This is a genomic window from Porphyromonas bobii (assembly GCF_943169685.1).
Taxonomy (GTDB): Bacteria; Bacteroidota; Bacteroidia; order Bacteroidales; family Porphyromonadaceae; genus Porphyromonas; species Porphyromonas pasteri.
Window position 1 is genome coordinate 346,029 of sequence record NZ_CALPBU010000001.1, and the last position, 57,671, is coordinate 403,699.

46 protein-coding genes and 2 tRNA genes (2 of these 48 cut by a window edge) are annotated in these 57,671 nt (G+C 53.7%); 21 read left to right on the plus strand and 27 right to left on the minus strand.

Translation table 11 applies throughout. The features are described from left to right. From KO088_RS01410 to KO088_RS01445, 8 genes are all read left to right on the plus strand, one after another. Nucleotides 1–935 carry the end of a helix-hairpin-helix domain-containing protein gene (locus KO088_RS01410; RefSeq protein WP_215493045.1) on the plus strand. 1,033 nt of this gene lie to the left of the window's left edge, so the window shows 935 of its 1,968 coding nt (coding positions 1,034–1,968); its start codon lies beyond the left edge, outside the window; its stop codon occupies nucleotides 933–935. Between the two features lie 121 nt (nucleotides 936–1,056). Continuing rightward, a tRNA-Ile gene (locus tag KO088_RS01415) sits at nucleotides 1,057–1,133 on the plus strand. Nucleotides 1,134–1,328: 195 nt separating this feature from the next. Next, complete coding sequence (locus tag KO088_RS01420; protein WP_060936135.1) at nucleotides 1,329–1,865, plus strand: phosphoribosyltransferase; 537 nt, start codon at nucleotides 1,329–1,331, stop codon at nucleotides 1,863–1,865. A 19-nt stretch (nucleotides 1,866–1,884) separates the two neighbouring features. Then, complete coding sequence (locus KO088_RS01425) at nucleotides 1,885–2,457, plus strand: adenylate kinase (protein ID WP_215493047.1); 573 nt, start codon at nucleotides 1,885–1,887, stop codon at nucleotides 2,455–2,457. 163 nt (nucleotides 2,458–2,620) lie between these two features. Next, nucleotides 2,621–3,823: a GTPase ObgE gene (gene obgE / locus KO088_RS01430; protein WP_215493049.1), complete on the plus strand. Its 1,203-nt coding sequence runs from the start codon at nucleotides 2,621–2,623 to the stop codon at nucleotides 3,821–3,823. A gap of 265 nt (nucleotides 3,824–4,088) precedes the next feature. After that, nucleotides 4,089–5,255, plus strand: a complete 1,167-nt coding sequence (locus KO088_RS01435; protein ID WP_215493051.1) for a hypothetical protein — start codon at nucleotides 4,089–4,091, stop codon at nucleotides 5,253–5,255. A gap of 198 nt (nucleotides 5,256–5,453) precedes the next feature. Next, nucleotides 5,454–5,527, plus strand: a tRNA-Thr gene (locus KO088_RS01440). 100 nt (nucleotides 5,528–5,627) lie between these two features. Continuing rightward, the gene (locus KO088_RS01445) at nucleotides 5,628–7,670 is read left to right on the plus strand and encodes a family 20 glycosylhydrolase (RefSeq protein ID WP_215493052.1); all 2,043 of its coding nucleotides are present in this window, start codon (nucleotides 5,628–5,630) and stop codon (nucleotides 7,668–7,670) included. A 322-nt stretch (nucleotides 7,671–7,992) separates the two neighbouring features. Here the strand turns inward: KO088_RS01445 and KO088_RS01450 are convergent, their stop codons facing one another. The 21 genes from KO088_RS01450 to KO088_RS01550 form a co-directional block, all read right to left on the minus strand. After that, nucleotides 7,993–8,760: an inorganic diphosphatase gene (locus tag KO088_RS01450; RefSeq protein WP_215493337.1), complete on the minus strand. Its 768-nt coding sequence runs from the start codon at nucleotides 8,758–8,760 to the stop codon at nucleotides 7,993–7,995. After that, nucleotides 8,747–9,949: a dicarboxylate/amino acid:cation symporter gene (locus KO088_RS01455; RefSeq protein ID WP_215493053.1), complete on the minus strand. Its 1,203-nt coding sequence runs from the start codon at nucleotides 9,947–9,949 to the stop codon at nucleotides 8,747–8,749. The genes KO088_RS01450 and KO088_RS01455 overlap by 14 nt, the downstream gene beginning before the upstream one ends. A 161-nt stretch (nucleotides 9,950–10,110) precedes the next feature. Then, nucleotides 10,111–11,913, minus strand: a complete 1,803-nt coding sequence (typA, locus tag KO088_RS01460; protein WP_215493054.1) for a translational GTPase TypA — start codon at nucleotides 11,911–11,913, stop codon at nucleotides 10,111–10,113. Nucleotides 11,914–12,356: 443 nt separating this feature from the next. Beyond that, entirely contained in the window at nucleotides 12,357–13,784 is a 1,428-nt protein-coding gene (gene cls, locus KO088_RS01465; RefSeq protein ID WP_215493055.1) for a cardiolipin synthase, read from the minus strand. A gap of 14 nt (nucleotides 13,785–13,798) precedes the next feature. After that, nucleotides 13,799–14,245, minus strand: coding sequence for a Rieske (2Fe-2S) protein (locus KO088_RS01470; RefSeq protein WP_215493056.1), 447 nt, complete (start codon nucleotides 14,243–14,245; stop codon nucleotides 13,799–13,801). A gap of 21 nt (nucleotides 14,246–14,266) precedes the next feature. Further along, the gene (locus KO088_RS01475) at nucleotides 14,267–14,692 is read right to left on the minus strand and encodes an SRPBCC family protein (RefSeq protein ID WP_215493057.1); all 426 of its coding nucleotides are present in this window, start codon (nucleotides 14,690–14,692) and stop codon (nucleotides 14,267–14,269) included. 34 nt (nucleotides 14,693–14,726) lie between these two features. After that, nucleotides 14,727–15,371, minus strand: coding sequence for an orotate phosphoribosyltransferase (gene pyrE, locus KO088_RS01480; RefSeq protein WP_215493059.1), 645 nt, complete (start codon nucleotides 15,369–15,371; stop codon nucleotides 14,727–14,729). Between the two features lie 26 nt (nucleotides 15,372–15,397). Further along, nucleotides 15,398–16,195, minus strand: a complete 798-nt coding sequence (locus tag KO088_RS01485) for a nitrilase-related carbon-nitrogen hydrolase (protein WP_215493060.1) — start codon at nucleotides 16,193–16,195, stop codon at nucleotides 15,398–15,400. A 5-nt stretch (nucleotides 16,196–16,200) separates the two neighbouring features. Next, on the minus strand, nucleotides 16,201–16,746 hold the full coding sequence (locus tag KO088_RS01490; protein WP_215493061.1) for a 1-acyl-sn-glycerol-3-phosphate acyltransferase: 546 nt from the start codon (nucleotides 16,744–16,746) through the stop codon (nucleotides 16,201–16,203). Between the two features lie 33 nt (nucleotides 16,747–16,779). Beyond that, complete coding sequence (locus KO088_RS01495) at nucleotides 16,780–17,073, minus strand: hypothetical protein (protein WP_215493062.1); 294 nt, start codon at nucleotides 17,071–17,073, stop codon at nucleotides 16,780–16,782. A 60-nt stretch (nucleotides 17,074–17,133) separates the two neighbouring features. Next, entirely contained in the window at nucleotides 17,134–17,805 is a 672-nt protein-coding gene (locus KO088_RS01500) for a trimeric intracellular cation channel family protein (RefSeq protein ID WP_215493063.1), read from the minus strand. Nucleotides 17,806–17,826: 21 nt separating this feature from the next. Next, nucleotides 17,827–18,645 carry a 3-methyl-2-oxobutanoate hydroxymethyltransferase gene (gene panB / locus KO088_RS01505; protein ID WP_215493064.1) on the minus strand — a complete coding sequence of 273 codons (819 nt, stop codon included), beginning with the start codon at nucleotides 18,643–18,645 and terminating at the stop codon, nucleotides 17,827–17,829. 119 nt (nucleotides 18,646–18,764) lie between these two features. Beyond that, the gene (gene guaA / locus KO088_RS01510) at nucleotides 18,765–20,285 is read right to left on the minus strand and encodes a glutamine-hydrolyzing GMP synthase (protein ID WP_215493065.1); all 1,521 of its coding nucleotides are present in this window, start codon (nucleotides 20,283–20,285) and stop codon (nucleotides 18,765–18,767) included. Between the two features lie 182 nt (nucleotides 20,286–20,467). Then, nucleotides 20,468–21,358: a YqhG/Tai3 family protein gene (locus KO088_RS01515; protein WP_215493066.1), complete on the minus strand. Its 891-nt coding sequence runs from the start codon at nucleotides 21,356–21,358 to the stop codon at nucleotides 20,468–20,470. A gap of 70 nt (nucleotides 21,359–21,428) precedes the next feature. Beyond that, nucleotides 21,429–22,202: an ABC transporter permease gene (locus KO088_RS01520; protein ID WP_215493067.1), complete on the minus strand. Its 774-nt coding sequence runs from the start codon at nucleotides 22,200–22,202 to the stop codon at nucleotides 21,429–21,431. Further along, complete coding sequence (locus tag KO088_RS01525) at nucleotides 22,189–22,902, minus strand: ABC transporter ATP-binding protein (protein WP_215493068.1); 714 nt, start codon at nucleotides 22,900–22,902, stop codon at nucleotides 22,189–22,191. Before KO088_RS01525 ends, KO088_RS01520 begins: the two co-directional genes overlap by 14 nt. Nucleotides 22,903–22,931: 29 nt before the next feature. Beyond that, entirely contained in the window at nucleotides 22,932–23,888 is a 957-nt protein-coding gene (locus tag KO088_RS01530; protein ID WP_215493069.1) for an ABC transporter substrate-binding protein, read from the minus strand. 2 nt (nucleotides 23,889–23,890) lie between these two features. Next, complete coding sequence (gene nth / locus KO088_RS01535; protein WP_215493070.1) at nucleotides 23,891–24,553, minus strand: endonuclease III; 663 nt, start codon at nucleotides 24,551–24,553, stop codon at nucleotides 23,891–23,893. Between the two features lie 30 nt (nucleotides 24,554–24,583). Further along, nucleotides 24,584–25,606, minus strand: a complete 1,023-nt coding sequence (gene pheS, locus KO088_RS01540) for a phenylalanine--tRNA ligase subunit alpha (protein ID WP_215493071.1) — start codon at nucleotides 25,604–25,606, stop codon at nucleotides 24,584–24,586. Nucleotides 25,607–26,774: 1,168 nt separating this feature from the next. After that, the gene (locus KO088_RS01545; protein ID WP_215493072.1) at nucleotides 26,775–28,490 is read right to left on the minus strand and encodes a RagB/SusD family nutrient uptake outer membrane protein; all 1,716 of its coding nucleotides are present in this window, start codon (nucleotides 28,488–28,490) and stop codon (nucleotides 26,775–26,777) included. 15 nt (nucleotides 28,491–28,505) lie between these two features. Then, nucleotides 28,506–31,571, minus strand: coding sequence for a SusC/RagA family TonB-linked outer membrane protein (locus KO088_RS01550; protein WP_215493073.1), 3,066 nt, complete (start codon nucleotides 31,569–31,571; stop codon nucleotides 28,506–28,508). Nucleotides 31,572–32,137: 566 nt separating this feature from the next. Between KO088_RS01550 and cbiE the strand changes: the two genes are divergently transcribed. The 3 genes from cbiE to tamL are packed head-to-tail and all read left to right on the plus strand — an operon-like array spanning nucleotide 32,138 to nucleotide 36,344. Beyond that, nucleotides 32,138–33,307, plus strand: a complete 1,170-nt coding sequence (cbiE, locus tag KO088_RS01555) for a precorrin-6y C5,15-methyltransferase (decarboxylating) subunit CbiE (protein ID WP_215493339.1) — start codon at nucleotides 32,138–32,140, stop codon at nucleotides 33,305–33,307. A 15-nt stretch (nucleotides 33,308–33,322) separates the two neighbouring features. Beyond that, nucleotides 33,323–34,081, plus strand: coding sequence for a shikimate dehydrogenase family protein (locus tag KO088_RS01560; RefSeq protein WP_215493075.1), 759 nt, complete (start codon nucleotides 33,323–33,325; stop codon nucleotides 34,079–34,081). Then, entirely contained in the window at nucleotides 34,068–36,344 is a 2,277-nt protein-coding gene (tamL, locus tag KO088_RS01565; RefSeq protein WP_215493077.1) for a translocation and assembly module lipoprotein TamL, read from the plus strand. Before KO088_RS01560 ends, tamL begins: the two co-directional genes overlap by 14 nt. 107 nt (nucleotides 36,345–36,451) lie before the next feature. On the opposite strand, the gene tpx is transcribed toward tamL, so the two are convergent. From tpx to KO088_RS01585, 4 genes are all read right to left on the minus strand, one after another. Beyond that, nucleotides 36,452–36,955, minus strand: a complete 504-nt coding sequence (gene tpx / locus KO088_RS01570; protein WP_060936113.1) for a thiol peroxidase — start codon at nucleotides 36,953–36,955, stop codon at nucleotides 36,452–36,454. A gap of 105 nt (nucleotides 36,956–37,060) precedes the next feature. Continuing rightward, the gene (locus KO088_RS01575) at nucleotides 37,061–37,774 is read right to left on the minus strand and encodes a 2-phosphosulfolactate phosphatase (protein ID WP_215493080.1); all 714 of its coding nucleotides are present in this window, start codon (nucleotides 37,772–37,774) and stop codon (nucleotides 37,061–37,063) included. 80 nt (nucleotides 37,775–37,854) lie between these two features. Beyond that, entirely contained in the window at nucleotides 37,855–39,606 is a 1,752-nt protein-coding gene (locus KO088_RS01580; protein WP_215493082.1) for a phospho-sugar mutase, read from the minus strand. Nucleotides 39,607–39,765: 159 nt separating this feature from the next. Next, the gene (locus KO088_RS01585) at nucleotides 39,766–40,935 is read right to left on the minus strand and encodes a hypothetical protein (protein ID WP_215493084.1); all 1,170 of its coding nucleotides are present in this window, start codon (nucleotides 40,933–40,935) and stop codon (nucleotides 39,766–39,768) included. Between the two features lie 864 nt (nucleotides 40,936–41,799). Here KO088_RS01585 and mutA point away from each other — a divergent pair. The 3 genes from mutA to KO088_RS01600 all read left to right on the plus strand — a co-directional run bounded on the left by mutA (nucleotide 41,800) and on the right by KO088_RS01600 (nucleotide 47,575). Beyond that, on the plus strand, nucleotides 41,800–43,659 hold the full coding sequence (gene mutA / locus KO088_RS01590; protein WP_215493086.1) for a methylmalonyl-CoA mutase small subunit: 1,860 nt from the start codon (nucleotides 41,800–41,802) through the stop codon (nucleotides 43,657–43,659). Between the two features lie 20 nt (nucleotides 43,660–43,679). After that, a complete protein-coding gene (gene scpA, locus KO088_RS01595) occupies nucleotides 43,680–45,833 on the plus strand; it encodes a methylmalonyl-CoA mutase (RefSeq protein ID WP_215493088.1) in 2,154 nt (717 codons plus the stop codon). 491 nt (nucleotides 45,834–46,324) lie between these two features. After that, on the plus strand, nucleotides 46,325–47,575 hold the full coding sequence (locus tag KO088_RS01600; protein WP_285814631.1) for an RNA-directed DNA polymerase: 1,251 nt from the start codon (nucleotides 46,325–46,327) through the stop codon (nucleotides 47,573–47,575). A 229-nt stretch (nucleotides 47,576–47,804) separates the two neighbouring features. Here KO088_RS01600 and KO088_RS01605 read toward each other — a convergent pair whose 3' ends face one another. After that, entirely contained in the window at nucleotides 47,805–48,434 is a 630-nt protein-coding gene (locus tag KO088_RS01605) for a DUF417 family protein (RefSeq protein ID WP_215493092.1), read from the minus strand. Between the two features lie 530 nt (nucleotides 48,435–48,964). On the opposite strand from KO088_RS01605, the gene KO088_RS01610 reads away from it, so the two are divergent. The 7 genes from KO088_RS01610 to KO088_RS01640 all read left to right on the plus strand — a co-directional run bounded on the left by KO088_RS01610 (nucleotide 48,965) and on the right by KO088_RS01640 (nucleotide 56,338). After that, nucleotides 48,965–49,447, plus strand: coding sequence for an HU family DNA-binding protein (locus KO088_RS01610; protein ID WP_215493093.1), 483 nt, complete (start codon nucleotides 48,965–48,967; stop codon nucleotides 49,445–49,447). 143 nt (nucleotides 49,448–49,590) lie between these two features. Further along, a complete protein-coding gene (locus tag KO088_RS01615) occupies nucleotides 49,591–50,739 on the plus strand; it encodes a hypothetical protein (RefSeq protein ID WP_215493095.1) in 1,149 nt (382 codons plus the stop codon). Between the two features lie 7 nt (nucleotides 50,740–50,746). Further along, nucleotides 50,747–51,463: an SAM-dependent methyltransferase gene (locus KO088_RS01620; protein WP_215493097.1), complete on the plus strand. Its 717-nt coding sequence runs from the start codon at nucleotides 50,747–50,749 to the stop codon at nucleotides 51,461–51,463. Between the two features lie 11 nt (nucleotides 51,464–51,474). Then, nucleotides 51,475–52,890 carry a methyltransferase RsmF C-terminal domain-like protein gene (locus tag KO088_RS01625; protein ID WP_215493099.1) on the plus strand — a complete coding sequence of 472 codons (1,416 nt, stop codon included), beginning with the start codon at nucleotides 51,475–51,477 and terminating at the stop codon, nucleotides 52,888–52,890. Between the two features lie 15 nt (nucleotides 52,891–52,905). Continuing rightward, the gene (locus tag KO088_RS01630) at nucleotides 52,906–53,634 is read left to right on the plus strand and encodes a tRNA1(Val) (adenine(37)-N6)-methyltransferase (RefSeq protein ID WP_215493100.1); all 729 of its coding nucleotides are present in this window, start codon (nucleotides 52,906–52,908) and stop codon (nucleotides 53,632–53,634) included. Between the two features lie 484 nt (nucleotides 53,635–54,118). Beyond that, complete coding sequence (locus KO088_RS01635) at nucleotides 54,119–55,915, plus strand: DUF349 domain-containing protein (RefSeq protein ID WP_215493101.1); 1,797 nt, start codon at nucleotides 54,119–54,121, stop codon at nucleotides 55,913–55,915. An 81-nt stretch (nucleotides 55,916–55,996) separates the two neighbouring features. Beyond that, on the plus strand, nucleotides 55,997–56,338 hold the full coding sequence (locus KO088_RS01640; protein ID WP_215493102.1) for a DUF6122 family protein: 342 nt from the start codon (nucleotides 55,997–55,999) through the stop codon (nucleotides 56,336–56,338). An 81-nt stretch (nucleotides 56,339–56,419) separates the two neighbouring features. Here the strand turns inward: KO088_RS01640 and KO088_RS01645 are convergent, their stop codons facing one another. Next, a protein-coding gene (locus KO088_RS01645) for a Gfo/Idh/MocA family protein (RefSeq protein WP_188807372.1) crosses the window boundary here: on the minus strand, nucleotides 56,420–57,671 show its 3' portion. The gene runs 170 nt beyond the window's last position; only the last 1,252 of its 1,422 coding nucleotides appear in the window; the start codon falls outside the window, past its right edge; the stop codon is at nucleotides 56,420–56,422.

The following is a 57,671-nucleotide window of genomic DNA, read 5'->3' on the forward strand; positions in this document are numbered from 1 at the left end:
AATATCGTGTACCCGATCTTGAGCTATCACTACAGGGAGTGTATCAAGATTGGCAAGGAGATCGACTAAGACACCCACCAGGGAGCCAAGGTGATGCGACGCTGGAGGGCTTGCAGAGCTATGCCGCCTGGAGCTTCTCCTACCGCTATCAGACGCTCCGAGGTCACTTGCGTCTTAGTGGTGAGGCGGCCTATATCTCTCGCTCAGCGTGGGCTTTCATCCAGCACCTCTCTTATCTCCAAGGGGGCTGGGCGGACTTTCGGCTCTCCCTCTGGCATATCGGGGCGCATTACTGGACCTATTATGGGCGAGCTGGCACGCATGCACTTCGTCCGCATAGTGAGGATGGAGGGCGCCTACAGATACAGCTTACTCCCTTCAGTAGCTTAGGGCCAACCCTCCTTTATCTCGATGCCTATCGAGCCTGCTCGCAGAGGTCGGGAGATAATGTAGCACGTTCGGCTGTGAGCTATGGCCTGATGACCAGTCTCCAGATAGAGCGTGAGGCAAGTCTGAGGCTACACTATCGGGGACGAAAGGATAGCCATCGCTTCAAGCTTGAGGGGGCGTATGATCTTGGCGCTTGGCAACCTCGCCTAGCCCTCATCTATGTCCGTGGAGCCGCATCTTCGGGCTGGACTGTGCAGGGACGCATACGATGGACTCCTTCCGAACGGCTACAGCTGGATCTTTTAGCAGACGCCTTCGATGCTCCGAGCTGGGATAGCCGGCTCTATACGCTGACGCCGATGCTCCGAGGTGAGTATGGTGCGACTCTATTATATGGTAAGGGAGCTGTGCTCGGAGGGCGGGTGCGCTATCGTCTGAGTTCGCATTGGCAGATCGAGGGGCGTGTACAGTATGAGCATCAGCAGCGTGATGTGCGCCCGACGAAGACACTCTTCGCCCTCTCCCTGCGCTATCGTGGATGGTAAAGGGCGCTGTAGATACGCGCCTCTTGGGCGGTTTGATTTGGCTAATAGGGCGATTATCTCTACCTTTGCGGGGCAAAAGTACATAGTACTCAGCCGAGTAAGATGAGAGTTTTCTCTCACTGGTCCTATAGCTCAGTCGGTTAGAGCACCTGACTCATAATCAGGGAGTCCTTGGTTCAAGCCCAAGTGGGACCACCACTATAGTAAGGAAGCGAAATGGAGTAAGTGATCGTCGATCACTTACTCCATTTCGCTTGTATTTGCCTCTCTTACATGTAGACCATTGCAAGCCCTCATGCTTTCCTCTTCTCGTGCGTGCGTTACGTCTGATATAATAATGCTAACTTTGTGGCTTCTTAATAAGCAAACCGTAGAGTTAAGTAACATCCTTCAATGAGAGAAATAGTACTCAAGGGGCTGACCTTCGTGCCCTATATTGATGCCAAGACCATAGGCCAGGCAGTCAAGAAGCTCGGGGAACGCCTGAAAGCTGACTTTAAAGATCGTGACCCGCTCTTTGTCTGCATCATGAATGGCTCATTCATGTTTGCCTCCGAGCTCATGTACGCTATCGACGAAGACTTCGAGGTTGCCTTTGCTCGCTATAGCAGCTACCAGGGGACCAAGAGTACCTTTGAGCTCAAGGAAGTGATGCCTGTGACGCAGTCCCTCGAGGGGCGTGTCGTCGTCATCGTCGAGGACCTCATCGACACGGGCTTCACCATGTACAATCTACAGAAGCACTTCTATAGCCTGGGCGCTAAGGAAGTCCACATTGCTGCGATGCTCTCCAAGCCCGAGGCCTTGAAGTGTGACGTTCACACGGACTACGTAGCTATGGAGATCGAGAATAAGTTCATCCTCGGTCATGGGCTTGACTACGATGACTACGGTCGCATGTTCAGAGATATTTATCAACTAAAAGACTAATCATACTTTAGAGACAACGATGCTTAATTTAGTGATCTTCGGAGCACCAGGCTCTGGCAAGGGAACACAGAGTGAAGTCCTTATCGAACAGTTCGGGTTCGATCACATTTCCACCGGCGACCTCCTGCGCGCAGAGATCAAGCAGGGTAGTGAGCTGGGGAAGTCTGCCAAGAGCTATATCGATGCCGGTCAGCTTGTCCCCGACAGCCTGATCATCGGCATGATCGAGAAGGTACTCCAGGAGCGCCAGCCCAAGAAGGGGCTTATCCTCGACGGGTTCCCCCGCACTGTAGCTCAGGCCGAAGCGCTGGATGCGCTCTACGCCAAGCACGGGACTGCTGTACATGCTGTCCTGGATCTTCAGGTCGCCGAAGACGAACTCATCCAGCGCCTGCTGAAGCGCGGTGAAGAGAGCGGCCGTAGCGATGACAACCTTGAGACCATCCAGAAGCGCCTCGGTGTCTATCACGCTCAGACAGCTCCTATCGCTGAGCACTACGCTAAGAAGGGAGTGCACCATGTCATCGAAGGTAGCGGCGCTATCGCTGATATCACGGCACGCATCGCTAAGGTCGTCAACGCCCTGAACTAAGGACAAGACCACCAGCATATAGCCCAGCCTCATTGGTTGGAGGAAAAGGCATAGTGCCTGGAGCGTGGCGCTTCTCACCCACGGGTGAATCGGCTGACCAGACTTCAGACACGTGCCTTTCCTTATTTTTGTACCACATTAATCATAGAAGACGAGAGCCACTATGGCAGAATCAAACTTTGTAGACTACGTCAAGATCTACTGTCGCTCAGGTAAGGGCGGCCGAGGCTCTACGCACTTCCGTAGAGAGAAGTACATCCCCAAGGGCGGCCCTGACGGTGGGGATGGCGGTCGTGGTGGTGACATCTATATCCGCGCCAATGAGAACTACTGGACCCTCCTCCACCTGCGCTATCAGCGCCACGTCATCGCGACAAGCGGGGGCGGCGGCGGTAGAAACCGCTCCACGGGCTGTGATGGTGAGGACCAGGTCATCGAGGTACCCGTAGGTACCGCCGTCTATGATGCCCTCACGGGGGAATTCATCATGGATCTCAACCGCCACGGGCAGCAGGAGCTTCTCGTCAAGGGTGGTCGTGGTGGTAAGGGGAATACCTTCTTCAAAACGCCTACCAATCAAGCTCCACGCTATGCTCAGCCAGGTGAGCCTGCTCAGGAGCGTACCGTCATCCTCCAGCTCAAGATGCTCGCCGATGTCGGTCTTGTTGGTCTCCCTAATGCAGGGAAGTCCACGCTCCTCTCTGTCATCACTGCAGCTAAGCCCAAGATCGCGAACTATCCCTTCACGACGCTGGAGCCCAACCTCGGTATGGTGCGCTATCGTGATGACCGCTCCTTCGTCATGGCGGATATCCCTGGTATCATCGAGGGTGCTGCAGAAGGGCGTGGCTTAGGCTTGCGCTTCCTTCGCCACATTGAGCGCAATGCTCTGCTCCTCTTCATGATCCCAGCCGATACGGAGAATATCGCCGCCGAGTATCGTCTCCTCCTCAGTGAGCTGGTCAAGTATAATGCTGAGCTCACGGAGAAGCGTAAGGTCCTCTGCATCACCAAGTGTGACTTGATCGATGAAGAGATCCAGGGCTGGATCGTTGATGAGCTACACAAGGAGCTGCCCGCAGAGCTTCCTATCTGCTTCATCTCCGCGGCTGCTCACCAAGGACTCACCGAGCTGAAGGACCTCCTATGGCAGGAACTTAATCGTGAGACGAAGCACCGCACCGAGTCTATCATCCAGCAGTCTATCGACGTCACGAGCCTCACCTTTGATGATGATGATGATGAGCTTCCCACCCACTATGATGTAGAGGATGAATATGAAGATGGATGGGACGACGAAGATGGCGACCTGGAGTTCGATTGGGACGATGTCGAGATCGAAGCCGATGAGGCTATCGAGGAATAGCTAGCCGTCGCCGATAACTAATCATACGTTACAGAGGGCGTCTCTGGGTGCATTCCCAGAGGCGCCCTCTTGCATTTCTATATGGACGCAACGTGATGTTTGGGATTATATTAGGTATTGGCTACCTTTAGCATCGTGAGTGTACGCTGAAAATGTCACGACTCATCCCTCTGCATTATAGATTATGAGTGATAAGTTCTGTGAGCATAGACACAAAGAGGATGCCGAAAATCTTAGATAGAGTAGGCTTAGAAGAATAACCATCATGAAACCGATGCAAGAAGTTATCTATAATGAAGACACACTGATTCGGGTGAAGGAGGGCCGTGTGACGGTCTATCGAGTTCATCCAACAGATAGCGTAAAGGGCACACTACGAGAGCTCTCGGAGCAACATGGCTTTGAGTATCAGAAGGAATGGAATACACGGAGCTTTGGCGCTAAGCTGATCGCTGACTTCGGAGGTAAGACAGAGGCTCTCATCGGGAGCTACCTGATTCGTAAGATAGAGGGAGGAGCAATCGAAGTGTATCGTATATGTGATGCGGTTAAGAACGAACTCATCCGAATTTCCGAGGAGCTGGGGATTGATACCAGTGGCTCTCTTGTAGAGCTTGCTCAAAATATCATTGCGGAAGTTAATAGAGTCCCCGAGATAGATGAGCCTGCACTCGTTACCATTCCTCAAGCTACGCACCCTCTGCTGCAGAAGCTTCTGCAGGATATACAAGACTTCTTTAAAACAGTGCATACCTTTACCTTCTATAATGAGGCGAGCTTACAGCTCAATCTCTCCAACTACCTTATCAACACAGGGCACTACGCAAGCATAGAAGTAGAGTATCTGATAGTATCTCCAGATGAAGTTGAGGGGCTGACGTCTAAGCGCTGCTTTATTGATATCGTTGTAAAGAATGAATCAGGGGAATATGCTCTTCTTGAGCTGAAGTATCCCTTGTATATCCCCGAAGGAGTTATCACTTCACGTCTAGGGGCTAATATTAAGCCAGAGATCTATGCAGTGAAGCAAGGAGCACAGAATGTAGTACGCTATCTTTTCTGGAAGGATGTGAAGCGTATAGAGTATTTCAGTAGCCTCTCTAAAGATGCTGTTGGCGGGATTGCACTCCTCTTGACAAATGACTCGATTTATTGGACTGCTCCTAAGAGTGATGGCGATACGATGGCTCTCTATCGAGAATTCTCTCTCAAGGCGAGGCAATCTAATCTCAGTTCTAAGAGCCGACGCTGGCTTGAACGAAAAGAAACGAATGAAAATAAGGGAGGGAAAGTCTCATTGAGTGAGAAGTATCCGGGTTTTGATTTGGAGAAAGCTTATCCTCTTTACTGGGGGACTCCTCTTGCACCAATCAAGGTAGGGGAGAAAAAGGATTTGATCTTCCAGCCCTGCTTTGTGGTCGTTGAGAAGTAGTCTTCTACCGACAGGCTCTATTAGAAGAGGGGGCGTCTCTGGGGCTATTCCCAGAGGCGCCCTCTTGCATTTTCGGATATTTATACTACTTTTGCACTGGGTAAGTCCTATACGACCAGCTCCCTTTGACTCCCCCAGGGCTTGATCGCAGCAAGGGTATTAGGTTGTAGCGGTGCGATATAGATCGCTTACCCACCTGCCTCTTTAGCTCAGTTGGCCAGAGCACGTGATTTGTAATCTCGGGGTCGTTGGTTCGAATCCGACAAGAGGCTCAAAGAAAGAAAAGGGGATGTGCCAATCGACACATCCCCTTTTCTATTGCCTTTTAATATGAGATGATGATATCTCGGTCTGCATAGAATTAATCCGCCTATGACAAGCAAGCATTACATACTATTATTAAGTGGCTGCCTACTCCTCAGTGCAAGTGCCGAGGCGTCGGTAGACAAGCTCCTTCCTCGCCCCCAGCACCTGGAGATGCACGCAGGGAAGTGCAGTACGATCCGTCTTAAGCCCGAGGGGCTGTATCTACAGGACGAGCTGAAGGAAATACTTCAGCGGAACGGCTGTGCCATCGATTCGCGTAGCCCCATCGTGGTGCGCACCTCGATCGTGCCCTCGCTTCCCAAGGTTTATTTCAATAAGGAGGAGGCCTATCGCCTTCGCATCGGAGCAGATGGTATCTACGTGGATGCACTCGAGCGTATCGGCTTGTATCGTGGCTTGCAGACCTTAGAGCAGCTCCTCATCTCGGCAGAGAAGAAGGGCGAGCTGGAGGCGTGCGACATCATCGACTGGCCTTCCTTCCGCATGCGAGGCCTTATGCACGATCTCGGCCGCGCCTTTATCCCTATGGAAGAGCTGAAGAAGCAGGTACGTCTCTTGGCACAATACAAGGTCAATACGCTACACCTGCACCTCACCGAGCATCAAGCATGGCGACTGCAGAGCAAGCGCTATCCTCAGCTGACGGAGGCACGCCACACGACGCGTATGCCTGGCAAGTTCTACACCCTCTCGGAGCTACAGGATTTGGTACGCCTGTGCAAGGAGCTACGTATCACGCTCATCCCCGAGATCGATATGCCGGGTCACAGCTCCGCTTTCTCGCGAGCGATGGGCTTTGATATGCAGACGCCCGAGGGTAAGCGTGTCGTCAAGGAGCTCCTCGCGGAGCTGGCCGAGAGCCTCGATGTATCTTACATTCACTTGGGTACGGATGAGACGGACTTCACGGATAAGCTCTTCGTCCCCGAGATGGTCGAGCACGTTCGTTCGCTTGGTAAGAAGGCTATCGCGTGGAATCCCGGCTGGCCCTTCAAGAGCAAGGAAGTCGACCTCCTCCACCTATGGAGCTCAAAGGGACACATCGTGTATGGCACGCCCGCCATCGATAGTCGCTACCATTACCTCAATCACTACGACCTCTTCGCCGATATCCAGATGCTCTACAGCAGCAAGATCCTCGGCGTTACGGCGAGCAATACGAACGTGATGGGGGCAATACTCGCCGTATGGAATGACCGCTATGTGGAGTCTCCTCGCACTATCATGCAGGAGAATGCCGTCTACCCCAACATGCTTGCTCTGGCCGAGCGCGCTTGGCTTGGAGGCGGTGAGGGATACTTCAACGCTCCGACCGCAGCGCTTTCTCCCGAAGCGAGCCCCGAGACGCGAGAGGCTTTTGTGGACTTCGAGCGCAGACTCCTGTGGCATAAGGATCGCGTCTTCGCCGGTGAGCCCTTCCCCTATGTGGCGCAGAGCCATGCCCAGTGGTATGTCAGCCCCGTCTATCCCAACGGTGGCGACCTTGCAGCCTCGTACCTACCCGAAGAGCAGTACCTTAAGCAGATGAAGGCGCACCAGTATGCTCCGCCTGCCGAGGTGGGTGGAGAAGCCTACCCCTACCAGCGCACCAGCGGAGGTTCGGGTGTCTATCTCCGTCACACGTGGGGAGATATTTGCTACGGCCTCGTCCCCAACGCATCGGAGAATAGCACCGTCTACGCTACTGCTTGGGTGCACAGCGATGCCGCCACGACGGCAGGCCTGATCTTCGAGACGCAGAATTATAGCCGTTCGGAGGCGGACGTAGCTCCCCAGCAAGGCACGTGGGACTATAAGGGCAGCCGTCTGTGGGTCAATGGAGAAGCTATCGCGCCTCCCCGCTGGCAGAATGCTGTCGGGCAGCGCAACATTGATCTTCCCCTTGCCAACGAGAACGCAGCTTCGCGCCCACCCCTACAGATCCAGCTGCAGAAGGGCTGGAATCAAATTCTGATTAAGCTACCGATTGGGCGCTTCACGCTCCCCGAGATTAGGCTGAATAAGTGGATGTTCGCCGCAGCGATCACCACGCCCGACGGCAGCAAGGCTTTGCCGAATCTACAGTACGCCAAGCCCAGCCTCAAGTAGGCGCTTCGGCCTCGGCTCATTTAGCACAAGAGGGTGCAAGGGAAGGATACTTCCTTTGCACCCTCTTTTCTTTTGATAATCAAGGGGATGAGATCTCCGTATATACGGCCGGAAACTTCCGTATATGCGCAGGGAAATTTTCGTATATACAAAAATAAATTTCCGCATATGCGAAAAAATATTTCTGCATATACGGAAATTTATCGCCGTGCGCACAGCGTTTTTTCGCCTTGCTTTCAGAGGAAAGGGGCGGGGGATTGAGCGCCTTAGCGAGGGGCGAAAAGCGAGAGAAGGATCTTCCTCCTCTTCTCCCCCAGCGAGGCTACACGGGGAGCGTCCAGTGCGTGCGCAGGATGGGCAGCGCTTCGGAGAGCTCTTGCATCGAGTCGAAGACGAGATGTGCGCCTTCGTCAGCAAGAGCGCTGTCGGGGAGCAAGCCCGTATTCACCGCGATGGTGAAGATGCCCGCAGCGACGGCAGCCCGCACACCCATGGGGGCGTTCTCCACGACGAAGGCCTCGGCAGCGCTTACTCCAGCCTTCTCCAAGCCCATCAGGTAGGGCTCGGGGTCGGGCTTGCCACGGCGCACATCCTTGCCCGTGACCATGAGATCTTCGGAGAATACCTTGGGGAAGGCTTCATCCAGCCGCCCTAAGAGCGAAGCTTGCGAAGAGCCTGTGACGACGAGACGCTCTACGTCGGAGAGTTGGGCGAGTACCAGCTCGACACCAGGGAGTGTCTTGCCCGAATTGTACTCATTGAAGAGCTGTGTCTTGCGCTCATATAGCCACTTCGTCTCCTCGGGGGAGGCATCGCGGCCGAGAGTACGCTGGTAGAGTAGCTTGATCGTGTAGCCACCTGTCTGGCCTTCGAACCAATAGACATCCTCTTCGTTCATCTGCAGGCCTACCTCGTGAGCGGCTTGCACCCACGAACGGCAGTGCGCGGGCATCGAATCGAAGAGCACGCCATCCATATCGAAGAGCGCAGCGGAGAGCGTAGGGAAGGGTGCGCAGAGGCCTTGCTCGGCGCGGTAGGTGCGGAGTGCCTTGAGGACTCCTTCGGTGCGTGCAGCCTTATTCTCTGTCACGTACTTCACCTCCTTCCTGAGCTGGTCTGGTCTTATGCCCTAAGAGCTTATCGACGACGAGGGCTATGGCGCCATCGCCGGTAACATTACATGCGGTGCCGAAGCTATCCATTGTGATATAAAGTGAGATCATCAGCGCCTGCTCCTCGACCGTAAAGCCTAAGATGGACTGGAGGATGGCCAGCGCCGCCATGATCGCACCGCCAGGCACGCCAGGAGCTGCTACCATCGTCACACCAAGCAGGAGGATGAAGTGTGTGAACATACCTAAGTCATACGTCCCGCCACGCATCAGGATAAGAGCAAGAGCGCAGGAGACGATCTTCAGCGTACTGCCCGAGAGGTGGATCGTCGCGCAGAGAGGTATGGTGAAGGAAGCCACCCCGTCGCTGACGCCATTCTTCTTCGCTTGGGCAAGTGTCACGGGGATCGTCGCTGCCGACGAAGCCGTACCCAAGGCCGTGAAGTAAGCGGGAAGCATATTGATGAGCAGACGGATCGGATTCTTCCCCTGCACCAGCCCTGCGATAGTGAACTGTAGCAGCAGCAGGAAGATGTGGAGCACGAAGATCACCCCGATGATCTTGATGAAGACCACGAGCACGCCGACGACCTTGCCACTGCTCGCCATCTCCATGAATATCCCGAGGATATAGAGTGGAAGTAGCGGAATGATGACCTTCTCGATGACGCCCGAGATGATATCCTTGACGTCGATGATCACGTTCTTGAGCGCCGTAGACTCCAGATGTGCCACACCAAGGCCGAGGACGAACGCCAAGATAAGCGCCGTCATGACACCCATTACGGGAGGCATAGCGATGGTGAAGTAGGGCGTAAGAGCTTCGGGGCCCGCTTGTAGCTGGTCTACTTGCCCCGCATCAATGAGCTGCGGGAAGATGGCATTCCCCGTGAAGTAAGCCAGATAGCCCGAGAAGATTGTAGAGCCATAAGCGATAGCTACGGTCAGTAGGAGCATCTTCCCCGCGCTATGGCCGATGCCCCCGATAGCTTCGGCTACGAGAGCGACGATGATAAGCGGGATGGCGAAGTCGAGGAACTGCGAGAAGATCGCATTGAAGGTCAGGAAGAGTCGCGTCACCCCATCAGGTACGATGAGCCCAAGGCCTATACCCAGGGCGATCGCTATGATGATGCGGGGGAGCAAACTGAGGCGTAGAGCTTTCATTCGCTGAAAAGAGATAAGGGTTAGTGTAGTTAGTTAGCTTATAGTGAAAGACCCTACTAAGATAAGCGATAAAGCAATACGACTGGCATACATCCTCTCGTAGGGGAGGGGGTATACCAGTCGTCTTGTCTTAGGAGGTCATGATCACTCCGTGTGTAGTGTTACTGTCTATTCTGTCGCTTGCGCTCGGTCTCATCAAGGATGATCTTACGCATACGCATCGAGACGGGCGTCACCTCGACATATTCGTCGGGGCGGATATACTCCAGCGCGTCCTCAAGGCTGAAGACTACGGGAGGAGCCAATGATACCTTATCATCGCTACCCGAAGCACGCATATTCGTCAGCTTCTTGCTCTTGCAGACATTGACGGCGAGGTCACCTTCCTTCGTGTGCTCACCGACGACCTGACCAGCGTAGACTTCTTCCTGTGGAGCGATGAAGAAGCGACCACGGCTCTGGAGGTTGTTGAGAGCATAGGCGTAGGCCGTCCCGGTCTCGAGAGCAATGATCGAGCCGTTGTTACGACGCTCGATGTCGCCCTTCCATGGCTGATACTCGAGGAAGCGGTGGGCAAGGACAGCTTCACCAGCCGAAGCGGTGAGGACGTAGTTGTTGAGCCCGATGATACCGCGTGAAGGGATGTGGAATTCGAGGAACGTACGGTCACCCTTCGTCTCCATCATCGTCATCTCACCCTTGCGGCGCGTGACGACGTCGATGATCTTGCTCGCAGACTCCTCGGGGAGGTTCACCGTGAGAAGCTCTATGGGTTCGTGGGGGGCGCCGTCGATCTCGTGGATGATGACCTGAGGCTGACCGACCTGCAGCTCGTAGCCTTCGCGGCGCATGGTCTCGATGAGGACAGAGAGGTGGAGGACGCCACGGCCGTAGACGATCCAGCTGTCTGCGGTCTCTGCAGGCTCGATGCGCAGGGCAAGGTTCTTATCCAGCTCCTTCATTAGGCGATCGTGGATGTGGCGGGAGGTGACGAACTTCCCTTCGCGCCCATAGAAGGGCGAGTTGTTGATGGTGAAGAGCATGCTCATCGTAGGCTCATCGACAGCGATGGTCTCGAGCGCTTCGGGCGTAGCTACGTCCGTGAGGGTCTCACCGATCTCAAAGCCTTCGATACCGACCAGTGCACAGATGTCGCCCGAAGAGACGCTATCGACCTTCGTTCGGCCAAGACCTTCGAAGATATTGACCTCCTTGATACGCATCTTTGCGATCGAGCCATCACGCTTGCAGAGGGCTACTTCCTGCCCTTCGCTGAAGGTACCACGGTGTACGCGACCTACGGCGATACGGCCGACATAGGAAGAGTAGTCCAGAGAGGTGATAAGCATCTGTGCTGGGCCTTCGATCTGCGTGGGAGCGGGGATTTGCTCGAGGATGGTATCCAATAGGGTGGTGATATCTTCGGTAGGCTGCTTGTAGTCCTTGCTCATCCAGCCCTGCTTGGCCGAGCCATAGATGGTCTCGAAGTCAAGCTGCTCTTCGCTGGCGTTGAGGCTAAACATCAGGTCGAAGACCATATCCTGTACCTCTTCGGGGCGGCAGTTGGGCTTGTCGACCTTGTTGATGACTACGATGGGCTTCAGTCCCATCTCGATGGCCTTCTGCAGGACGAAGCGCGTCTGAGGCATAGGGCCTTCGAAGGCATCGACAAGAAGCAGGCAACCATCGGCGAGGTTGAGTACGCGCTCTACTTCGCCACCGAAGTCGGCGTGGCCTGGGGTGTCGATGATGTTGATCTTGACGTCCTTATAGCGGATGCTGACATTCTTGGAGAGGATGGTGATCCCACGCTCACGCTCGAGATCATTGTTATCGAGGTACGTATCTACTTCGGCAGCCTTATCATCTCTGAAGAGCTTACCGGCTAAAAGCATCTTATCTACCAGCGTCGTCTTACCATGGTCGACGTGAGCGATAATTGCTATGTTGCGAATGTCTTGCATCTGTTTCTTATAAGTTCATCTATTACGGGCACAAAGGTAGTCAATAATGCGCACTTATGGGGGGATTTCTGCTTCTCGGCGCATAGTTTTTTGCGGGTGAAGCACTCATCTCTCCTCACGAAAGACCTTGCTTTCTCTCCCAGTAAATCGGCTATCGACATTGCTCGCAAAATGACTTCATGCTGTGGATAGGAGGTGATAGTATTGAGGGGACTTTGCGACCAGTACTGCTCGGCGAATGGACCAGTACTGGTCACATATATGAACCAGTACTACTTCGCGCTTCAACCAGTACTGGTCACTTCGCTGACCAGTACTACTTCGATTTTCCTTTTCGAAAGGAGGCGACTAACACGCACTACAGTAGGTAGATAATATGGTATAAGGCTGACTCCCCGAAATCGGGAGTCAGCCTTATAGCATGATGTAGGAGATGAAGGTCCCTATAGGAGGGGGGCAAAGAGGCGCATGAAAGATTCTGCAAAGCGGACCATTCGCCCACGCTGCTCCCACTCCTCGTAGGTAAGGAGGTGGCAGGAGGTCTTGTCTTGGTCGAAGAGCGTACGCAGGCGCTTAGCTGTCCCCGAGTCGTAGATGATCCCTGAGATCTCGAAGTTGTGCTCCAGGCTACGGAAGTCCATGTTGGCTGAGCCGATAGTCGCTATCTGATCGTCAACGAGAAGGAGTTTAGAGTGGAGGAAGCCGTCGGTATATTGGTAGATCTTTACCCCTGCTTCAAGGAGCTGTGTGAGGTAAGAGTTAGCAGCGAAGGTTGTCAGGCGCGAGTCCGTCTTGAGAGGGAGCATCAGCTCGACCTTTACACCCGCAAGAGCTGCCGTGATAAGAGCATTGTTGAGATTTTCTGTCGGGAGGAAGTAGGGCGTCTGGATGCAGATGCTATGGCTGGCTCGCGAGATCATATAGATGATCGCTTGCTCGATAGTGCGCCAGTGGCTAATCGGGCCACCTTGGACGAACTGAACCGAAGGAGAATACTCGTTCGGCTCAGTCGCAGGATCAAAGTAGCGGTCTACGTTGATGACCTTGCGTGAGACGGCATACCAGTCGATGAGGAAGGAGCTTTGGAGACCAGCTACGGCTACCCCCGTGATGCGGAAGTGGGTATCACGCCAGCGTCCGAGTTCTGAGCCCGTAAGGTAGCGCTGGGCGAAGTTCATCCCGCCGACATAGCCGATGGAGCCGTCGATGACGACGATCTTGCGGTGATTACGATAGTTCACCGTGGTGGAGAGAAGAGGGAAGGCCACACGCATAAAAGCGTAGACCTGGATCCCCGCACGTCGCAGGCGCTTCCAGTAGGAGGAGGGGACGTTGTATGAGCCGAGGTGGTCGTAGATGATGCGGATGGTGACGCCTTCCTCGACCTTGCGAAGGAGGATGTCCGTAAGGCGGTCGAGTACGTCGTCTGCCCCGAAGATATAGGCTTGCAGGTGGATGTATTCCTCGGCTTGCTCCAGGTCTGCGAAGAGAGCTTCGTACATGTCCGCTCCCCAGGCATAGATATCGAGGGACTGGAGCTGGAGGAGGGGGCTGTCGGAGTTTCGCTCAACGAGCTCGATGAGTCGCTGGTGTTCTTCTGTGGCTTGCCGCTTCTTCAGCAGATGCTTAGGGAGGGAGAGTCGCTGCGGCTTGAGCATGAGTCTCCGGTAGAAGCGGCGGTTGATGCTATTCAGACGCTTCTGGTCTTGGCCGAAGACGATATATACCATGATCCCAAAGACGGGGATGAGCCCGACGATGAGGATCCATGCAGAGGCCTTGAGCGGATTGCGGTTCTCACTGAGTACCGTCCCGATGACCCCTAATACCGTCAGTGTATAGGCAATGATAAGCCAAGAGGAGAGCTCCATAGCGAGGTGTGGAGTTAGTTGGTGACGAGGAGCTTGTCCTGTCGAGAGAGTCGCTGTACGTGGTAGCTGCGTAGAGGGCTTCGTGCTGGGCCTGAGAGTGGGCGACCCGTCCCAGAGAGCAGGTCGAAGTGGCTCTTGCACTTGGGACAGCGTAGCTCAAGCCCCGAGAGCTGGAGTTGAGTCCAAGGTGCCGGCTCGACGGGACAGGCCAAGTCGAAGGCATAGTACTCTTCGCGGTCTATGGCATGGACTATGGCCAGGCCTGCGAGTCCTGCACGCATCGATGCGATGGTAGAGTGTGGGATGAGAGCTATTCCCCCAGGGGAGAGTAGCGTGCGATACTGCGAGAGTTGCAGTGGTACCTCATAGTATACCGAAGTCTTGGGGAGCGGTGTCTCGGTGGTGGAGGTACAGGAAAAAAAGAGTAGCCCCACACAGAGCAATAGCAGGTACTTGCTCATATCGGTGGGGCTACGAGGGAGCTAGTAGTTGTAAGGGATCATAGTGAGCATCTCCGCGAGCTTCTCTACCCCGTCATTGAGCTTGCTCCCAATCATCTTCCGCATAAAGAAATTGAGGTCAGCACGGAGGGTGAGGCGTAGACGCGTATCCCCTGGTGCAGGCTCGAGGAGCTGGATCCAGAGGGTCAGGTCGATGGGAGACTGCTCGGTCGCCAGCTTGATCGTACCCTCGGGCTCTCGCTCGATGATACGGAGCACGAGACGCCCAGCCCCAGGGACGACGAAGGCGCATCTATCACTATCGATAGGCTCGATGGTGATCTTCTCACGTGCTTCTTCGGGGAGACGGTCTTGGATATTAGCCAGGCCACTCAGGTCTGAGAGTCGCTGGTATACTCGGGTACGAGGTGCGGCGATAGCCTTGATAGAGCTTACGTAGTCGGACATGAATTAGTCGGATGATGGGATAATGGTGCGGGGCTTACTTCTTTCCGGTCCAAGCGGCAGGATCCTTGCGCCACTCCTTGAGGAGGACTTCGTCGTCAGCCGAGATGTAGCCCGTAGCGAGTGCTTGGCGGATGACGGCATCATAGCAACTGAGGGTCACGAGGCGGACGTCAGCCTCAGCGAAGGCCTGCTCTGCCTGAGGGAAGCCATGCGTGTAGACTGCGACCATACCGAGGACAGAGCATCCTGCACGACGAATAGCATCCACAGCCTTTAGGCTGCTACCACCAGTGGAGATGAGGTCTTCTACGACGAGTACACGGCTTCCTGCGGGTAGCTCGCCTTCGATCTGATTACCCATACCGTGGTCCTTAGCTACGGGGCGGATGTAGACGAAAGGGAGACCTAGCAGGTCGGCGACGAGAGCACCCTGAGCGATAGCCCCAGTAGCAACTCCAGCGACGACGTCGGGAGCATCGAACTCACGGCGGATAGCTTCGGCAAGCTCCGTCTTGATCAGCGTGCGTACCTCAGGGTAGGAGAGGGTGACACGGTTGTCACAGTAGATAGGAGACTTCCAGCCAGAGGCCCAGGTGAAGGGAGAGTCGGGCTGAAGTTTTACAGCCTTTACCTGAAGGAGAGCTTCGGCGATACGTTCTTGGGTGGTGATAGCGCTCATGGGGATTGTTCTTTTATAGGAGTGAGTTAGATCTGTAGGAGGAAGGGATCGGCATCAGCCCAGACGGGGAATTTCTGCCGAAGGTCTTGAAGGGGAGCGTAGTCGAGTGTCGTTGTGATGACAGCCTCTACTCCTTCTTCAGCCTCGATAAGAGCCTTGCCACGAGGGTCAATGATGACAGAGTCGCCCGAATAGACGAGGTGGTTAGGATCTTCGCCTACACGGTTGACGCCGATGACGTAGCTGAGATTCTCCATAGCACGGGCACGAAGGAGGGTACGGAAGACCTCACGACGCGGGCGTGGCCAGTTGGCTACAGCGATGATAAGGTCATATTCGTTCGACACATTGCGACACCACACGGGGAAGCGCAGGTCGTAGCAGATGATGGGGAGGATGTGCCAGCCCTTGAATGTGAAGATGGATCGGCTGGTAGCAGAGCTGACGAATTTCTTCTCCCCTCCAGGAGCGAAGAGGTGACGCTTTGCCTGGAGCTGTACCTTCCCATCGGGCTCAATGAGGAAGAAGAGATTATGTATGACTCCCTTGACCTCACTGAGGTAGCTCCCAGCGAGAGCGACATTGTACTCGTGAGAGAGTCGGAGGAGAGTCTGGTAGACTTCGCCTTGCTCTCGGTCTGCAAGCTTCGCTGCTTCGCTTGAGAAGCCCGTAGTAATCGTCTCGGGGAAGACGATGAGATCGCTCGTCGCAGCATGATCTCGGATAAGGCTCTCGATGAGCTGGAGGTTAGCCGAGACATCATTCCAGTGGATACTGCACTGTACTGCGCTGACTCGTAGGGGAGCAGGGAAGCTATTTGCCATAAGACTTAGGGAGTGAATTGCTCGGGATACTTTGCCTGGGACTTATCGTATCGACTACGTATCGTCGCCAGATCTTGCTCCATATCGCCTGTGGGGTAGAAGACCTCGAATATACCGAGCTCCTTCTTGCCGTAGTCAATGACGGCGAGCTCGATGGGAAGGCCTGCTGCAACGGCAATATGGTAGAAGCCACTCTTCCACTTCTCTCCTCGAGAGCGTGTACCCTCGGGGGTGATAGCAAGGTGAATCTGCCCCTTCTGTCGGAGCTGCTCTTGCAGACGCTCCACGGTCTGGGTGCGCTCCTTACGATTGACGGGAATACCACCTAAGGCTCGGAAGATAGAGCCTAAGGGGAAGAAGAACCAGTCGCTCTTCATCAGGAAGCCTGAGTGGAAGCCAGCGGCCCAAGAATAGAGAAGCCCGAGGGGAAAGTCGTAGTTGCTGGTGTGTGGAGCGACGCAGATGACACTCCCTTCAGGCTGCTTGCCAGGGTGGGGGATGACCTTCCATCCAAAGAGACGAAGCAGGCTCTGAGCTATTTTCTTACGCAATTGTATAGGGATACTATGGGATGAAGTCGAGCGCTATAGACCTTCGACGAAGTCGTCTAGACGCTCTGAGAAGCTCGCGAGGTTCGTGATGATGTAGTGACGAAGGTCTCTGTAGTAGGCCTTCACGAGCTGAGGGTTATGCTTGCCGCTGGGGTGGGTGACGCGGCGGAGACTGTCGTCGGTGAAGACCATGATGTCGTCCATCAGGTCTTCGATCTCAGCCTGCATCGCTTCGCTCCCAGAGACGGCACGGATGATAAGAGCCTCGTCAAAGAGGCGCATGACCTCTGCGATGATCTCTTTCTTCAGGGTTCTTTGACTTGCCATAATGGTAGAGTATGTGAGGAGAGATACCCCTCATATAGGGCAAAGATATGGATTATAGGCTTAGCTTGCCCCCTTCTCTTGCTCACTCTTCTCCGTGAGCTTAGGATTGAAGGTCGGTAGCTGGATATGCAGGACGACTGCAAGCACTCGGAAAATGAACACTGAGATGGCGGATATGAACTGCACCCACTCGATGGGTAGGCTTGAGTAGCGCCCCATGAGGACATAGATGATCGATCCAAGGACGCAGGCCGAAGCATAGAAGTCTGTACGGAAGATCAGGGGTGTTTCGTTGATCAGTACGTCGCGCAGAAGCCCTCCGAAAGAGCCGGTGACTGTCCCCATGATGACAGCAACCCACCAGGGGAAGCCTGCGGCATAGGACTTCGCTACACCTACGACCACGAAGAGTCCGAGGCCGATGGCGTCAAAGACGAAGAGGGAGTGATTGAGGCGGACAACTTGGCGTCGGAAGATGATCGTGAAGATAAGTCCGAGAGCCGTGATGATCAGATAGGATGGTTGGATGAGCCAGAACGGCTTGATATCTAAAAGGATGTCACGTATCGTACCACCTCCGACAGCAGTCACGAAGCCCACAACGTAGGCTCCGAACCAGTCTAGCCCCTTCCCCGCTGCGAGACGGATACCACTGATGGCAAAGGCCAGTGTGCCGAGGTAATCACACCAATTGACAAAGTCATTGACATCAACAAGATGAGCAAACTTCATAGCCCGTGATCTCCTTGCTTATTAGTAGGATTCTGCATCAGAGGGGAAGCTACGCTCCTTGACTGCGGTGATATAAGCCCCTGCTGCCTGCTTGATTTCCTCTCCGAGTGAGGCAAAGCGGCGGAGAAACTTTGGGGTGAAGCGGTCTTCCATACCGAGCATATCCTGTGAGACGAGGACTTGTCCATCGACACCGCTACCAGCTCCGATACCGATGACGGGGATCTGCAGGGCCTGAGCTACACGTGCCGCGACAGAGGCGGGTACCTTCTCAAGTACTACAGCGCAGCAACCAGCACGCTCCAGCCCGAGAGCTTCTTCGAAGAGCTTGTCTGCGGCAGCACCTTCTTTACCCTGAAGTCCATAGCCTCCGAGCTGATGTACAGATTGAGGTGTGAGACCAAGGTGACCAACGACGGGAATACCTGCCGCTGTGAACTGGCTGATTGTACTGAATAGGTGCGTACCTCCCTCAAGCTTGACGGCATCTGCACCCGTCTCCTTCATGATGCGGATAGCCGAAGCGAGAGCGGTCTCAGGACTGATCTGATAGCTCCCGAAGGGCATGTCTACGACGACAAAGGCGCGCTGGACTCCACGGACTACACAGGCACCATGGTAGATCATCTGATCGAGAGTAATAGGTAGGGTCGTGGTATGGCCTGCCATCACATTGGCAGCAGAGTCTCCGACGAGGAGGATATCTATACCAGCAGCGTCGAGGAGACGTGCCATCGTATAGTCGTATGCTGTGAGCATCGAGATTGGCTCACCCTGAGCCTTCATAGCTGCCAGACGGAGGGTCGTCACCTTCTTCGTCTCGGCTTGGTGTTGAGACACTTCTTTATTGATATAAATTGAGGGGTAAGCCACCACCCTAATCCCTGGAACGGGATAGGGTGGTGGCCTCTGTGATTATACTTCTGTGGATATAGAGAGTCCGAGAGTAGCACTATGTACTACTCCCATTCGATGGTGCTGGGTGGCTTGGAGGAGATATCGTAGACGACACGGTTCACCCCACGTACCTTGTTGATGATCTCATTGGAGACCTTAGCCAGGAACTCATAGGGGAGGTGAGCCCAGTCTGCGCTCATCGCATCCGTGCTGGTCACAGCGCGTAGTGCGATGGTGTACTCATAGGTACGCTCATCACCCATGACACCGACAGAGCGGATGGGGAGGAGGATCGCACCAGCCTGCCATACATTGTCGTACAGCTCCCACTCGCGCATCATCGACATATAGATGTCGTCAGCATTCTGGAGGATCTCGATCTTCTCAGCCGTGATCTCGCCGAGGATACGGATACCTAAGCCGGGACCAGGGAAGGGCTGGCGCTTGATGAGGTGAGGCTGCATACCCATCTCAAGACCTACGCGACGCACCTCATCCTTGAAGAGGAGGCGAAGTGGCTCTACAAGACGGAGCTTCATACGCTCGGGGAGCCCACCGACATTGTGATGGCTCTTGATGACCGTACCCGTGATGCTGAGGGATTCGATGACGTCAGGATAAATGGTCCCCTGGCCAAGCCACTTAATGTCCTTGAGCTTGTGTGCCTCTTCATCGAAGACCTCGATGAAGCCACGACCGATGATCTTACGCTTCTCTTCGGGATCAGTGACACCTTGGAGAGCTGAGAGGAACTTATCTCGTGCGTTGACGCCGATGACATTGAGACCTAAGTGCTCATAGTCACGCAGGACATTCTCGTATTCGTTCTTACGCAGGAGCCCATGGTCGACGAAGATACACGTGAGGTTCTTGCCGATCGCCTTGTGGAGGAGGACTGCTGTCACAGAGGAGTCGACACCGCCCGAGAGAGCCAAGATGACCTTGTCATCCCCCAGCTGGGCACGAAGCTCAGCCACGGTGCTCTCAACGAAAGAGGCTGGAGACCAGTTGCCACGGATACCCGTTACTTTGAGGAAGTTATCAAGGATCTTGAGACCTTCTTCAGAGTGGAATGCTTCAGGATGGAACTGGACCCCCCAGGTACGCTCGCCATCAATACGGAAGGCTGCTGCCTCTACGTCCTCAGTGCTGGCGATGATACGGAAGCCCTTAGGGAGCGTGGTGATGGTGTCACCGTGGGACATCCAGACGATACCGCCAGGTGTGATACCCTCGAGGAGCTTATCATTCTCGTGGCGTAGCGTGAGGTGTGCACGACCATACTCACGGCTATCGCAGGGCTCTACCTTACCACCAGCTTGGTGAACGAGGCTCTGTGCTCCATAGCAAATACCGAGTATGGGGAGACGCCCACGCAGGGCGGATAGGTCGGTGCGGAAGGCTGCTTCGTCGTAGACCGAGTAGGGACTTCCTGAGAGGATGATCCCTGCGATGCCCGTAAGATCTTCGGGTACCTTATTGTAGGGTACGATCTCGCAATAGGTGTTCAGTTCGCGGAGTCTACGGCCTATGAGCTGTGTTGTCTGCGAGCCAAAGTCGAGGATGAGTATCTTCTCCTGCATAGTTACTGATGGCTTTCTTATTTATAAGTGGTAAGACCAATTCAAGACAAAGATACGAATTGTGGGAGACTCTGCTGATAGCGCTCGTATACTCGTAGTTTTATCTCGTAGAAAAGAGACATTCCCATAGGAGGCCGCCGATTCGGAATCCTATAGGAATGTCTTGTGGTGAGGGTAAGCTTCTAAGACGGCTGTCTATCCAAACGATAGCTACCATCAGCCTGCGGTACAGCGCGGACGAGCCACTTGTGTCGCTCGCCTCCGCCATCGGAGTAGCTGACCTCGAAGACTCCAGAGGCGGAGCTGGGGCGCACGCTTAGGCTACTACACCAGCTGGGGTCAAAGTCTACATTATCAATGAGGGTGTCGAAGAATCCACTCTCGACCTCGCCCACCGAAGCCAAGCCCTCATAATACTGCTGTATGGTGGCCTTAGTGCAGTAGCGGTCACGCAGAGCCTTGAGTTCAGCTTCGAGCTCGGGCTTCATCGCAAGGTAGTGAGAGATGTAGCACTCGTAGAAGGAGCGAATGAAGTTGATCGGGCTCGTCATATCTACGCTTTTAGTCCCTGTAAAGGGATTGCTACGGAGCTTATCCCCGTACTCGGAGTGATGCCACTCGGGGGTGATGAAGTCAATGAGATACTTATCTCCAGACTTCAGTAGATGGAGAGGAATAGCACGATAGCTTTCTCCACTACCAAAGCTTACCTGATACCAGTCTTGACCGAGGGCACGTACTTGCAGGCTCCCTTCGCTACCAGATGCAAGGTCTTGGGCACGGATAAATGGATCCGAGTCGGTGAGTGCTCTTACGCGCTCCAGCTTAGCCTTAGCCTCTGGTGTGGCATTAGCTAAGATGAGAGAGTCCATCTGAGCAGGTTCATACATACGGTCAAAGGAACGAATGTACTCAGTGTAGAAGCGCTTGAGCATAGCTTCGGGGCTCTCGGTACGCTGCTTCTGGACTGTGGTGGTTTGCTTTTGTTTGGTGCGCTTTTGTGCGCAGCTTGTAGTGGGAGTAGTGAGCCCTAAAAAGATAAGCAGGCTCCATGTGAGTAATGACTTAGACATAATAATGTGGTGATATGGTTAGATGGAGGGGAGAAACAAAGCCCCTCTCATAGTGACAACGCACAGAGTGCTATGCGCGGTATGCTTTGTCTCTGCCTATGGATTGCCAGGGGCAGAGTATTGCCTCGAGGAGGTCAATCAGAATGAAGAGCCCGACACCCATGAGACTCAGTAGCGCTATCCCAGCGTACATGTCTAGGTAGTCAATGCGCATCCAGGCATCGGATATATAGTAGCCAAGCCCCTCGGTCGTGCCGTATGTCTCGGTAACAAAGAGCACGGAGATAGCTGTGCCGATAGCTATGCGTAGTGCAGATAGTGCTGCGGGGAGGGCTGCGGGGAGGAGGAGGTGACGAAGGAGTCCCCAAGTGCTCGCACCGAGCGAGCGAGTTACAGCAAAATGCTCCTCGGGAATCGCAAGCAGGGCATCTCGCATTGATACGGCTAGCTGGAAGAGTATGATTAGCACGATCATCACCACCTTCGTTGCCTCCCCAAGGCCACCCAGGAGCATGACTACGGGGAGGAGGGCTAGCTTAGGTATGGGGTAGGTGAAGTAGATGAAGGTAGATAGGATGCGCCCTACTCGAGGATAGAGGATCATCGAGAGGGAGAGGATGGCTGAGAGTATGGTCGCGATGAGTATACCCCAGCCGATGCGCTGCAGGCTCATCAAGGTGTGAGCAAGAAGGTCAGACCCATTGAGGTGAGCCATATGGGTATAGACCGCCCATGGGGCAGGTAAGACTTCGCTACGGATAAGTAGGTAGCCTGCCAGCCAGAGAGCGTGCAAGATAGTGGCTCCAAGTAGGAGCTGCAGGAGGTGACGGCTAAAGGACTTCATCTAAGTGGCGTAGTTCTTCCTCCAGCATACTTGCGGTAGCTCCTCGGTGGTCAGCGAGGAGGGTTCCTGGCTTTCCTCCGATGAGTAGGGTGCGCTCCGATAACGTCGTTGCCTCTACGGGGCTATGGGTGACGCAAAGGGTGGGGGTAGGATAGCGCTGCCACAGCTCGAGGAAGAGCTGACGAGAGCGACTTGCCGTCGCTACATCGAGGGCTGAGAATGCTTCGTCGAGGAGAAGTAGATCCGGCTTCATGATGAAGGCACGCGCAAGGGCTACACGCTGGCACTGACCTCCACTTAGTTCGCTGGGGTAGCGGTCTAAGAGATCGGTAAGCGATAGAGTCGTGAGAATCTCCTCTTGCAGGTCGGATGAGACGATACGTTTGCCGAGTGCAGCTGGCAGGTGTATGTTCTCTCTTACTGTCTTCCAGGGGAAGAGCCCATATTGCTGGGGGACGAGTGCAATCTGATGGGTACGGGGGCTGAGTGGTACGCCCGAGAGTTGCAGCGTTCCCTTGCTCGGGCGGATAATCCCCGCTAAGGCGTGTAAGAGGCTGGACTTCCCGCTTCCCGATGGCCCGATGATCGTCACGATCTCTTTCCCCAAACTGAAGCTCACATCCCTGAGTGCAGTCGTCACTTCACGGCGCTCGCTATAGCGTACGCTTAGGTCGGAGACATATAGTAGAGGCTCGGACATAGAGGGGGATGTGATAGAGGAGTGGTGAGCTACTCCGCGATGATTGGGCGGATCAGCCCCTCTGCCGTGTAGCTCTCAGGTACGAGCTTTTTAGCCTTCATCCAGCTAAGGATGGGCTGAAAGTCCTCTGACTTAGGTGCGGTGACCTCAGCATAGGTGGGGAGGGGAATCTGCGAGGCAAGATCCTTGGATACACCGAGGAGCTGCTCTACGGCGGCAGACCAGTCCTTTCGGGGATGCTGGGCCATGTAGGCGACGGCCTTGTTGTATCCCTCGATGAAAGCCTTCACTGCGGCTGACTTCTTCGTGAGTGCTTCGTCTTGGAAGAGAAGCCCCGTGATGCCCACCGTGAGTCCATTAGGTACGTCAATAGCTACCAGACCCTTGGATGCTCCGATCGTAGCGAAGGGCTCTGGGAGAATAGCGGCATCCAGCTCACCCGAGCTGAGCATCTCTAAGCGAATGGGGATCTTCTGCACCTCTACACGTGTGTAGGGTAGCGGCTTGCCCTTAGCATCCACGAGGGCACGCTCGGTAGCATAGTCGATAAGCGTATTGGAGGATAGACCGATATGCTTGCCTCGCAGGTCGGAGATCGCGTCGAGCTCCTTATTGCGCCCGAAGACCAGACGGAAGCCCCCTTGACAAGCGATGGGAAGAGATACCTTCAGCCCCTTGGAATGTAGGAGCATGGCTCCCATATAGTCCGTGACTGAGGCATCTACGGAGCCCGTCTGCAGTGCAGCATCACGCTCCATGGGGGAGGCAAAGCGCACGATCTCTATGGGATGAGTGAAGAAGCCCTGCTGCTCAGCTACTGCTATCGGTAGGTAGTCAATAGAGGGCATCACCCCGATGCATAGGTGAGTGCTATCTGTGGGGTTGCTCTTCCCCTTTTGCGAACAAGCGCCAGAGAGGAACATAGCCCCTGTGATGAGCGCCATACCGAGCGCGAGGAAAATCCCCGTGCGCAGCGATCGTTTCATATCTATTCCTTCGAATTGAGTTTCTTACGCTCCAGTGCTGCGAAGTAGCGGCAGTAGGGAGCTAATCCACAGGTCGTACACTGAGGCTTGCGGGCTGTACATACATAGCGTCCATGCAAGATAAGCCAGTGGTGCGCCTTGGGAATGAGGTGCTCGGGGATATACTTGATGAGGGTGAGCTCCGTCTCGAGAGGTGTCTTGGAATTGGTCGTCAGTCCGATGCGGTTAGATACACGGAAGACGTGTGTATCGACTGCCATCGTAGGGCGGTTATAGATGACCGAAGCGATTACGTTGGCCGTCTTGCGCCCGACACCTGGGAGCTTCATCAGCTCCTCACGCTCCTCAGGGACTTCGCCCTGATAGTCTGCGACGAGCCGCTGAGCCATAGCTACAAGGTAACCAGCCTTAGCGCGGGGATAGCTAACGCTCCGCACGAGCTCAAAGATGTCCTCCACCTCAGCTCGTGCCATGATTTCGGCTGTCGGATACTGTCGGAAGAGGCGTGGAGTGATCATATTCACCCGCTTGTCCGTGCATTGGGCTGAGAGAATCACAGCCACCAGCAGCTCAAAGGGAGTGGTGTAGTGTAGCTCAGTTTCAGCCACAGGCATATGCTCTTCAAACCATCCGATGACGGCTTCGTATCGCTCTTTACGCGTCACAGCTCGTAGTTACTCTTTGTGTAGCTCGTATTAATGAGCAGCCTTGAACTGCTCAAGGAAGCGCACGTCATTCTCTGAGAAGAGACGCAGGTCGCTGACTCGATACTTGAGGTTTGTGATACGCTCTACACCCATACCGAGGGCATAGCCGCTGTACTTACGGCTGTCGATGCCACAGTTCTCCAGTACGTTAGGGTCGACCATACCGCATCCGAGGATCTCAACCCAGCCCGTGTGCTTACAGAAGTTACAGCCCTTACCGCCACAGATGTTGCAGGAGATATCCATCTCTGCCGATGGCTCCGTGAAGGGGAAGTAAGAGGGGCGGAGGCGAATCTTCGTGTCGGTGCCGAACATTTCCTGAGCGAAGTACAGCAGTACCTGCTTGAGGTCAGCGAACGATACGTTTTGGTCTACATAGAGAGCCTCCAGCTGATGGAAGAAGCAGTGTGCGCGGTAGGAGATGGCCTCATTGCGATATACGCGACCTGGGCAGATGACACGGATGGGAGGCTCTGACTCCAGCATCGTGCGAGTCTGTACCGAGGAGGTATGGGTACGTAGGAGCGTACCAGGGACATTGCGCACGAAGAACGTATCCTGCATATCACGTGCAGGATGGTCTTCGGCGAAGTTGAGGGCAGAGAATACATGCCAGTCATCTTCGATCTCAGGTCCTTCGGCAATAGAGAAGCCAAGGCGTGCGAATATGGAGCAGATCTCCTGCTGAACGATGGTCAGCGGATGGCGTGAGCCTAATGGAGTGGGGTAAGCCGTACGTGACCAGTCGATACCCAGACCTTCGTCATCTCCACCAGAGCTCAGAGAAGCGCGTAGCTCGTTGATCTTGTCCGTAGCCAGCGTCTTGAGGGCGTTGAGGAGTTGGCCGACCTGTCGCTTTTCTTCGTTAGGGACGGTCTTGAATTCGTCGAAGAGCTGGGAAACGAGCCCCTTCTTACTGATATATTTGATGCGAAGGTCTTCGACTTCCTGCTCAGAGTGTGCCGTCAGTGCTTGTAGCTCGGCAGTGAGTTGTTGTATTCTTTCTTGCATGAACTAATACCCTTTATTTTGAGGTGTAAAGGTAGTGAATTCCACGGAGGTGGCTTGTGGGCCAGGGCTCCCTCATCAAAATCTCCTCCTCACCTGCAAGCCGTATTGAGGCTGGGCTGATTTACAGTCGACTATTGCTCTGCAAGTGAACAACGATTGGCTTGGGGGCAAACCACTATTTGTTTCACATCCGAACGAATAGTCGTTTGGATATGAAACCACTACTGATTCGATGGCAAACAACTATTGCTATCGCTTTGACCCTCTACCGTTTCGCACATGCTCTCTGGTGGCTCTTCTTTCCCATAGCATAGCTATATAGGAGACTGTTGCCGAGAGTCCCGCCCCTACTTGTTGTGCAAGGCATCGCATGCCCAGCTCCCCGAAATGCCTCTCCGAAGAGATACACAAGCCCTTCGCCTTATCGCGAGTATTTCTCTTATTCAGCCGTGGGAAAAGCATCGTTCTCGTGAAAGGAAAAGCACCTTCACGTAGTGGTTTTCCCCTATCTACGCACGTAGTCTTAAAGACCAGGCACGTAAATCCAAATATCCACGTACGTAGATATTAGAGCCACGTACGTAGCCCAAACTTATCTGCCATTCGTCCACAACTTTTACCCCTACGCGGAGCAACGACCTAATATAGGTCACTTCACAAAGCTATATAGTAATCAGCACAAAGCTATATAGTAATCAGTGCAAAGCTATATAGTAATCAGTACAAAGCTATATAGTAATCGGTGCAAAGCTATATAGTAATCGGTGCAAAGCTATATAGTAATCGGTGCAAAGCTATATAGTAATCAGTACAAAGCTATATAGTAATCAGTGTAAAGCTATATAGCATTCTTCGCCATCCTATATAGCTCTACCTCACACATCCATATACCTATTGAGACCATTGCGCAAGACCACCTCTTCATTACTCGCACCTCCTTCCCTTGAAAATCGGAGTCTTTAGGCTAAGAAGTTCGAAGGAGAAAAGTGCAAGCTGTGAAGAGACGGCCTTGCGCAATGGTCTCAAGTAGATGCTTGTCTAAGGCGTAAGGATAAAATTAACGGGGCAGGGAGGGATCCATCCTCTCTGCCCCGTTGGCTTTATTGGTAGCTCCCCAGTCGACAGCGGTGATGCTGGCGAGCTGAAGAAGTGATATCGAGTACCTCTCTTAGTGGGTGGGGTTCTGGGTCAGCTTACCTGGGTAGGCATCGATAGCATTCTGTGGGATGAAGTATACCACACGATAGTCTGTGGGGGCAATGTCCTCACGCTGGTGATGAGCTCCAGGGTAGCGACGTACGAGTGAGCCTCCGTTGCGGAATACATCATAGCTACGCTCAGCTTGGAAGGCGAGTTCCAGCTGGCGCTCCTTGTCGATGCGCTCGGATGCGTTCGTAGCATCGAGGCTGGCATAGGCGGCACCAGGGATAGAGCGTGTGCGTATGATATTGAGGTCCGTGAGTGCTGCGCTATAGTTCCCGAGCTTAGCTTCTGCTTCAGCTCGGTTGAGGTACACTTCGCCGAGACGAGAGATGACAGGCGAGTGCAGGTGGCTATTCTCACCCTCACGGGAGCACTTCGTGATGTAGAACATCGGGTAGGCTCTGTTGAGCTTGATATATAGGTCGATTACTCCTCGGTAAGTCTTCCCCTTATAGGTGATGCTGTAGATCTCTTGATTTGCATCTATCGCAGTCAAGGTGTAAGACTCCGCCTGCCCCGAATCCTTGGCTTCCTTGGCTATGATCTGACCATTGGAGCGAGTGATGGGGAGCTGCACGTAGTTGAGGTCTCCTGACTCTTCGCTCTTGATGAAGCGGAATACCTCCGTCTTCTCAGGTGCGTACACGGGCTCAATGAAGGCGGCACGAGCATCTACGATACGAGTGCTGGTAGGGCGGAAGTCATTTCGTCCCGTCTCATCAAGTAGGGCAAGGTACTTAGCGCTGGCGTACATCTCGCCCCAGCCCATACCTCCGATATTGGCATACATACCACCGACTCCATAGTAGTGGTCGTAACCAGAGTATTCAGAGGCCAGACGGCGGACAACGAAGATGGACTCCTTGTTGCTCTCAGGAAGGAGCTGATTGTACTTCATGAAGTCTTCTCGATTGAGGAGCGAATACTTCCCACTCGAGATGACCTTCGTGGCATACTCGGAGGCCAGCTGAGCATACTGCCTATTGGGCTGCTCATAGGTGCCACTCATATAGAGGTAGAGGCGGGAGAGCAAAGCCTGAGCTGCACCCTTGGATGCATAGAAGGGCGTACCTGAGCGCTCGGGCAGGAGCGTCTCAGCCTGCTTCAAGTCTTCAATAGCCTGTGCATAGGTCTCTGCTACGGTAGCACGGTCGGGGAGCGTGAACTTATCGAAGACGTCCTTGGGGGCACTCTTGATGATAGGTACACCGAGGTTCTTCTCTGGGTCCTGATAGTAGGGGCGGCCATAGGCTCTCACGAGGTAGAAGTAGAGGAAGCCACGCACGAAGTAAGCTTCTCCCACATGAGCCTTGACTTCCTCGTCGGTGGAGGTGCCATAGAGCTCGATAATGTTCGAGGCCTGAATGATAGCCTTGTAGCTATTATCCCAGAAGGCCTGTAGGCGGTAGTTCTGTGGGGTGCGGTTGAAGGAGATGAACTCAAAGAAGGCATCTGTCGAGGCGCCACGTATCATGATGTTGTCCCCCGCATACTCGCCGCAGCGATGCATGACGTCACTCCAGGTCTTGAGCTGGGCATACATCCCGTGGGTCATCCCATCGATAGCCTCTTCTGGATGCTCGAGGATACGCTGGCTGGACATGCTCCCCTTGGGCTCTCTGTCAATATTGCAGGCTACCAGTAGGCAGGAGGACACCAGTAGCATTAGTATCTTATTCATATCTGTATCGTGTAGCTAGAGTGAGAGGTTGAGCCCGAGGACGAAGCGACGGACAGGAGGATAGACGCTGATGCCCGTCGTCCCCATGACAGAGCCATCGGAGGCGGGAAGCTCGGGGTCTACTCCTGAGTACTTCGTCAGGGTAAAGAGGTTCTCAGCATTGAGGTAGATACGGAGGTTCTGTACCTTCAGCTGAGGAAGGGTGAGGTTGTAGCCAAGGCTGAGAGTACGTAGCTTGAAGAAGGAGTTGTCCTCGAGGTAGCGAGAAGAGGCCTTGTTACCGTTATCCTTGTTGTTGTACAGGGCGCGTGGGTGAGTGGCGACGTCGCCCTTCTTCTGCCAGCGTGACCAACCCTTCTGCAGTGACATCTGATTGCGGTCGGTGTAGGTGAGGTCAGAGTCGAGCTCTTGGCGAGAGTAGTTGTAGATCTGTCCACCGAGAGCATAGCCGAACGTAGCCGAGAGGTCGAACTCCTTCCAGCGGAGGTTCGTCGTGATCCCCCCGAAGACCTTAGGTGCAGCAGAGCCCAGCTTGTAGTACTTGGCTTCAGCGTAGTTGCTGGTCGTGACGCGCTCTCCGTTAGTCCCTTCCTTATACCACATGGGGCGCCCGTCATCAGGATTTACTCCAGCCCACTCAGGCATGTAATAGGTGTCGATAGGAGAGCCTATCTCGAGGATGCGGGAGGCAGAGCCAGCGATATCGCTCCCGTCACCGATGATGACAGGCTTGGCGATGTACTGCCCTGAGGGATCATACTGACGGAAGATGTCGGTGAGCTTATTGGCGTTGTGTCCGACGTTGAGGTCAAGGCTCCAGGTGAGGTCCTTGCTACGGATGATATCACCACCGATAGCTACCTCGATACCCTTATTGGCCATCTTACCGATGTTACGGTAGATGTGAGTCACACCTGTGAGGCTGGTGACGGGTACATTATAGAGGATGTTGTCGGTCTTCTTGGAGTAAAGATCAAGGGTAAGGCGTAGGCGGTTTGACCAGAGCGAAGCGTCAAGCCCGATGCCCGCAGTATAGGTACGCTCCCAAGTAAGGTCATTATTCCCGATCTGAGAGATGAGCATACCGGGCTGAGCGTTGTAGCTGGATGCTATCGAGTAGAGGTCATACTGGGGGTAGAGGGCGGATGGACGGTTACCAGCCGAGCCATAGGAGGCGCGGAGCTTCAGCTGGTCGAAAGCCTTGATCCCAAACCATGATTCGCGGTGGATGCTCCACCCACCACTGATAGAGAAGAGGGTACCATACTTGGCTCTTGAACCGAGGTTGGAGGCACCGTCACGGCGGATAGATCCTTCGAGGAGATAGCGGTTGTCGTAGCTATAGCGAGCATTAGCGAAGACGGACTGTACTGCCCATTCAGCGATCCCACCCTTAGCCTTCTCGGGCTTAGCGGTGATGTCCAGTACCTCAAAGCCTGGGACAAAGCCCGTCCCGTTGGCGCTGGTTGACTTACCCCAGTAGTCGTTGAACTCATAAGCAAGCAACCCATTGAGGTTATGCAGGCCCCAGCTATTATTTGTGAGGAGCTTCTGGTTTGAGTAGCGACGAGCTACTTGTCCATGATACTCGGTGATACGACCTTGGACGCTCTCTCCACCATTGGAGCGAGGATCTTCGTAGCCGTGACCCGTGCTGTGGACGTACTTGTAGTTATTGACTGAGGAGAAGGTGAGCCAAGGTGCGATACGAACGTCGAAGTCAAGGTTACCCATGAATTCGTAGTAGCTCCCATCATAGTGGTTCCACTGCAGGTCACGGAGGTAATTCGTGCTGTTGCTATTTACCCATTCTGAGTATTTGTGGGGGACAAGCTTCCCCCCAGCGTCGTATGGGCTATCCCAAGGGAGCATCGAGTACATTGCAGAGATAGAGTATTGTCTATCCTCAGAGTTCTGCATTGCTCCGCTGATCATAGGACGAATCGTGAGCCAGCTGAGAGGCTTATAGCTGGTCTTCAGACGGAAGTTGTAGCGCTTGTAGTCAAAGCCCTTGACAGCACCCTTCTCATCATAGTAGCCTAAGGAGAAGAGGGAGTTCATCGTTTCGCTCCCCCCTTGTAGGGTGAGGTTATAGTCCTGAGAGACGCCGGTGCGTGTAGCCAGCTTCCACCAGTCGAAGTTGTCATTGCGTAGGGCTGGTTTCCATCGAGGGAAGGGGATGGTGCTGGCATTGCCTGTGGAGGCAAAGTAGTCGTAGAGTTCGGCTCCATTCATCATGTGCAGGTTGCCATTGGTTAGCTGGCTGATACCAGTGCGCATAGAGACTGAGGTGCGGAGCTTGCCCGAGCGGCTACTCTTGGTCGTGACTACAACGACACCGTTTGCTCCAGCAGAGCCATAGATCGCTGTGGAGGCTGCATCCTTGAGGATCGTGAGGCTCTCAATGTCCTGAGGGCTGAGCTGACCAGGGTCATCACCCACGATCACACCATCGATGACCCAGAGGGGGCGTGTGTTCCCGTTGAGGGTGGCTTGTCCACGTATCACCACGGCTGCGCTCGAGCCAGGGCGTCCTGATCCAGGTGCGACATATACGCCAGGGGCCTTGCCATTGAGGAGGTTAGAAACGGAGGGAGTAGTGATGTCCTTGAGTTTGCTGGCTTTAAGGTTAATCATAGCTCCTGTGAGGCTCTCCTTGCGCTGTGTAGTATAGCCGACGACGACGAGCTCACCGAGGGTCTTGGAGTTCTCTTTTAGCTGGATGACTTGATCCTTCTCTATCGCCTGGATCTCTAAGGTTTCGTACCCGACGCAGGAGATGATCAGTGTCACCCCTGGGGAAGCAGACAAGGTATATCCACCATGCTTGTCGGAGATGCTCCCGATACGTTTGTTGCCTTTGATGCGGATACTTGCCCCGACGATGGGCTCTCCAGTCGTAGCATCCACGATGTGCCCGCGTATCTTACCTGCTACTTGGGTGAGTGTGACAGGACTTGACGACGGCTCTTGCTCTATGGCTGCATTTGCCGCAAGGGGCATGGAGCAGAGGGTGAGCAGGGAGACAACGAGTGTACTCCGTAGCCGAGCCTGACGAGAAAGTGGTCTTTCGTTCTTCATTCTTCAGCGTTTTTATGGTTGGTGTAATGCTTTCTGGAGGGTAAATATAGGTCATTTCTATAGGATAGACGAGGTCTCTAAGGTGATTTGATTTAATAAAATAATGAAGGAAATCATTAGCTTATCTTCCAGCTTCTTACCTTGTATAGATGAAGCCATATATAGGGGTAGATTCTATCCATAAATGGACCTCCCTCTCTTCTTGAGCCTGCAAGAAGGAGGTATAATATTGTATTGGGAAGAGCTGACTACCACTGAGTGGTCGGAGGCTTTTTCTTCTGAGGTGGAGAGCACTATTTTAGAAGGGGAATATTGACCAGTACTGGTCACTGAGTTGACTACTACTGGTCGCGACGCTGAGCAGTACTGGTTGCTTAGGGTGACCAGTACTGGTTCGATCATCGACCAGTACTGCTTCAAAAAGCATCACTCGGAAGACCGCTTAGGAATAGGGGAGAAGCCCACCTTATTATTAGTACCTTTGCGACCTATAATAGATAAGCTTGATACTACTCTTGGACGAAAAGAATCTTACAACCCAAGGGCTTCGCTTCACCGTCGTAGGAATGAACGATGAGCAATGCCCCCTCTTCTCCCCCGAAGTACAGCAACTCATCGCTCAGCATCGAGTCTTCTCGGGGGGGCGTCGCCACCGCGAACTCGTCGCCGATATACTTCCCGCAGGTGCTGTATGGATCGATATTATTGTTCCCCTCAGTGCGGTCTATCAGGAGTATCGTGCCTTAGACGAGCCCGTGTTGGTCTTTGCTTCTGGTGATCCGCTTTTCTTTGGCTTCACTACGACACTCATGCGCGAGTTCCCTGGGCAGGTCGCACAGACCTTCCCCTCCTTTAGCTCTCTGCAGATGCTCGCACATAGCTTGCGCTTGCCCTACCATGATATGCGTGTCGTCTCACTGACGGGACGTCCTTGGCTGGAGCTGGATCGTGCTCTCATCGAGCGTGCTGCAAAGGTGGGAGTCTTGACGGATAAGAAGAATACCCCAGCGCTCATCGCTCAGCGGATGATCGACTATGGCTATACGGGCTATCAGATGCATATCGGGGTGCGACTCGGAGGGAGCCGAGAGGAAGTCTATAGCCTCCCGCTACATGAAGTTGTCGGACGAGAGTTCGGTCACCCCAACTGCCTGATCATTGAAGACCCACAGCCCACCGCATACGATGCTCCGATTGGCCTGCAAGAGCTGGATTTCTTCCCCCTCAATGGTCGTGTGAATATGATCACGAAGATGCCGGTGCGTCTGGTGAGCCTGAGTCTGCTCGAGCTTGAGCGACGTCGTAGCTTCTGGGATGTAGGCTTCTGCACAGGCTCGGTATCTATCGAGGCCAAGCTCCGCTACCCTCATCTCTTGGTGACCTCCTTCGAGGTGCGTCCCGAGGGGAAGGAGCTTATGGAGGTCAATAGCCGTCGCTTCCATGCTCCAGGTATTGACTATCATATTGGAGACTTCCTTAGCCAAGATCTTGAGTCGCTTCCCCGCCCCGAGGCCGCCTTCATCGGTGGGCATGGGGGGAAGCTCATTAAGTTTGTTGAGCGCCTCACTGCGCTTATGGGAGCTGATGGCGTGCTCGTCTTCAACTCGGTCTCAGAGGAGACACTGGCGCTCTTCCGCGAGGCCATCGAGCGAGTCGGTTGGCATATCTCCTATGAGACGCTCCTTATGGTCGATGCCCACAATCCTATCACTATCCTCCAGGCTAAGGGGAAATAGATATCAGCAGAGTAGATGCCGACACGTTGTAGCTATGGGCTCATAGGTCGCCCCCTGGGACACTCCTTCTCTCCTCGATATTTCTTGGAGCTCTTTGATCGTCTCGGGGTAGATGCTTCGTATGATAGCTACGAGCTCCAGCGGATAGAGGAGTTGCCCGAACTATTGGCTACTCATCCTTCGCTCCGAGGGCTGAACGTTACGCTCCCTTATAAGCGAGAGGTGCTTCGCTATGTAGACGCTTGCTCTCCCGAAGTGGAGCATCTGCAGGCTGCCAACGTACTTTGTATTGAGCGTACTCCTTCAGGAAAGCTCCATATCACCGCACATAATACGGATGTCTGGGGCTTCTACCACTCACTGGTCCCTCTTCTTGGCGAGGAGCGACCTCATACTTGGGTCTTCGGTACGGGAGGTGCGGCCTCTGCCGTACTCTATGCTCTTGAGCAACTCGGTATCAGCTATGAGCAGGTGAGCCGTACTCCTCAGAGCGGACAGCGCTCTTACGAAAGCTTGACAAGAGAAGAGGGGAAAGCGACCCCTCTATGGATTAATGCCACGCCCATAGGTCTTCACGAAGGAGAGTGCCTCCCCTTGCCCTACGAGGCTCTTGGGGAGTCTCACCTTTGCTATGATCTCATCTATAATCCCTCACCGACGACCTTCCTCCGTCGAGCCCTGCAGAGCGGAGCAAGAGCGAAGGATGGTCTCGAGATGCTACACCTCCAGGCCGATAAGGCTTGGCAGCTATGGACAGCGAATGAAGAAGAATAGATATGCCTTGGCCCTTGCGCTGGCCTTGGCCTCCTGCTCGACGACGAAGTACGTCGGGGACGGGAGCTACCTACTTACGAAGGTCACTATCCAAGTGGACTCCCTCGATCAGACAGAGCGGGAGCAGCTCGGTGACCTTGAGTCCTTCCTTCCACAACGCCCCAATACAAAGCTCTTGGGGCTCTTTGACTGGACACTTGGGCTCTATAGCTTGAGTAACCCGAAGAGTAATAGTTTCCTCAATCGTCAGCTGCGTAAGTGGGGAGATCCTCCTGTGCTCTATAGCGCAGAAGAAGCTGAGTTTGGTCGAGCCAACCTCACCGCAGCGATGTACAATATGGGCTACCTCAAGGCTCAGACGACTCTCCGTGTGGATACGACTAAGGCCAAGCGAGCTCGTCTGATATACACTATCACACCTGGTCGTCGTCTACGCGTAGGCCGCTTCTCAGAGTCCATCCAGGATAGCAGTATTGTCCAGCATCTTTACCCTCAAGATACACTCATCGAGAAGCGTCGCTTCCGTGGTGAGCGCTATCGCTCTTATCTCCACTCAGGTGCTATCCTCTCTCCTCAGAATATGCAGGCCGAGCAGGAGCGTATCACTCAGATTCTTCGTAATAGAGGCTACTATACCTTCTCTGGTGATAGTGTCCGATTCGAGGTCGATACGCTGGTGCCCTCGGATGTATGGGTACGTAGCGTAGTCCACTCGCCCGAGAAGACCTATCGCATCGGACGCGTGCGGATGCGTCAGATCGCTCGTCATGAGACGGGTGAGTCCCTGAAGCAGGCGCGTGATGGTATCAGCTTCGATCTTGATCCGAAGCACTATATCCGCCCCTCAGAGCTCGCTCGACGTATCTGGATCCGTCCAGGTGCACTCTACTCGATGCAGCATACCTCATCTACCTATACTGCTCTGAGCGAACTGCCAACCTTGCAGAGCGTCTCGATCCAGTACCACCCAGATACGCTCGCTACGGACTCTGCTGTCTTGGACTGTGACATTACCGCTGCCTCCACCCAGACGAAGAGTATCGGTGGGGATATTGTCGGGACGAACTCCTCAGGGAACTTTGGGGTGAGCTCTTCGCTGAACTTCCAAAATAGCAACCTCTTCCATGGTGGGGAGCAGCTCCACCTCCAGCTACGTGGTGGCTATGAGAGCCTCGGCGAGCGCCGCAATGACCACTTAAACTATGGGGCAGAGGCCTCGCTTACCTTCCCTCGTCTGCTCGTGCCCTTCCGCCACTCGAAGGGGCCATCGACGATCCTGTCTTCGACAAGCTTACAGGTGAGCTATGACCACCACCGCCGTCCAGAGTTCAGCCGTGATATCTTCTCCTTCAAGTGGGGCTATAGCTGGCACAGCCACTACACGCCCGCCTATCGCCATCAGCTGAAGGTCATCGACTTGGATTTCCTTCACTTCGGCTATATCAATGAGGACTTCCGTCGCTCGATGCCGCTCATCACTCAGATCTTGAACTACCGAGATCAGTTTGTCCTTGGGGCTTCGTACCTCTTCCGCTACAACTCGCTCAATGACTACCGCCTCTCGACTTCGCCTTGGGTACATAACCTACGCCTCTTCATCCAGTCGTCGGGAAGTCTGCTCTATGGGGTATCGGCACTGCTAAATAGGGAACGTGATACCTACGGGTCGTATCGCTTCTTCGAGACGAACTTTGCCCAGTTCGTCAAGGGGGAGATTGACTATAGTGGGCTTCGTAAGCTGAGTGAAGGGAATGCCTTTGCCTATCATCTGGGGCTGGCTGTAGCTTATCCCTATGGCAATAGTCAGTACGTGCCTGTTGACCTCCGCTACTTCGCTGGTGGCGCTAATAGCCTGCGTGGCTGGTCTGCGCGTAGCCTTGGCCCTGGTAGTATGCCTCGCTCAGCAAGCCAATCTATCTTCGATCAGGTCGGGGATATCAAGCTTGAGATGAATGCAGAGTACCGTATGAAGATCCTTGGTCCTCTCCAGCTCGCCCTCTTCGCTGATGCTGGGAATATCTGGACGATACGTGCCTATCAGAATCAGCCGCAGGGAGACTTCCAGTGGAACCGCTTCTACAAGGAGATCGCCCTGTCGAGTGGGCTGGGGCTGCGCTGGGACTTTGATTATTTTGTCCTCCGCTTCGATGTGGGGGCTAAGCTCCACGATCCACAGGTGGAGAATGGCCGTCCTTGGGTCATCACCTACCAAGAGCCAAAGCAGCTACTTGCCTTCAACATTGCTATTGGCTACCCCTTCTAATTCGTAGCATCTCGCGCTACGTACGGGCTAAAAGCAGAGCGTCGCATAGCTCCACCACAGTGGACTATGCGACGCTCTCTTATTAATATGGAGTAAGTTCCCTTGAACTACTTCAGTGCAGCGAGTGCAGCTTCGTAGTTGGGCTCCTGCGTGATCTCGGGGACGAGCTCGGTGTAGAGGATCTTGCCAGCCTCATCGATGACGACGACGGCACGTGCCAAGAGACCAGCCAGAGGACCATCCTGCTGCTCGAGGCCATAGTGCTCCGTGAAGCAGTTGTGGCGGAAGACTGATACGGGTACTACCTTGTCGAGGCCTTCAGCACCGCAGAAGCGTGACTGAGCGAAAGGCAAGTCCTTAGATACACAGAGGACGACGGTGTTGTCGAGCTTAGAAGCTTCGGCATTGAAGCGACGGACGCTGGTAGCGCAGACGCCTGTGTCAACGCTGGGGAAGATATTGAGTACGACACGCTGACCACGCAGATCCTCGAGGTGGATCTCACTGAGGTTCGTCTTCGTAGCCCCGAAGTTAGGAGCGGTAGTGCCTACGGCAGGCATTTCACCAGAGAGGTGTACGGTGAGGTCTTTTTTGAAAGTGACTGTTGCCATTGCTTGTTGTATTGTTTTTGTCTCCTTGCTAGAAAGGTAGGAGGGGGTTAGCTTATTTGCTCTTATAACTATCTGGCTGCCGGCTATGTTCACTCGAGCATGCGACTACAGTGCACGAAGCCAGCCATCTTCCAGACGTAGGACGAGGTCGAAGAGGCTTAGGCTCATGCAGTAGGTCACACAGTCTGCGAAGCCTGCTTGCTCTAGTCGTACATAGTGGTCACTACTTTTGATGTACTCTGTACGAGCATCGAGAGTCGCTGCGTGGTCCTGCCACAGGTCGCGCACCATACGGGTGGTATCGTCACCTGCGATTGCTCTCGCTTCTACGGTGAAGGCGCCTGCATAGAGCATATCCTCCATGGAGGCCTGTCCCTTCCAGCCTGCGGCGAGTACGACGACATCACGGCCGGAGCGCTGGCAGTAGTCGATGGTCGCACGCAGGTTAGTTAGTGCCCCGACGAGAATCTCCTCTGCACCATGCTCTCGAGCTATCGTGAGGGCTCGCGTACCATTGGTCGTCGTGAAGACGATCTCACGCCCGCTGACTAAGTCTGTCGTGTACTCTGCGGGATCATTGCCGAGCTGGGCGAAGTCACAGCGTACAACATTGCGTTCGGCCGCGATGAGTGCACCCAGACGTTTGCCTGTCTCCTCAGCCTCTTCGGTCGAAGCCACAGGGAGTATTCCCTTAGCTCCATGGGCAAAGGCTGCGACCATCGTGGTCGAGGCTCGGAAGATGTCCACGATGATGACGATACTATTAGGGCGGTGGTAGAGCGGATAGAGTTTAGGGGAGGGACAGAGATAGACTTGCATAGAGGATGATAAAATGAAGCTACCTCCCGCGGATGGTTTACCCACGGGAGGTAGCGATGTGTATCGAAGGTGGAGAGGGGTTAGATACCGAGCTCCTGACGGATGATCTGGATCTTCTCGAGGCAGGCGGCTTCAGCCGCGGGGAGGTCTTCCTTAGAAGTTACCTTCCCACGTACACCGATGTAGAACTTGATCTTGGGCTCCGTGCCAGAGGGACGGATAGATACCTTCGTCCCGTCAGCTGTCTTGTACTGGAGTACGTTGCTGGTCGTAGGCATATCGAGCGTGAAGACCTCGCCCTTGTCGAGCCAGAGGCCCTGGAGCTTGGCGTAGTCGAGGACCTCGACGACGGGGCTTCCTGCGAGAGTCTTGAGGGGATTCTCACGGAAGTTCTTCATCATAGCTTCGATCTCTTCGGCACCGCTCTTACCCTTGCGGACTACACTGACACCCTGGTCCTTGTAGAGACCATACTCTACGAAGACCTGCTGGAGGAGCTGGTAGATAGACATGCCACGGTCGGCTGCCCATGCAGCGAGCTCGGCGAACATGCAGCAGGCCGATACTGAGCTCTTGTCTCGGATGAAGTCCTCTCGGAGGAAGCCGTAGCTCTCTTCACCACCACCGATGTAGTTCAGCTTGCCTTCGTTCTTGCGGATGACGTCTGCGATCCACTTAAAGCCCGTGTAGCAGTCGAAGAGTATGACGTTAGACTTCTCTGCGATAGCACGGATGAGCTCTGTGGTTACAATGGTCTTGACGACGTAGTCGGTAGGCTGGAGGAGGCCAGCGTCTCGACGATTGGCGATGGCGTAGTAGGTCAGGAGGGAGCAAATCTCGTTCCCGTTGATGAGGACGATCTTACCCTCCTCGTTGCGTACTGCTACCCCGATGCGGTCTGCGTCAGGGTCGGACGCTAAGACGATATCAGCACCAGTCTCCTCGGCACGACGGATAGCCAGCTCGAGGGCTGCGGGCTCCTCGGGGTTGGGAGAGTGGACGGTGGGGAAGTTTCCGCTGACGACATCCTGCTCAGGGACGTTGATGATGTTCGTGAAGCCAATAGCACGCAGTGCTTCAGGAATGATGCGTACACCGGTACCGTGAATAGGCGTGTAGACGATCTTCAGGTCGTGGTGGCGTGCGATAGACTCCTTCTGGGGCGCAGAGAGTGAAGCGACACGCTCAATGAAGCGCTTGTCGAACTCTTCGCCGAGGAAGTGTATGAGCTCGGGGCGAGCTTCGAAGCGGATATCTTCAGCGCGCGTGATCTTATTGACCTCGATGATCGTGTTGCGGTCATGAGGAGCCAGCATCTGTGCCCCGTCAGACCAATAAGCCTTGTAGCCGTTGTATTCCTTGGGGTTGTGCGATGCAGTGATCATTACGCCGCTCTGGCAGCCCAGTTCACGAATAGCAAAGGATACCTCGGGCGTAGGACGAAGGCCCTCGAAGAGATAGACCTTGATGCCGTTAGCAGAGAAGACCTCAGCGGTGATGCGCGCGAAGACATCACTATTATTACGGCAATCATGGCCGATAGCTACCGAGATTTCGGGGAGGGAAGCGAAAGCCTGCTTGAGGTAGTTCGCCTGGCCCTGTGTAGCGGCTCCGACGGTGTAGCGGTTCATGCGATTGGAGCCTACGCCCATGATCCCGCGTAGCCCACCCGTACCGAACTCTAAGTCCTTGTAGAAGGCTTCGACGAGCTCCGTGGTATCTTCAGCATCGAGGAGGCGTTGTACTTCGGCGCGCGTCTGTTCATCGTATCCAGGTGTCAGCCAGCCTTGGGCCTTGGCACGTACCTGGGCTAAGAAGGTGTCTTGTTCCATGTGTCCGTTGGATGTATGATGAGAGTTGTATTCTCTAAATTGTGAATAACTACTAACAAAGATAAGACATTTCTAAGGGAAACGCTACGCCCCCACCTGGCGGATAGGTATCCGTAGGTGGGGGCGTAGTGATATGGTGTTAGCCTCTTCGGCTATGGCTTAGAGAGGGGAACCCGTCCAGCCCTTAGCTGAGAGAGCAGCATTGACAGCCGTGGTGAGGAGCTCGCCCTTAACCTTAAGGGTGCCACCTGAAGTCTGCAGTCTCTTGATCATCTTGATAAGATTCTCCTCAGAGATTGTTATGTTCTTCAGCGTGATGCTGGTTACACTCGCATTAGCTTTACTAACGATGTACTGTAGAGCCTGTGCTGCGGGGATGTTGTCAAATTCAACAGCGATAGCGCCAGCATTACTATCCTTCAGTACCACATTCGTTGCATTGCTGACAGCGAACTTGGAGAGGGTGGCGTTGCGGAATGTGATATCCTTCAGCTTAGGCTTGCTGCCGAGGTCTGCATTGAGCTTGATACCAGCGGTTGGTGCGGTTGCGTAGAGGACTTCCAGCTCCGTGCTCTTAGCGAACGTGAAGTTTGAGAAGAAGGGAGACTGGCAGAAGAACTTCTTCAGCTTAGGCAGATTGTCGAAGTCGCACTTACCATCCTGCAGGGTTGCAGTGCGCACGATGAAATTCTCGATGACGTTGTTAGCGGGAAGCTTGACTTCGCTGATGCGAGAGGCCTTCTCAGGTACAGAGCCAAAGGCATCCGTCATCTCGGGGAAGTTTGCGCCCAGCTCCCACGCACCAATTCCGAGGTTCTTCAGCTTATTTAGCTTGGTGAGGTCAAGGCTTTCGATTGAGTAGCCAGCGATGAGGAGGGACTCCAGGTCCGTCAGTCCAGAGAGGTCGATTGCCGTTGCAGTGGCCGTAGCAGAAGAGCTCTTTGATACAAGGATGAGGGTCTTCAAGAGAGGAGAAGACTTAGGAAGGCTGAGGTTTGTGATATCGTCGCTCTGGATCTTGAGCTTCTCTACGTTCCCATTGATACCGAGGAGGCCATTGGTGCCGACGGTATACTTCGTCTTGTCAGTAGCGTCCATCGTAGCACCGAGGATCTTAAGACCCGTCTGGGGCTCGATGTAGACCACAGAACCCGCAGGTACCGTGAGGACAGCCTGAGAGCTCTTGATCGCAGTGACATCCGCAGAGGCGTCAGTTGTGTTGGGGTCGGTAGATACTACTGGAGCGGGCTTGGGTTCATCCTTCTTGCGGCAGGATGTCGTCCCGATGAAGAGGCTGGCAAGTGCCAGAAGTGCAAGGGATTTCTTCATTTCTGTTAATGTTTACGTTTGTAAAGCGCTATGCGCCTGATGTTATCTTTTATCAAAGGCAAAGATAAATAAAATACTGACTTCGCAATAGCGTTGTCGCAAATGTGCCGCTCTATAGCCCCTGGGAGCTTAATGAAGCGCCGACTTCGACTTGTGTAAGCTCCTCCCTACACCTAATAAATTATATGAGTACGCGGGTAGAGCTATAATAGGATGACGAAGAAAGCTATATAGCTTTGGATTGATTCCTAATATGGCTTTGTGAAGTGACCTATATTAGGTTGTTGCTCCGCGTAGGGATGAAAAGTTGTGGACGAGTGCTAGGTAAATTTGGGCTACGTACGTGGATCTAATATCTTCGTGCGTGGATGTTTGGATTTGCCTACTTGGTCTTTAAGACTACGTACACAGACAGAGGAAAACCACTACGTGAAGGCGCTTTTTTATTCACGGGAATGATACTTTCTCTTCCTCTGAATAAGAGGAATCCGCGCGATAAGGCGAAGGGCTTGTGTATCACTTCGGTGAGGTATATCGGGTAGCTGGACGTGCGATGCCTTAGCACTCTAAATAGAGGTCAGGACTATAGGTAACAGTCTCTTTAGAGTAATGAAGATGCAGCATATAGGTCCTTACTACTGCGCACCTCTTATACGGAGGATCACCTGTCGGAGTGCGGTGTGAGTCGCTCCGTTGGGAAGAGGGTGGGAGAGCTGTGGATGATACGACGTGTCTCCACAGGGTGATATCGCATTCTGCCAGCCTTTTGCACGTCTCGGGAAAACCTTTGGCGAGCCTAGGTCGTTTCACTGATTTACGTTACCTTTGCGGATATAAGTAATCAATTCACTAAATTGAACTATTATGGCAACTGACAAAGAACGGTTACTGAGCGAATTCCCTGCCATTAGCACACAGGAATGGAAGGACAAGATCGTGACCGACCTGAAGGGAGCTGACTTCGAGCGTAAGCTCGTCTGGCGTACCAACGAAGGATTCAACGTCAACCCCTTCTATCGTCGCGAAGACCTCGAAGGTCTCTCTACCCCCAAAGTGATGCCTGCAGAGTACCCTTATGTCCGCTCCACGCGTATGGACAATGAGTGGCTCATCCGTCAGGACATCAATGTAAATGACCCCAAGGAGGCCAATGAAAAGGCACTGGATATCCTCAATAAGGGGATTACCTCGCTGGGCTTCAAGCTTCGTCGCGATCAGGTCAACAAGGAAACTCTGGCCATCCTGCTCAAGGGCATTATGCCCGAGGCTATCGAGCTGAACTTCTCTTGCTGCATCTCTGTAGCAGCTCAGCTCGCAGGCGAACTGGCCGCTTATCTCACCGAAGTAGGAGCCGATGTAGCACAGTGCAAGGGCTCGATCAACTTCGATCCCTTCAAGAAGCAGCTCGTCAAGGGTATATCTAACCCCCAGTGGGTGGCTATGTGCGCACAGCTCCTCGATGCTGTCCGCCCCCTGCCTCAGTACCGCGTCCTCACGGTCAATGCCCTCAACATCAATAACGCCGGTGCCTACATCTACCAGGAGCTGGGCTATGCACTCTCTTGGGGTGCTGAGCTCATCGACAAGCTCACGGAAGCAGGCTACTCCATCGAAGAACTGACGAGCCGTATCAAGTTCGTCTTCGGCGTAGGGTCCAACTACTTCATGGAGCTGGCTAAGTTCCGTGCTGCACGCTGGCTCTGGGCTGAGATCATCGGTGCCTACGGCGACCAGTATAAGGGTGACGCAGCTAAGATCCACATGCACGCTGTCACCTCTACCTGGAACAAGACGATCTACGATGCTCACGTTAACCTCCTTCGTACACAGACCGAAGCGATGTCAGCGACCCTGGGCGGTGTAGACTCTCTGACGGTACAGCCCTTCGATGTTACCTACCAGGAATCTGACAACTTCTCCGAACGTATCGCACGCAACCAGCAGCTCCTCCTCAAGGAAGAGTCTCACTTCGACAAGGTCATCGACCCCGCTGCTGGCTCCTACTATATCGAGCATCTGACGAACGCCCTCGCAGAGCAGGCTTGGAAGCTCTTCCTCGCTGTAGAAGAAGAGGGTGGCTTCGCTGCTGCTGTCGAAGCTGGTGGCGTACAGAAGGCGGTCAACGCCAGCAACGCTAAGCGTCACGCTGCTGTCGCTGCTCGTAAGGAAATCTTCCTCGGTACGAACCAGTTCCCCAACTTCACCGAAACGGCTGCACAGAAGGTCGCTCAGGCAGAAGTAGGTGGTCACAGCTGCGGCTGCGGTACTCCTTCGATCGAAGCTCTGAACTTCGACCGTGGTGCTTCCGAATTCGAAGCTCTTCGTCTGGCTACTGAGCGTAGTGGCAAGGAGGTCAAGGTCTTCATGCTCACGATCGGTAACCTCGCCATGCGTCTGGCTCGCTCTCAGTTCTCCAGTAACTTCTTCGCTTGCGCTGGCTACAAGGTCCTCGACAACCTTGGCTTCGCTACGGTGCAGGAAGGTGTTGACGCTGGTCTCGCAGCTGGTGCCTCGATCATCGTCCTCTGCTCGAGCGATGATGAGTATGCAGAGTTCGCTCCTGAGGCGTACAAGTATCTCGCAGGTCGCGCTGAGTTCGTCGTAGCAGGTGCTCCTGCTTGTGCAGACGACCTCAAGGCTGTCGGCATCGAGAACTTCATCAACGTGAAGAGCAACGTCCTCGAAACGCTCCGCCAGTTCAACCAGAAGCTTGGTATTAACTAATCGGTAAGGAGACAGAAGAAATGAAACCACAATTCAAGAACATAGATATTAAGTCTGCAGGCTTTGCCCAGACTTGCCCCGTCGAATGGGCTTCGAAGCAGGATAACAGCTCAGTATGGCGTACTGCCGAGCAGATCCTCGTCAAGCCTGTCTACACGGCGCACGACCTCGAAGGGATGGAACACCTCGACTATGCTTCCGGTATTCCTCCTTACCTGCGCGGTCCTTATAGCGGTATGTACGCTATGCGTCCTTGGACGATCCGTCAGTATGCAGGCTTCTCTACGGCTGAAGAGTCTAACGCCTTCTATCGCCGTAACCTCGCCTCTGGTCAGAAGGGGCTTTCCGTAGCCTTCGACCTCGCTACGCACCGTGGGTACGACGCTGACCACCCTCGTGTAGTCGGTGACGTCGGTAAGGCTGGGGTATCGATCTGCTCGCTGGAGGATATGAAGGTGCTCTTCGATGGTATCCCCCTCAACAAGATGTCCGTCTCGATGACGATGAATGGTGCCGTACTTCCTGTCATGGCATTCTACATCAACGCAGGTCTCGAGCAGGGTGCTAAGCTTGATGAGATGGCTGGTACGATCCAGAACGACATCCTCAAGGAGTTCATGGTGCGTAACACCTACATCTACCCACCCGAATTCTCGATGCGTATCATCGCTGACATCTTCGAGTACACGTCGCAGAATATGCCTAAGTTCAACTCGATCTCTATCTCCGGCTACCACATGCAGGAAGCTGGTGCTACGGCAGACATCGAGATGGCTTACACGCTCGCTGACGGTCTCGAATACCTCAAGGCTGGTATCGCTGCTGGTATCCCCGTAGATAAGTTCGCACCTCGTCTGTCCTTCTTCTGGGCTATCGGGATGAACCACTTTATGGAGATCGCTAAGATGCGTGCTGCACGCTGCCTCTGGGCTAAGATCGTCGGTCAGTTCAACCCTGAGAACCCCAAGAGCCTTGCGCTTCGTACGCACAGCCAGACGTCTGGTTGGTCGCTCACCGAGCAGGACCCCTTCAACAACGTAGGTCGTACCTGTATCGAAGCTATGGGTGCAGCACTCGGTCACACGCAGTCGCTCCACACCAATGCTCTTGACGAAGCTATCGCACTGCCTACGGACTTCTCAGCTCGTATCGCTCGTAATACGCAGATCTACATCCAGGAAGAGACCCTCGTATGTAAGGAGATCGACCCATGGGCAGGTTCGTACTACGTCGAAAGCCTTACGAACGAACTCATGCACAAGGCATGGGAGCACATCAAGGAAGTCGAAAGCATGGGTGGTATGGCTAAGGCTATCGAAACGGGTCTGCCTAAGATGCGTATCGAAGAAGCTGCAGCTCGTACGCAGGCTCGTATCGACTCTCGTCAGCAGGTCATCGTCGGTATCAACAAGTATCGCCTCGAGAAGGAAGATCCTATTGATATCCTCGAGATCGACAACACTGCTGTACGTGAGCAGCAGATCGCTCGTCTGAATGATCTGCGTAAGGGTCGTGACGAAGCTGCTGTCAAGGCTGCTCTCGAAGCTATCACCCACTGCGTAGAGACGAAGGAAGGTAACCTCCTTGACCTCGCTGTCAAGGCTGCAGCTCTCCGTGCTTCTCTCGGTGAAATCTCTGATGCCTGCGAAAAGATCGTAGGTCGCTATAAGGCTATCATTCGTACTATCTCAGGCGTGTATTCTTCAGAATCCGGCGAAGATCAGGACTTCATCAAGGCTAAGGCTCTTGCTAAGAAGTTCGCTGAAAAGGAAGGTCGTCAGCCCCGTATCATGATCGCTAAGATGGGTCAGGACGGTCACGACCGCGGTGCAAAGGTTGTCGCTACGGGCTATGCTGACTGTGGCTTCGACGTGGATATGGGTCCTCTCTTCCAGACTCCAGAAGAGTCCGCTCGTCAGGCTGTCGAAAACGACGTCCACGTGATGGGTGTCTCTTCACTGGCTGCAGGTCACAAGACGCTGATCCCTCAGGTCATCGAAGAGCTGAAGAAGCTTGGCCGTCCCGATATCCTCGTCACGGCTGGTGGTGTCATCCCTGCTCAGGACTATGAGTTCCTCTACAACGCAGGTGTTGCCGCTATCTTCGGTCCTGGTACCCCAGTAGCTTACTCCGCTGCTAAGGTCCTCGAGATCCTCCTCGGTGAAGAAGCCTAAGCAAGAGGCTCTTCTCTATCATTACTTTGGTAAAGGAAGCGCCAGACCTCATAGGAGGTCTGGCGCTCCTCTTTTTAATTAGCAACAGTATGAGCTCTTTGCTTATTCCCATTTATAAGTTGTTTATCTTTGGCTCGGTCTTTAGAGATTAAGTACTAATTATGAGACGAGAACAAATACGATCTGTGCTAGATATGGATGGAAGAAGTGCAAGAGCTTTTTTCATGGCAGGGGAGCGGTATTGTACTATGAGATTGCCTGCTCCTTTTTCTTTTGATCCTATTCTAAGGTTTGTACAAGATAGGATGGCTGATAAGAGATATCGGGAATGGAAGAAAGAGAAGCGTAGTGATCCGAGTCACTATGACTGCTCTAGCTACCAGATTCAGATAGCTAAGAATAGTCATCTTGCATATAGAACGATCTCTTTAGTAGACCCCTATCTGTATTACTTGCTTGTACGAGAACTTACTCAGGAAGAGAATTGGAAGATGATCCAGCAGCGTATGAAGGTGCTCAGCGTCGATTGGATAGAGCGCCTTGCAATCCCAGAAGAGTCTCTCCAGGATGATGTCTGTAGTACTGAGGAAGGAGAGCAAATCTCTAATTGGTGGGATCGCTTTGGGCAGCATTCGATAGAGCTATCTCTAGAGTACCGCTATATGCTTTGTGCAGATATTGCTGATTGTTATCCATCAATCTATACGCATAGCATAGCATGGGCCCTTCATGACAGGGAGGTTGCTAAGCGATCTGCTCAAGGAGATGAGAATGCGAAGGCTCTAACGAAGCTCGGGGATAGCATTGATAAGTATATACGTGAAATGCAATGTGGTGAGACATTGGGAATACCTCAGGGTAGTGAGGTGTTTGACTTCATAGCGGAGATTGTGCTAGCTTATGCCGATAGTCAGCTCAAAAAGGCATTGGATGAGAAAAAAATTGAAGGTATTCGGATCCTACGATATCGTGATGATTATCGCATATTTGGTAATAGTCTAGATGATCTCAAAGTAGTAACGATAGTGCTACATAAGATCTTGGGAGAGCTGCATCTTAATTTGAATGCTACTAAAACTTATATATCGGAAGATCCACTACGAGACTCTGTCAAGAAGGATAAATTGGCAAGAATTGAGCGAGGATTAGAGAAGAGGGATTACGCCCGTACGTCTATTCAAAAGCAACTACTTGTGATTCGAGAGTTCTCTGCAGAATTTCCGAATTCAGGTAGTGTTAGTATCCTTTTGTTTGAAGCGCTAAGGAGAGTAAGGGATGAGTATGGAAAAAGGAACGGTTTCCCTCGGGAAAATCTGAAGGTGTTAGTTACTATAACTGTAGACATCTTGATGGTAAATCCTAGGTGGTGCTATATCCTTATTACTATGTTGAGTTATTTCATTGATGAGTTATCAGCAGACGAGGAAGATGAAATTCTGAGATTGGTTATTAAGCGATTGAAGCAGATACCAGAAGGTGGGCACATTGAGATTTGGATGGGGTATCTGTTTTTGAGGCGTGGTAAGCCTCTTGTACAAGAGTATTTTTCTGAGCCGTTGTGTGCCTTTCTTGATTACGAAAAGAATACGCCTCAAGAGCTTTGGAAGATCAGTTGGCTTAAAGATATATATATAAAGGACTTTCCTTTAGAGTCTATCTGTGTATTTGATCCTGACGGTTCTAGAGTCATACCTGTCGAGGAGATCGAGTTATACAGGAGGAAGGTCCATTACGAAGTGTAATCCCTGCTCAGGACTATGAGTTCCTCTACAACGCAGGTGTTGCCGCTATCTTCGGTCCTGGTACCCCAGTAGCTTACTCCGCTGCTAAGGTCCTCGAGATCCTCCTCGGTGAAGAAGCCTAAGCAACTCCAATAAGGTAGCCCCCGAGGCTACGCTACTAAACGGCAGAGAGCCCCATCCACCGAAGTGGATGGGGCTCTCTTTTGGGCCTTTATCGAAGGAGGATCGCTTACTTCTTCAGTCGTGCGAGGATCTTACCTGCAGATTCTGAGAGCAGGACCACAGCACCAGCGAGGATCGCAGTATCCTTAATTACGAGGCGACCAGCACCAGAAAGGAAGGGGAAGCCATTGGCCCATTCGCCAGCAGTTAAGGCTTCGGGCGAAGCGTGTACCCATGTTTCGGGCGTGGTGATGAGGAAGCTCAGCGTCCCGAGGGTCATGATGATGCAGAGGAGCTCACCGATGATGCCGAGGTAGGGAGAGAAGAGCCCGAGGAAGACGAGGATACCGATCGTCATGATCAGGATACCGAGGCCGTGAGAGAAGAGGTAGGTACGGTTCTCTACATGCCAATCGTGCTTGGCCTGATTGTACTGACCTTCGGGCACCTTATTGAGGGTGTATTCCTTTACGGTCTTGCCTTCGTCGTTGGTCACCTTGTTATTGGCGTCCTTGAGGAAGAAGCTCATCAGCGGGCTATTTGCCACGAAGGGGATGATCCCATTGGCTTCGTAGTTAGCGAACTTCAAGCCACCGATCCATACGAAGATGATGAGGATAGCCACACGGATCAGTTTGCGTCCGAGGCCCCCGAGATTGCTCGCGCACTCCAAGAAGGAGATGAATGCTTTTTGCATTTTGTTTGAGTTGTTTGTTAGGTTGTTGTTAAAAGAATTGTCTGACTTACAAACCTGATGCTTCTTGGGAAAGTTCACACAGTGCAAGCTGGTGGCTGCTGAGAAGGCTTGGTTTTGGGGCGAAAGGACCTTCTGCTTCGGAGGTAAGGTATATACCTTTCGTTAGTGAGGAATATACCTTTTGCTCGTGAGGAATATTCCTCGCTGTCGTTGGGAATATACCTTTTACTCGTGAGGAATATTCCTCGCTGTCGTTAGGAATATACCTTTTGCTCGTTAGGAATATTCCTCGCTGTCGTTAGGAATATACCTTTTGCTCGTTAGGAATATTCCTCGCCGTCGTTAGGAATATACCTTTTGCTCGTTAGGAATATTCCTCGCTGTCATTAGGAATATACCTTTCGATCGTTAGGTATATACCTTTTGTCCAAAAGATTACTACCTTTGTTTGTAATCTAATCAATACCTCACCGCAAAGCCCCTCCTCCTTCCTTGAGGTAATGTTTCCGAGGGAAAATCTAATTCATGTTATGGCAAATAAACCATTACAATTTATCGTCGTCGATCGTAAGATCTCTGTCGGCAAACATGCTGGTAAGGTGATGCAAGTCGCTATACCTACCGGGCGCCATCGTATTGACTTCCGCAGCTTCTGCGAGCGAGTTGCCAAGTCCACCACCTTCAATCGCCAAGAGGTCGAAGCTGTCCTTAACTACGCTACTGAGATAGCGAAGGATATTGTAGCCAATGGAGATATCGTGGATTTCGGGGATCTCGGCTCGCTGATGCCTTCATTCAAGAGCAAGGCTGTAGAACAAGGGACGAAGTTCAATGCGAACATTCACATCGAAAAGCCCGTGGTACTCTTGAAGCCTTCGAGAAAGTACTTCACGCTCACCGATGTCAGCTATGAGCAGACAGAGCCTAAGACCAAGGCTGCAAAGTCAAAGCCCAAGAAGAACACGCCCGAGGGCGGCACGCCTTCTGAGGGCAACGGGCACGTAGGTATCTAAGCTCCGACGGCTAAGTCAAGACGCTTCGCCCCGCCTTCACGTGATGAAGGTGGGGCGAATGCCTTTGGTGGCAGGAGGAATCAGCTCCGTCGGGGAGCGGGAGTCGATGAACTACTGCAGGGCGTAGGGTGTTCTAAGAGTGCATGATGAAGATTATTCGCACGATTTATCATAAGACACGGCGCCTCATCGCCAATACGCCTCCGCTGCCGACGGAGCTATTTACTTTTCCTTTGGGCTTGACACTGGTCCTGCTCTTCCCGCCGGCTGTGGCGTGGATAGCAGTAGCCGCCTTGCTCACACTCTCTATGCTCCTCCTATGGTGTATGGGGGCGCTGTGGGTCAATCGCTCTGTCGTCGGCCGTTCGCTCTTTGTGCTCCTCCTGTGGGGTGGGCTTTTCCTGCTCTCCCCCGAGGACGTCATGGAGCATCCCTTAGGTGCTCAGGCGCTCCTTCTCATCAGCTATCTCATCAGTAGTATCGTCGTCGCAGCCTATCGTTGGGCAAAAGAGTACCTAATGAAAGGGCAAGGGCTCTGCATCCGTGGGCGAATCCTGCGTGTCGAGCGACTACGCTTCGAGCGCATCTTAGTCCTTTCGTCTCTGGCGGGACTGCTCTTCCAGGGGCTTTGTGCTCAGCTTTGTCCCGTAGAGCATCGTGATCTCCTGCACATCGCCTCGACCTTCATCGTCCTCTTCACGTGGGCGGTCTACACGATCGAGTGCATTCACCTCGTCTGGGTGCAACGTCGCCTCGATAATGAAGAATGGATCCCCGTGCTCAGCGATGACCAGCGCCCCATCGGTCGGGTGCCTAAGACGACTCCCGAGTATGAAGGCGGCCGCCTGCCAGTAGTTCGTCTCATCGCCTTATCGCGAGATATGATCTATCTGGAGCAGTCTGAGGCGCCATCACTCCCCGCTGCCTCTGGCTACGACACGCCATTCATCTCGTGGCTCACTGAGGGTAGCCGCCCTGACCAAGTAGCTCAGCGCCTCATCGACTTGCGCTTCTGTGGCATCCGTCGTGCGCGTCCCCGCTTTCTGCTGCATTATCACGAAGAGATCAATGGTCAGGCGCTCAGCGTCTATCTCTTCGCAGTGGACATCGCAGAGCCTGGTCAGCTGCTCATCGACTGTCTTCCGACGCGTGGCAGATGGTGGCCCATCGACCATCTGGCTCCAGAGATCGAGACGGGTGACTTCACTCGCTACCTGCGCTCCGAATACCCTTACTTAGAGCAGACGCTACTCTTGGCGCATCGTCTTCGCTCTTCATCTTCCCATTCTTAAGACTTCCATGGCTCACTCCAATCTTGGCAAGCTCTATCTGATCCCAGTGCCCATCGCCGAAGTAGATCATCGTACTTGCCTGCCCGAATATAATCGGGAGCTTCTGCCTACGATTCGCCACTACATCGTAGAGAATATCCGCTCGGCACGACGCTTCCTCAAGGCCGCTGATCGGAATATTGACATTGATAGTATCACCTTCTACGAGCTGAATAAGCATACGCCCGAAGGCGCTATCGGGGAATATCTCCGCCCCGCACAAGCTGGTGAGCCCGTGGGCGTCATCTCGGAGGCGGGCTGTCCTGCTGTAGCTGACCCAGGAGCTGATGTAGTAGCGCTGGCACAGCGCCTCGGTATCGAGGTCGTCCCGCTTGTAGGTCCCAGCTCGATCCTGATGGCTCTGATGGGCTCGGGCTTCAATGGTCAGGGCTTTGCCTTTGTAGGTTACCTGCCTATCGAAGATGCTCGCCGCGTGCAGACACTCAAGGAGCTGGAGCATCGTGTGCATACCAAGGGCGAGACGCAGATCTTTATCGAGACGCCCTACCGCAATGTGCAGCTCGTCGAGCAACTCATTCGCCACTGCTCTCCAGATCTTAAGCTCTGCATCGCATCGGGTATTAGCTCCGAAGGCGCGATACTTCGTACACGAAAGCTCTCTGCTTGGCGTGGCAACATCCCCCAGATTCACAAGGTCCCCACGATATTCCTCATCGGTCAGTAAGCTCCTTTGTGATGGCACTTCAGACACCTATCCCCGCTTTATTCTCCGATCAGCTTCGGGAGTTATTTCCCACCGAGGCCGAAGCCCTGCTTGCTTCCTTAGACGAAGAAGCATCTGTCTCGGTGCGCCTCAATGTGCGTAAGACGGAGACGCCTCCTGCTTCTCTACCTATTGGAGAAGCTGTCCCTTGGGCTAAGCCTGTGGGCTTCTACCTCGATGGGCGTCCTGCCTTCGCCGCTGACCCACTTTGGCACGCAGGTGTCTACTATGTACAGGAGGCTTCATCGATGCTTCTACGCCTCGTAGCTCCACTCTTGGGCGAAGAACCCTTGCGTGCGCTTGACCTCTGCGCTGCTCCAGGCGGGAAGAGTACGCTCCTCGTGGACCTTCTCCCCGAAGGTAGTACGCTGGTGAGCAATGAACTCATTCGCTCGCGTGCACAGATCCTCGCGGAGAACATTCAGAAGTGGGGTGGGGTACACTCTGTAGTGACCTCGACCGAACCGCAACGTCTCGGGCGTCTCAGAGAGCAATTTGACTTCATCTTAGTCGATGCACCTTGTTCGGGCGAAGGAATGTTCCGCAAAGAAGAGGAAGCCCGCCGCCAATGGACCCCTGGCTTGGTCGAAAGTTGCGCCCGTCAGCAGCGGGAGATCCTTGACGATATCTGGCCAGCACTTGCACCTGGTGGGCTGATGGTCTATAGTACCTGCACCTTCAATCGTCAGGAGGACGAGGATATGCTCGCCTATCTCGCCGAGGAATTAGGTGCCGAGCCCGTGGCCTTGCCTGACCTTCCCGAGCCAATCACTCCATCGTCCCTCAGCTCTTACCCCTGCTACCGCATGATGCCGCATCGCTTACGTGGCGAAGGCCTATTTATGGCCGTTGTCCGTAAGCCAGATGCCGAGGTAGGTAGCGCTCGTACCAAGTCTGCTCGCTCAAAAAGCAAGCCCAATCCGAAACTCCCTCAGGAGGTACTTCGTTGGCTTAGTCCAGAGCTACGTGCAGATGTCACGCTACAGTCCTTGCCTGACGGCACACTCACGGCTATTCCCTCGGCATTGTATCCCATCGTCGAAGCGCTCCAAGGGGCGAAGATTCCCATTCTTACTTCGGGGATTCCCTTGGCTGAAGTCAAGGGGCGCGACTTCTTACCGCTTCCAGCTCTCGCTCTAAGCGTGGGGCTGGACGATGAAGCCTTTCCCCGAGCCGAACTGACGCAAGAAGAGGCGATCCGTTATTTGGCTCGTGAGGCAGTCTCGCTTTCAGCTGACACGCCTCGTGGGCTTGTCCTCGTCACCTATGAAGGCTATCCTTTAGGATTCGCGAAGCACTTGGGTAACCGAACGAACAATCTCTATCCGCAGGCATGGCGTATTCGCCATCCTGAGCTCCTGCTCTCAGGGCTGGATGCGAAGGAATAATACCTTCGCCCATCCATGGATAAGCCCTTTTATCTAAAGCAATTCACCCTCTATCAGGGGAATACGGCGCAGCGTGTGGGGACAGATGCCCTGCTCTTAGGAGCATGGCCCTTCGTCCACACATTGCCCGAGAAGGCGCATATCCTTGATGTCGGAGCTGGGACGGGTATTGTCTCGCTGATGATGGCACAGCGCTTCTCGGACGCAGTGGTCGAAGCGTGGGAGGTGGAAGACGGCGCTCTCAAGGACGCTGCGACGAACTTTGCCACCTCTCCCTTTGCTGATCGTCTCCGCATTCACTCACAAGACTACCTGCATGCCAAGCAGGAGGACTGGCATCCCTTTGATCTTATTATCTCCAATCCACCCTATTATACCGAAGGCATTCTGCCCGATGATGTGCGTCTGCGCTTAGCGCGGCACGTAGCCGAAGGCCTATCGCCTGAGAATCTCCTTCGCACGGCAGCGCGACTCTTAGCTCCTCGTGGTGCCTTAGCCTTCATCTCGCCTGCGGCCTCGCTTCCTTCTCTTCGCCGAATAGCTGTCGAGTCGGGCTGGCGACTTAGTGAGCTGGTTACGATCTACTCGAAGCCTGGAGAGGTCAAGCGTACGCTTACGCTTTGGTGTCGCCTCTCCGATACTGCGGAATACACACCGACTCACTGTCTTGATCTCACACTCCAAGACGCTAAGGGAGCACCCTCAGCCGAATATAAAGCCTGGCTCAGGGACTTCCTTCTCTGATTCTCCCCATCTTTTTATCCTTGGTAGTGGAGCTGAATAGGCTTCACTATCTCTGTATATAGGTATGTGGTGGTAACCAGTACTGGTCAGCAGTCGAAGTAGTACTGGTCGCTATATGTTACCAGTACTGGTCGCAAATTGGACCAGTACTGCTTCACTCGTTGACCAGTACTGGTTCATATTTCCCCTCTTTACTGCTGGTTCGGAGTACTTCTTTGGCGGCTTGGTATGGTCAGCTATATGTCTGGGCTTTGTTCGATAGAGAGATAGCTGATGTATCGTGCTTGACTTGAAAGGTGGCTCCCTCAAGCAGGAATCATGAATATATACTGCGGGAGAATTGGGGCAAAAGGAAAAAAATGTTTAGCTTTGTAGTGAGCAAGATTTTCAGTCCTTATTATACCTCTTCGAAGGCCTTTGCATACAGTCTCTCCAAGGGGTAGAGTGGGGATGGGATAGCACTACAATATAGAAGAGAATGACTATGGAACTCCAGACACCAGACCAAGCACAGCTTGACCACACTGCCCCCGCAGCACAAGACGCGGCTACACCACTCGATCAGACTCCCTCCTATCAGTCCATGAGCCCCCAGGAGCTCGTCGATCACTTGGCTGTACTCCTTCAGCAAGAAGAACTACCTGAGCGTAAGCTCGTCGAGAATATCCGTGGTCAATTCATTCGTCGTCGTGAGCGCCTTGATCCCAACGACAAGGAGCAACGTGAATCCTTCGAAGTGCAAGAACTCCGCCTCGAAGGCCTACTCTCTACCTTCCGCGAGCACGACAAGAAGCGTCAGGAAGCCTTAGAGCAGCTCTATGCTGAAAATAAGGTCAAGAAGGAAGCTCTCCTTCAGCGCTTCGAGGATCTCTTCAAGAGTAATGAGGAAGGCGCCGAATTTGGAAGCCTTTACTCGACCTTCACCGCTATCCGCGATGAGTGGAATGCCCTGGGACAACTGGATCCCAAGGATGCCACCGTGCTCAACCGCCGCTTCTACGAGCTGCGTGATCAGTTCTATGATCTCAAGGCTATCAATGATGACCTGCGCCAGATCGACTTCAAGAAGAATCTGGAGGCAAAGCAGGCTATCCTCGCAGAGCTTCGTCAGCTCGATAGCGTGAAGGATACGATCGCGGCTTATCGCCGTCTGCAGGAGCTCACCGCACAGTGGCACGAACTTGGCCCTGTATCAAAGGAGCATCGTCAGGAGATCAACACCGAATTCAAGCAGCTGGCTACGGCCCAGCATAAGCGTCATCAGGAGTTCCATGACCAGCGTAAGGCTACCGAAGAAGAGAATCTCCAGGCTAAGGAGCGCCTCTGTCTGCAGGTAGAGGAATTACTCTCTTCCGCTCCACTCTCCTCGCACTCTGCCTTTAACAAGGCTGTCGAGCAGATCAAGGCTATGCAGGAAGAGTGGCGTAAGATCGGCCGTGCTCCCCGCAAGGACAACGAATCTATCTACCAGCGCTTCCGTGCCGGTATCGATGCCTTCTTCCGCCGTCGCAATGACTTCTTCAAGGCTAATCACGAGCATACCGAGGAGATCCTGCAGAAGAAGCGTGCGCTCATCGAGCGTGCTGCTGCTCTGAAGGACAGCACCGCTTGGGAGGAAACGACCAACGCACTCAAGGCTCTCCAAAAGGAATGGCAGGAGCTCGGTGCCGTATCTCCTAAGTACAGCCAGAAGATCTGGGAAGAGTTCCGTGCCAGCTTCGACTACTTCTTCGATCGTAAGAAGAAGGAAGCTCCCCGCCGTGACAAGGCTTACAGCGAAGCTCGCAAGAGCCTGGCTGTAAAGCGTGAGATCATCAAGGAACTTACGGCTATCAACGAAGGCGAAGTACCTGAGAATCTCCGAGATCTACTCAATAGCTACAACGAACGCTGGAAGCAGGCTGGCTTCGTCCCCAACAAGGATCGTGAGGCTATCAATGCGGCTTATCGTGAGCTGCTCGATGCTCTGCATGGCAAGCTACGCCGTCATCGTGAGGAGCGTCGTCTCTCGGGCTATAGCGCTTCGCTGAGTAATCTCGAGGGTAAGGGGGCCACGCTGCAGAGCGAGCACAGCCGTATGCAGCGTCATCTGGATCGTCTGCGTAGCGAGCTCCAGACCTATGAGAGCAACCTGACTCGCCTCAACATCAGTAGTAAGTCGGGCTCTTCACTCCTCTCCGAGATAGAGCGTAAGCGCGATGCTCTCGTAGCAGACATCCACCTGACGGAGCAGAAGATCGCCCTCCTCGTAGAAAAGGAAAAGGCAGGCGAAGAGGCTTAGTCCCTTCCTCCTCTCACTTCATAGCGACTCCCCAGGGACCCCATGATGGCGTGCCTGGGGAGTCTTTTGTCTCCCACTCCTATGCTCGCTCGCACACTCGTGCACTATGGTCTGCACTTCGTCTTTCCGCTGGTGATAGCGCTGCTCTGGCCGCGTCGTCGCTGGACGATGGTGTATCTCCTCCTTCTATCGACTATGCTGATCGACGTAGACCACCTCTTGGCACGCCCGATCTTTGACCCGAATCGCTGTAGTGTCGGGACGCATCTCCTGCACTCCTATCCGATGGTAGGGCTCTATGTGGTGATGCTCTTCCTACCCTATGAGCGCTGGGGATGGCCTTGGTGGCTACGTGTCCTGGCAGTCGGCTTGACCTTGCATATCCTCACCGACTGGCAGGACTTCTACCTGTGGTTGCACTAAGGGTCTTGATATAAAGAGAGCGCCCCGATAAGCGATAGGCTTATCGGGGCGCTCTGTCTTTAGGGGAAAGTATCCGAAGGACTACTTAGCGAAGTGCAGCTGAAGGCCCTTGATACGCTTCCAAGCTCCACGAGTGAAGTCGGGGAAGGCAACAGGTGCAGACTGGTGCTCCAGAGAGAGACGAGTCAGGTCACCGATGACAGACCATTCAGCGAGGTCATAGACGTCCATATCGAGGGGCAGACCATTGCGCATACAGTAGATCAGACGATAGTCCATGATGAAGTCCATACCGCCGTGACCACCGACCTTCTTAGCCTTCTCAGCGATCTCCTTCTGGATGGGGTGCTGGTACTTCTTCATCAGCTCATCTCTGGTAGCATCGCTGACGTAGTCGTGGCTCTTGAGGTCTTCGTGGTTAGGTACAGCCTTGAGGTTCTGCTCTGTGGGACGGAGAGCATAGCCTTCATTGGGGTATTTGTTCGCGAAGCCGTCGGTACCGATGACCTGATACATACGGTCGTATGGGCGATAAGAAGCGACATTGTGCTCGAGGTAGATCGTCTTGCCAAGAGCCGTCTTGATGAGCGTCTGAGTCATCTCACCATTCTTGACTACGGGATTCTTTACGCCGAGCTGCTTCTCCATGAAGCGAGGGATAGAGGTGGCAGGTACGTCCATAGAGGTGAGGTACTCCATACGGTCGCCACGGTGGATATTGAGTACCCAGCAAGCTGGGCCAAGGCCGTGCGTCGCATAGACATCACCGCGATTCTCCTGATTGAATTTCAGGCGCCAGTTGCCTTCGTAGTACTTCCAGAAGGGCTCGAGGTTGTGGATGTAAGCACCCTTAGCGCTGAGGACATCACCGAAGAGGCCTTGCTGAGCCATGTTGAGTGTGGTGAGCTCGAAGAAGTCATAGACGCAGTTCTCGAGCATCATGCAGTGACGCTGCGTGCGCTCAGCCGTGTTGATGACGTCCCAAGCTTCCTTGAGGGTCGTCACAGCTGGTACTTCACAAGCGACGTGCTTGCCCTTCTGCATAGCATAGATCATCATAGGGGCGTGACGTGCCCAGTCGGTAGCGATGTAGACCAGATCGATGTCGGGGCGGTCGCAGAGCTGCTTCCATGCCTCTTCGCTACCGCTGTAAGTAGCTGCTTCGGGGAAGCCTGCCTTCTTGAGGATAGCTTGGCTCTTCTCGACACGGTCGGGGTGAAGGTCACAGAGCGCCTTGATCTCTACGCCCTCGATCTGGGTGAAGCGCTCGACGGCACCAGGGCCACGCATACCCAGCCCGATGAAGCCCACGCGAACGACAGGCATCGGAGCA

Excerpts from the sequence above, each read along its gene's own strand:
- KO088_RS01580 (WP_215493082.1), bottom strand. The coding sequence starts at position 39,606 with ATGGAACAAGACACCTTCTTAGCCCAGGTACGTGCCAAGGCCCAAGGC.
- KO088_RS01420 (WP_060936135.1), top strand. The coding sequence starts at position 1,329 with ATGAGAGAAATAGTACTCAAGGGGCTGACCTTCGTGCCCTATATTGAT.
- KO088_RS01600 (WP_285814631.1), top strand. The coding sequence starts at position 46,325 with ATGATCCAGCAGCGTATGAAGGTGCTCAGCGTCGATTGGATAGAGCGC.
- pyrE (WP_215493059.1), bottom strand. The coding sequence starts at position 15,371 with ATGAGCGCTATCACCACCCAAGAACGTATCGCCGAAGCTCTCCTTCAG.
- KO088_RS01495 (WP_215493062.1), bottom strand. The coding sequence starts at position 17,073 with ATGGCAAGTCAAAGAACCCTGAAGAAAGAGATCATCGCAGAGGTCATG.
- cbiE (WP_215493339.1), top strand. The coding sequence starts at position 32,138 with ATGAACGATGAGCAATGCCCCCTCTTCTCCCCCGAAGTACAGCAACTC.
- KO088_RS01525 (WP_215493068.1), bottom strand. The coding sequence starts at position 22,902 with ATGTCCGAGCCTCTACTATATGTCTCCGACCTAAGCGTACGCTATAGC.
- KO088_RS01520 (WP_215493067.1), bottom strand. The coding sequence starts at position 22,202 with ATGAAGTCCTTTAGCCGTCACCTCCTGCAGCTCCTACTTGGAGCCACT.
- KO088_RS01425 (WP_215493047.1), top strand. The coding sequence starts at position 1,885 with ATGCTTAATTTAGTGATCTTCGGAGCACCAGGCTCTGGCAAGGGAACA.
- KO088_RS01445 (WP_215493052.1), top strand. The coding sequence starts at position 5,628 with ATGACAAGCAAGCATTACATACTATTATTAAGTGGCTGCCTACTCCTC.
- typA (WP_215493054.1), bottom strand. The coding sequence starts at position 11,913 with ATGCAAGACATTCGCAACATAGCAATTATCGCTCACGTCGACCATGGT.
- tpx (WP_060936113.1), bottom strand. The coding sequence starts at position 36,955 with ATGGCAACAGTCACTTTCAAAAAAGACCTCACCGTACACCTCTCTGGT.
- KO088_RS01500 (WP_215493063.1), bottom strand. The coding sequence starts at position 17,805 with ATGAAGTTTGCTCATCTTGTTGATGTCAATGACTTTGTCAATTGGTGT.
- KO088_RS01640 (WP_215493102.1), top strand. The coding sequence starts at position 55,997 with ATGCTCGCTCGCACACTCGTGCACTATGGTCTGCACTTCGTCTTTCCG.
- KO088_RS01575 (WP_215493080.1), bottom strand. The coding sequence starts at position 37,774 with ATGCAAGTCTATCTCTGTCCCTCCCCTAAACTCTATCCGCTCTACCAC.
- pheS (WP_215493071.1), bottom strand. The coding sequence starts at position 25,606 with ATGCAAGAAAGAATACAACAACTCACTGCCGAGCTACAAGCACTGACG.
- KO088_RS01625 (WP_215493099.1), top strand. The coding sequence starts at position 51,475 with ATGGCACTTCAGACACCTATCCCCGCTTTATTCTCCGATCAGCTTCGG.
- guaA (WP_215493065.1), bottom strand. The coding sequence starts at position 20,285 with ATGCAGGAGAAGATACTCATCCTCGACTTTGGCTCGCAGACAACACAG.
- tamL (WP_215493077.1), top strand. The coding sequence starts at position 34,068 with ATGAAGAAGAATAGATATGCCTTGGCCCTTGCGCTGGCCTTGGCCTCC.
- KO088_RS01635 (WP_215493101.1), top strand. The coding sequence starts at position 54,119 with ATGGAACTCCAGACACCAGACCAAGCACAGCTTGACCACACTGCCCCC.
- KO088_RS01630 (WP_215493100.1), top strand. The coding sequence starts at position 52,906 with ATGGATAAGCCCTTTTATCTAAAGCAATTCACCCTCTATCAGGGGAAT.
- mutA (WP_215493086.1), top strand. The coding sequence starts at position 41,800 with ATGGCAACTGACAAAGAACGGTTACTGAGCGAATTCCCTGCCATTAGC.
- KO088_RS01455 (WP_215493053.1), bottom strand. The coding sequence starts at position 9,949 with ATGAAAGCTCTACGCCTCAGTTTGCTCCCCCGCATCATCATAGCGATC.
- obgE (WP_215493049.1), top strand. The coding sequence starts at position 2,621 with ATGGCAGAATCAAACTTTGTAGACTACGTCAAGATCTACTGTCGCTCA.
- KO088_RS01435 (WP_215493051.1), top strand. The coding sequence starts at position 4,089 with ATGAAACCGATGCAAGAAGTTATCTATAATGAAGACACACTGATTCGG.
- scpA (WP_215493088.1), top strand. The coding sequence starts at position 43,680 with ATGAAACCACAATTCAAGAACATAGATATTAAGTCTGCAGGCTTTGCC.
- KO088_RS01605 (WP_215493092.1), bottom strand. The coding sequence starts at position 48,434 with ATGCAAAAAGCATTCATCTCCTTCTTGGAGTGCGCGAGCAATCTCGGG.
- KO088_RS01545 (WP_215493072.1), bottom strand. The coding sequence starts at position 28,490 with ATGAATAAGATACTAATGCTACTGGTGTCCTCCTGCCTACTGGTAGCC.
- KO088_RS01560 (WP_215493075.1), top strand. The coding sequence starts at position 33,323 with ATGCCGACACGTTGTAGCTATGGGCTCATAGGTCGCCCCCTGGGACAC.
- KO088_RS01615 (WP_215493095.1), top strand. The coding sequence starts at position 49,591 with ATGATGAAGATTATTCGCACGATTTATCATAAGACACGGCGCCTCATC.
- KO088_RS01585 (WP_215493084.1), bottom strand. The coding sequence starts at position 40,935 with ATGAAGAAATCCCTTGCACTTCTGGCACTTGCCAGCCTCTTCATCGGG.
- KO088_RS01475 (WP_215493057.1), bottom strand. The coding sequence starts at position 14,692 with ATGTCCGACTACGTAAGCTCTATCAAGGCTATCGCCGCACCTCGTACC.
- KO088_RS01515 (WP_215493066.1), bottom strand. The coding sequence starts at position 21,358 with ATGTCTAAGTCATTACTCACATGGAGCCTGCTTATCTTTTTAGGGCTC.
- KO088_RS01620 (WP_215493097.1), top strand. The coding sequence starts at position 50,747 with ATGGCTCACTCCAATCTTGGCAAGCTCTATCTGATCCCAGTGCCCATC.
- cls (WP_215493055.1), bottom strand. The coding sequence starts at position 13,784 with ATGGAGCTCTCCTCTTGGCTTATCATTGCCTATACACTGACGGTATTA.
- KO088_RS01550 (WP_215493073.1), bottom strand. The coding sequence starts at position 31,571 with ATGAAGAACGAAAGACCACTTTCTCGTCAGGCTCGGCTACGGAGTACA.
- KO088_RS01610 (WP_215493093.1), top strand. The coding sequence starts at position 48,965 with ATGGCAAATAAACCATTACAATTTATCGTCGTCGATCGTAAGATCTCT.
- KO088_RS01485 (WP_215493060.1), bottom strand. The coding sequence starts at position 16,195 with ATGGCAAATAGCTTCCCTGCTCCCCTACGAGTCAGCGCAGTACAGTGC.
- KO088_RS01470 (WP_215493056.1), bottom strand. The coding sequence starts at position 14,245 with ATGAGCAAGTACCTGCTATTGCTCTGTGTGGGGCTACTCTTTTTTTCC.
- KO088_RS01530 (WP_215493069.1), bottom strand. The coding sequence starts at position 23,888 with ATGAAACGATCGCTGCGCACGGGGATTTTCCTCGCGCTCGGTATGGCG.